The sequence below is a fragment of the Streptomyces rectiviolaceus genome, from assembly GCF_039533825.1.
Classification (GTDB): Bacteria; Actinomycetota; Actinomycetes; order Streptomycetales; family Streptomycetaceae; genus Streptomyces; species Streptomyces rectiviolaceus.
In genome coordinates, this window is record NZ_BAAAUG010000044.1 from 1 (window position 1) to 40,586 (window position 40,586).

Annotated in this window: 41 protein-coding genes and 1 pseudogene; 27 read left to right on the forward strand and 15 right to left on the reverse strand. The window is 69.4% G+C overall.

Annotation, left to right across the window (positions count from 1 at the left end):
* A partial coding sequence (locus ABD378_RS15580) for a protein kinase domain-containing protein (RefSeq protein WP_425583848.1) occupies nucleotides 1-450 on the reverse strand: 450 nt, incomplete at its 3' end.
* Nucleotides 451-677: 227 nt separating this feature from the next.
* On the opposite strand from ABD378_RS15580, the gene gcl reads away from it, so the two are divergent.
* The 3 genes from gcl (at nucleotide 678) to ABD378_RS15595 (ending at nucleotide 2,834) form a co-directional block, all read left to right on the forward strand.
* A complete protein-coding gene (gene gcl, locus ABD378_RS15585) occupies nucleotides 678-2,456 on the forward strand; it encodes a glyoxylate carboligase (RefSeq protein WP_344521527.1) in 1,779 nt (592 codons plus the stop codon).
* 60 nt (nucleotides 2,457-2,516) lie between these two features.
* Complete coding sequence (locus tag ABD378_RS15590; protein WP_344521492.1) at nucleotides 2,517-2,639, forward strand: hypothetical protein; 123 nt, start codon at nucleotides 2,517-2,519, stop codon at nucleotides 2,637-2,639.
* An 84-nt stretch (nucleotides 2,640-2,723) separates the two neighbouring features.
* Nucleotides 2,724-2,834 (forward strand): YdeI/OmpD-associated family protein, encoded by a 111-nt coding sequence (locus ABD378_RS15595; RefSeq protein WP_344521493.1) that lies wholly within the window; start codon nucleotides 2,724-2,726, stop codon nucleotides 2,832-2,834.
* A 515-nt stretch (nucleotides 2,835-3,349) separates the two neighbouring features.
* On the opposite strand, the gene ABD378_RS15600 is transcribed toward ABD378_RS15595, so the two are convergent.
* The 3 genes from ABD378_RS15600 to ABD378_RS15610 all read right to left on the reverse strand — a co-directional run bounded on the left by ABD378_RS15600 (nucleotide 3,350) and on the right by ABD378_RS15610 (nucleotide 6,847).
* Nucleotides 3,350-4,816 carry a catalase gene (locus tag ABD378_RS15600; RefSeq protein WP_344521494.1) on the reverse strand — a complete coding sequence of 489 codons (1,467 nt, stop codon included), beginning with the start codon at nucleotides 4,814-4,816 and terminating at the stop codon, nucleotides 3,350-3,352.
* Nucleotides 4,817-5,060: 244 nt separating this feature from the next.
* Nucleotides 5,061-5,951 (reverse strand): 2-hydroxy-3-oxopropionate reductase, encoded by an 891-nt coding sequence (locus ABD378_RS15605; protein WP_344521495.1) that lies wholly within the window; start codon nucleotides 5,949-5,951, stop codon nucleotides 5,061-5,063.
* Between the two features lie 68 nt (nucleotides 5,952-6,019).
* A complete protein-coding gene (locus ABD378_RS15610; protein ID WP_344521496.1) occupies nucleotides 6,020-6,847 on the reverse strand; it encodes a TIM barrel protein in 828 nt (275 codons plus the stop codon).
* Between the two features lie 125 nt (nucleotides 6,848-6,972).
* Here ABD378_RS15610 and ABD378_RS15615 point away from each other — a divergent pair, with 125 nt between their 5' ends.
* The 10 genes from ABD378_RS15615 to ABD378_RS15660 all read left to right on the forward strand — a co-directional run bounded on the left by ABD378_RS15615 (nucleotide 6,973) and on the right by ABD378_RS15660 (nucleotide 15,999).
* Nucleotides 6,973-7,233, forward strand: a complete 261-nt coding sequence (locus ABD378_RS15615; protein ID WP_249586930.1) for a YkoF family thiamine-binding protein — start codon at nucleotides 6,973-6,975, stop codon at nucleotides 7,231-7,233.
* Entirely contained in the window at nucleotides 7,230-7,598 is a 369-nt protein-coding gene (locus tag ABD378_RS15620) for a helix-turn-helix domain-containing protein (protein WP_344521497.1), read from the forward strand. Before ABD378_RS15615 ends, ABD378_RS15620 begins: the two co-directional genes overlap by 4 nt.
* Before the next feature lie 157 nt (nucleotides 7,599-7,755).
* Complete coding sequence (uraD, locus tag ABD378_RS15625) at nucleotides 7,756-8,277, forward strand: 2-oxo-4-hydroxy-4-carboxy-5-ureidoimidazoline decarboxylase (RefSeq protein ID WP_344521498.1); 522 nt, start codon at nucleotides 7,756-7,758, stop codon at nucleotides 8,275-8,277.
* Complete coding sequence (uraH, locus tag ABD378_RS15630; protein ID WP_344521499.1) at nucleotides 8,277-8,666, forward strand: hydroxyisourate hydrolase; 390 nt, start codon at nucleotides 8,277-8,279, stop codon at nucleotides 8,664-8,666. Before uraD ends, uraH begins: the two co-directional genes overlap by 1 nt.
* Before the next feature lie 5 nt (nucleotides 8,667-8,671).
* Complete coding sequence (gene pucL / locus ABD378_RS15635) at nucleotides 8,672-9,595, forward strand: factor-independent urate hydroxylase (protein ID WP_344521500.1); 924 nt, start codon at nucleotides 8,672-8,674, stop codon at nucleotides 9,593-9,595.
* Between the two features lie 67 nt (nucleotides 9,596-9,662).
* Nucleotides 9,663-11,084, forward strand: coding sequence for a nucleobase:cation symporter-2 family protein (locus ABD378_RS15640; protein WP_344521501.1), 1,422 nt, complete (start codon nucleotides 9,663-9,665; stop codon nucleotides 11,082-11,084).
* A gap of 48 nt (nucleotides 11,085-11,132) precedes the next feature.
* Nucleotides 11,133-12,521 carry an 8-oxoguanine deaminase gene (locus tag ABD378_RS15645; RefSeq protein WP_344521502.1) on the forward strand — a complete coding sequence of 463 codons (1,389 nt, stop codon included), beginning with the start codon at nucleotides 11,133-11,135 and terminating at the stop codon, nucleotides 12,519-12,521.
* A 400-nt stretch (nucleotides 12,522-12,921) separates the two neighbouring features.
* Nucleotides 12,922-14,280 carry a nucleobase:cation symporter-2 family protein gene (locus ABD378_RS15650; protein ID WP_344521503.1) on the forward strand — a complete coding sequence of 453 codons (1,359 nt, stop codon included), beginning with the start codon at nucleotides 12,922-12,924 and terminating at the stop codon, nucleotides 14,278-14,280.
* Nucleotides 14,281-14,345: 65 nt separating this feature from the next.
* Nucleotides 14,346-14,783, forward strand: coding sequence for a hypothetical protein (locus tag ABD378_RS15655; RefSeq protein ID WP_344521504.1), 438 nt, complete (start codon nucleotides 14,346-14,348; stop codon nucleotides 14,781-14,783).
* Between the two features lie 10 nt (nucleotides 14,784-14,793).
* Nucleotides 14,794-15,999 (forward strand): MFS transporter, encoded by a 1,206-nt coding sequence (locus ABD378_RS15660; protein WP_344521505.1) that lies wholly within the window; start codon nucleotides 14,794-14,796, stop codon nucleotides 15,997-15,999.
* 1,615 nt (nucleotides 16,000-17,614) lie between these two features.
* Here the strand turns inward: ABD378_RS15660 and ABD378_RS15665 are convergent.
* Both ABD378_RS15665 and ABD378_RS15670 read right to left on the reverse strand, forming a co-directional pair.
* Nucleotides 17,615-18,259 carry a LysE family translocator gene (locus ABD378_RS15665; RefSeq protein WP_344521506.1) on the reverse strand — a complete coding sequence of 215 codons (645 nt, stop codon included), beginning with the start codon at nucleotides 18,257-18,259 and terminating at the stop codon, nucleotides 17,615-17,617.
* Nucleotides 18,260-18,382: 123 nt separating this feature from the next.
* A complete protein-coding gene (locus tag ABD378_RS15670) occupies nucleotides 18,383-19,231 on the reverse strand; it encodes a chitosanase (RefSeq protein WP_344521507.1) in 849 nt (282 codons plus the stop codon).
* Between the two features lie 301 nt (nucleotides 19,232-19,532).
* Between ABD378_RS15670 and ABD378_RS15675 the strand changes: the two genes are divergently transcribed.
* Nucleotides 19,533-20,180, forward strand: a complete 648-nt coding sequence (locus ABD378_RS15675) for a DUF4360 domain-containing protein (protein ID WP_344521508.1) — start codon at nucleotides 19,533-19,535, stop codon at nucleotides 20,178-20,180.
* 50 nt (nucleotides 20,181-20,230) lie between these two features.
* Here ABD378_RS15675 and ABD378_RS15680 read toward each other — a convergent pair whose 3' ends face one another.
* Nucleotides 20,231-22,414, reverse strand: coding sequence for an alpha-N-acetylglucosaminidase (locus ABD378_RS15680; protein ID WP_344521509.1), 2,184 nt, complete (start codon nucleotides 22,412-22,414; stop codon nucleotides 20,231-20,233).
* Between the two features lie 183 nt (nucleotides 22,415-22,597).
* On the opposite strand from ABD378_RS15680, the gene ABD378_RS15685 reads away from it, so the two are divergent.
* Complete coding sequence (locus tag ABD378_RS15685; RefSeq protein ID WP_344521510.1) at nucleotides 22,598-22,951, forward strand: winged helix-turn-helix transcriptional regulator; 354 nt, start codon at nucleotides 22,598-22,600, stop codon at nucleotides 22,949-22,951.
* Here the strand turns inward: ABD378_RS15685 and ABD378_RS15690 are convergent.
* Nucleotides 22,920-23,399, reverse strand: a complete 480-nt coding sequence (locus tag ABD378_RS15690; RefSeq protein ID WP_344521511.1) for a hypothetical protein — start codon at nucleotides 23,397-23,399, stop codon at nucleotides 22,920-22,922. The two genes, ABD378_RS15685 and ABD378_RS15690, sit on opposite strands and share 32 nt — an antisense overlap.
* Nucleotides 23,400-23,647: 248 nt before the next feature.
* On the opposite strand from ABD378_RS15690, the gene ABD378_RS15695 reads away from it, so the two are divergent.
* Genes ABD378_RS15695 through ABD378_RS15735 form a run of 9 tightly spaced genes read left to right on the forward strand, consistent with a single transcriptional unit; the run spans nucleotide 23,648 to nucleotide 30,685 of the window.
* The gene (locus ABD378_RS15695; protein ID WP_344521512.1) at nucleotides 23,648-24,082 is read left to right on the forward strand and encodes a cupin domain-containing protein; all 435 of its coding nucleotides are present in this window, start codon (nucleotides 23,648-23,650) and stop codon (nucleotides 24,080-24,082) included.
* Nucleotides 24,079-25,143, forward strand: a complete 1,065-nt coding sequence (locus ABD378_RS15700) for a methyltransferase domain-containing protein (protein ID WP_344521513.1) — start codon at nucleotides 24,079-24,081, stop codon at nucleotides 25,141-25,143. Before ABD378_RS15695 ends, ABD378_RS15700 begins: the two co-directional genes overlap by 4 nt.
* Nucleotides 25,144-25,172: 29 nt before the next feature.
* Nucleotides 25,173-26,447 carry a beta-ketoacyl-[acyl-carrier-protein] synthase family protein gene (locus ABD378_RS15705; RefSeq protein ID WP_344521528.1) on the forward strand — a complete coding sequence of 425 codons (1,275 nt, stop codon included), beginning with the start codon at nucleotides 25,173-25,175 and terminating at the stop codon, nucleotides 26,445-26,447.
* A complete protein-coding gene (locus tag ABD378_RS15710; RefSeq protein ID WP_344521514.1) occupies nucleotides 26,444-27,685 on the forward strand; it encodes a beta-ketoacyl-[acyl-carrier-protein] synthase family protein in 1,242 nt (413 codons plus the stop codon). The genes ABD378_RS15705 and ABD378_RS15710 overlap by 4 nt, the downstream gene beginning before the upstream one ends.
* Nucleotides 27,664-28,092, forward strand: a complete 429-nt coding sequence (acpS, locus tag ABD378_RS15715) for a holo-ACP synthase (protein WP_344521515.1) — start codon at nucleotides 27,664-27,666, stop codon at nucleotides 28,090-28,092. The genes ABD378_RS15710 and acpS overlap by 22 nt, the downstream gene beginning before the upstream one ends.
* A 53-nt stretch (nucleotides 28,093-28,145) precedes the next feature.
* A complete protein-coding gene (locus ABD378_RS15720) occupies nucleotides 28,146-28,400 on the forward strand; it encodes an acyl carrier protein (RefSeq protein ID WP_344521529.1) in 255 nt (84 codons plus the stop codon).
* Nucleotides 28,401-28,404: 4 nt separating this feature from the next.
* A complete protein-coding gene (locus ABD378_RS15725) occupies nucleotides 28,405-28,848 on the forward strand; it encodes an SRPBCC family protein (RefSeq protein WP_344521516.1) in 444 nt (147 codons plus the stop codon).
* A 7-nt stretch (nucleotides 28,849-28,855) separates the two neighbouring features.
* Nucleotides 28,856-29,842: a carbohydrate kinase family protein gene (locus tag ABD378_RS15730; protein WP_344521517.1), complete on the forward strand. Its 987-nt coding sequence runs from the start codon at nucleotides 28,856-28,858 to the stop codon at nucleotides 29,840-29,842.
* Between the two features lie 21 nt (nucleotides 29,843-29,863).
* Nucleotides 29,864-30,685 (forward strand): cyclase family protein, encoded by an 822-nt coding sequence (locus ABD378_RS15735; protein ID WP_344521518.1) that lies wholly within the window; start codon nucleotides 29,864-29,866, stop codon nucleotides 30,683-30,685.
* An 86-nt stretch (nucleotides 30,686-30,771) separates the two neighbouring features.
* Here the strand turns inward: ABD378_RS15735 and ABD378_RS15740 are convergent, their stop codons facing one another.
* Nucleotides 30,772-31,437, reverse strand: a complete 666-nt coding sequence (locus ABD378_RS15740; RefSeq protein ID WP_344521519.1) for a response regulator — start codon at nucleotides 31,435-31,437, stop codon at nucleotides 30,772-30,774.
* Nucleotides 31,438-31,835: 398 nt separating this feature from the next.
* Between ABD378_RS15740 and ABD378_RS15745 the strand changes: the two genes are divergently transcribed.
* Together ABD378_RS15745 and proP are read left to right on the forward strand one after the other, a co-directional pair.
* Nucleotides 31,836-33,722 (forward strand): alpha-L-fucosidase, encoded by a 1,887-nt coding sequence (locus ABD378_RS15745; RefSeq protein ID WP_344521520.1) that lies wholly within the window; start codon nucleotides 31,836-31,838, stop codon nucleotides 33,720-33,722.
* 267 nt (nucleotides 33,723-33,989) lie between these two features.
* Nucleotides 33,990-35,414, forward strand: a complete 1,425-nt coding sequence (gene proP, locus ABD378_RS15750; RefSeq protein WP_344521530.1) for a glycine betaine/L-proline transporter ProP — start codon at nucleotides 33,990-33,992, stop codon at nucleotides 35,412-35,414.
* Nucleotides 35,415-35,463: 49 nt separating this feature from the next.
* Here the strand turns inward: proP and ABD378_RS15755 are convergent, their stop codons facing one another.
* Nucleotides 35,464-36,003 carry a PadR family transcriptional regulator gene (locus ABD378_RS15755; RefSeq protein ID WP_344521521.1) on the reverse strand — a complete coding sequence of 180 codons (540 nt, stop codon included), beginning with the start codon at nucleotides 36,001-36,003 and terminating at the stop codon, nucleotides 35,464-35,466.
* Nucleotides 36,004-36,121: 118 nt separating this feature from the next.
* On the opposite strand from ABD378_RS15755, the gene ABD378_RS15760 reads away from it, so the two are divergent.
* Complete coding sequence (locus ABD378_RS15760) at nucleotides 36,122-37,498, forward strand: MATE family efflux transporter (RefSeq protein WP_344521522.1); 1,377 nt, start codon at nucleotides 36,122-36,124, stop codon at nucleotides 37,496-37,498.
* On the opposite strand, the gene ABD378_RS15765 is transcribed toward ABD378_RS15760, so the two are convergent.
* The 5 genes and pseudogenes from ABD378_RS15765 to ABD378_RS15785 all read right to left on the reverse strand — a co-directional run.
* Nucleotides 37,473-38,405 (reverse strand): hypothetical protein, encoded by a 933-nt coding sequence (locus tag ABD378_RS15765; RefSeq protein WP_344521523.1) that lies wholly within the window; start codon nucleotides 38,403-38,405, stop codon nucleotides 37,473-37,475. The genes ABD378_RS15760 and ABD378_RS15765 overlap by 26 nt on opposite strands.
* Before the next feature lie 102 nt (nucleotides 38,406-38,507).
* Complete coding sequence (locus ABD378_RS15770) at nucleotides 38,508-38,651, reverse strand: hypothetical protein (RefSeq protein WP_344521524.1); 144 nt, start codon at nucleotides 38,649-38,651, stop codon at nucleotides 38,508-38,510.
* A gap of 148 nt (nucleotides 38,652-38,799) precedes the next feature.
* Nucleotides 38,800-39,618 carry an SAM-dependent methyltransferase gene (locus ABD378_RS15775; protein WP_344521525.1) on the reverse strand — a complete coding sequence of 273 codons (819 nt, stop codon included), beginning with the start codon at nucleotides 39,616-39,618 and terminating at the stop codon, nucleotides 38,800-38,802.
* 79 nt (nucleotides 39,619-39,697) lie between these two features.
* Nucleotides 39,698-40,120, reverse strand: a complete 423-nt coding sequence (locus ABD378_RS15780; protein WP_344521526.1) for an acyl-CoA thioesterase — start codon at nucleotides 40,118-40,120, stop codon at nucleotides 39,698-39,700.
* 62 nt (nucleotides 40,121-40,182) lie between these two features.
* Nucleotides 40,183-40,586: pseudogene (locus ABD378_RS15785) on the reverse strand (hypothetical protein); the annotation flags it as partial.

The window sequence follows — 40,586 nt, forward strand, 5'->3', positions numbered from 1 at the left end:
GTTGGACGGCTTGAGGTCACGGTGGACGAGGCCCGCCCGGTGGATGGTGCTGAGCGCTCCCGCAAGGGCGCCGGCGAGGGAACGTAACTCGGACACCTGGAGGGGACCGCCGCCGTCGCGCACCCGCGCGGCGAGCGTCGGCCCCGGAACGTACTCCGTGGCGAGCCAGGGCACGGCGGCGGCGGTGTCCGCGTCCACGAGCGCCGCGGTCCAGGGCCTGCGGCCCGCGCCGAGGGCGGCCACCTCGCGTGCGAAGCGGACCCGGAACTCCTCGTCCCCGGCGAGAAAGCGGTGCACGACCTTGAGGGCGACCGTGCGGCCCGCCCCGTCGTGCGCGACATGGACTCTGCCCATGGCTCCCTGCCCGAGGAGCGGTCCGGTCGTCCAGCAGCCAAAACGTTGCGGTGATGCGGCCACGCTCGACCCCCCGATGGTGTGGCCCGAATCCATCGACTGGGACGCGCCGTTCGGGCAGCCCGGTTCCCGGACATCCCTTGACGGTCTCCACCGCACCCCCCTACATTGCTTCCATATAGCAGAACATACTTTCCATAATGCGGAAACAGAAGCTCGCCGCGGGGCGCGACGGGAGCCGGATCCGCCAGCCGTATCCGTCAGCCGAATAGCTGATGAAGCTGTCGAAGCTGTTGTCGAAGCAGGAGAACCCCATGGCCCGTATGACCGCTGTCCGCGCGGCAGTCGAGATCCTCAAGCGCGAGGGCGTCACCAACGCGTTCGGTGTGCCCGGCGCGGCGATCAACCCGTTCTACAAGGCGCTTCAGCAGGGCGGTGGCATCGACCACACGCTCGCCCGGCATGTCGAGGGCGCCTCGCACATGGCCGAGGGATACACCCGCGCCAACCCCGGCAACATCGGCGTCTGCATCGGTACGTCGGGCCCGGCGGGCACCGACATGATCACCGGTCTGTACTCCGCGATCGGTGACTCGATCCCGATCCTCTGCATCACGGGCCAGGCGCCGACGCACCTGCTCCACAAGGAGGACTTCCAGGCCGTCGACATCGCGTCGATCGCCAAGCCGGTCACGAAGATGGCCGTCACGGTCCTGGAGGCCGCGCAGGTCCCCGGCGTCTTCCAGCAGGCGTTCCACCTGATGCGCTCCGGCCGTCCGGGCCCGGTCCTCATCGACCTGCCCATCGACGTCCAGCAGACGGAGATCGAGTTCGACCCGGAGACGTACGAGCCGCTGCCGGTCTACAAGCCGTCCGCGACCCGCGCCCAGATCGAGAAGGCGATCACCTTCCTGGTCGAGTCCGAGCGTCCGCTGATCGTCGCCGGCGGCGGCATCATCAACGCCGACGCCTCCGACCTCCTGGTCGAGTTCGCCGAGATCACCAACACCCCGGTCGTCCCGACCCTGATGGGCTGGGGCACGATCCCCGACGACCACGACCTGAACGCGGGCATGGTCGGCCAGCAGACCGGCCACCGCTACGGCAACGCCACGTTCCTGGAGTCGGACTTCGTTCTCGGCATCGGCAACCGCTGGGCCAACCGTCACACCGGCTACAAGCTGGACGTGTACACCCAGGGCCGCAAGTTCGTCCACGTCGACATCGAGCCGACCCAGATCGGCAAGATCTTCGCGCCGGACTACGGAATCGCCTCCGATGCCAAGGTCGCCCTCGAACTCTTCGTCGAGGTGGCCAAGGAGCTCAAGGCCGCGGGCAAGCTCCCCGACCGCTCCGAGTGGGTCGCATCGCACCTGGAGCGCAAGGAAACCCTCCAGCGCCGCACGCACTTCGACAACATCCCCATGAAGCCGCAGCGCGTCTACGAGGAGATGAACAAGGCCTTCGGCCCGGAGACGCGGTACGTCACCACCATCGGCCTCTCGCAGATCGCGGGCGCCCAGATGCTGCACGTCTACAAGCCGCGCCACTGGATCAACTGCGGCCAGGCGGGCCCCCTCGGCTGGACGATCCCGGCCGCGCTCGGCGTCGCCACCGCGGACCCTGAGACCCCGGTCGTCGCCCTGTCCGGTGACTACGACTTCCAGTTCATGATCGAGGAGCTGGCGGTCGGTGCGCAGCACCGCATCCCGTACGTCCACGTCCTGGTCAACAACGCCTACCTCGGCCTGATCCGCCAGGCCCAGATCGGCCTGGAGATCAACTTCCAGGTCAACCTGGAATTCGAGAACCAGAACAGCCCGGAGCTGGGCGTCTACGGCGTCGACCACGTCAAGGTCGCCGAGGGCCTGGGCTGCAAGGCGATCCGGGTCACCGACCCGAACGAGCTCGGCGCGGCCTTCGAGCAGGCCAAGAAGCTCGCCCAGGAGCACCAGGTCCCGGTCGTCGTCGAGGCCATCCTGGAGCGCATCACGAACATCTCCATGAGCCCCACGGCCGACATCAGCGCGGTCAAGGAGTTCGAGGAGATCGCCACGGAGCCGGGCCACGCACCGACGGCCATCCGGCCGCTCAAGGTCTGACACCAAGCCTGAAGGGGCGGTCCACCCGTGGGGGGTGGGCCGCCCCTTTAGCGTGTGCGCATGGACTCGTTGGACGGCCTTCAGGTCATGACGTTCGTGGATGCCGCCCGCCTCGCGGCCTGGCTGAACGAGCACCACGCCGCCTCGCCCGGAATCTGGGTGAAGCTCGCCAAGAAGGGGTGAGGATCACTCGCCGTGGCGCGCGCAGTCTGTGGTCGAAGGTGAACATCGACCGGGTCGAGGAGCTGACCGCCGAGGGACGCATGCGTGAGCCGGGCTGCGCTGCACAGGCTGATGACGGCGAAGACCCCCGCCACGCGAGCCGCCCGCCTGGAGCGGATGGTGGCGAAGCTGGCTTCGGGCGAGAGGGTGCGCTGAGGCCGGTCTGCCCCCGCGGGTGCGTCGTGGCTGGTCGCGCAGTTCCCCGCGCCCCTGACGGGGGCTAGAGCGCCCCGTCAGGGGCGCGGGGAACTGCGCGACCAGCCCCCACTCAGCCGCAGAAGTAAGAGGACCCAGAGACCGCCAAAGCCGCGCACGCGAAAGAGCGCCGAGTACGGGACCGTCCGTACTCGGCGCTCTGGTTGTAGCCGTCCGACCGCGCGCGACTGGCGGAACATGCATACGCGCTGCCGGACGGAGTCATATCGATCCAAGGCCCAGGGGCCAGAGAACGGCTGGGACCGCGGCGGCTGCGAATGGACCGGCGGGGTTCCCCTCCCTCAGGTCGAGAAGGGAGCCGCCTGACCTTTACCACCGCACTGGCTCGCAGAGCCGCCGCGGTCCTCGTCCGGCCCGGTTCACCACGGGACCACCCCTCATCCGGGTCCGTGATGGCGCGGGCACAGCACCGGAGAACTGACCTCCCGTCAATCCTCCGGCGCAGCTGGGGAGTTCTAGTCCTCGCGCAGGGCGCGGACAGCCTCCTCCACGCGCTTGCCGTAATCGGCGTCTGCGGCGTGGAAGTGGGCGAGGTTCTTCTCGATGACGTCGTCACGGGTGACCTGCGAGAGGCCGCCCGCGATGTTCGCCACCAGGCGGGCCTGCTCCTCGGCCGACATCAGGCGGTACAGCTCGCCCGCCTGGAAGAAGTGGTCGTCCTTGGTGTGGAGCGGGGCCTCGTGCGTGCCCGTGTGGCCATTGATCGCCAGCGGGGCGGAGAGCGGCTGACCGGTCTCGGCCGGGCCGTCGTACGAGTTGGGCTCGTAGTTCTTGCGGTCACGGCCGTACGCGTTGGACGCCATCAGGCCGTCACGGCCGTAGTTGTCGGCCTTGCCCCCGTTGACGGCCTTGGGCGCGTTCACCGCGAGCAGCGTGTGGTTGACGCCCAGGCGGTAGCGGTGCGCGTCCGCGTAGGCGAACAGGCGGCCCTGCAGCATCTTGTCGGGCGAGGGGCCGATGCCCGGAACGAAGTTGTTCGGGGAGAAGGCGGCCTGCTCGACCTCGGCGAAGACGTTGTCGGGGTTGCGGTCCAGGACCAGGCGGCCCACGCGCTGCAGCGGGTAGTCGCTGTGCGGCCACACCTTCGTCAGGTCGAAGGGGTTGAAGCGGTAGTCCGCCGCGTCCGCCGCCGGCATGATCTGCACGTGCAGCGTCCAGGACGGGTTCACGCCGCGCTCGATGGCCTGGAGGAGGTCCGTCTGGTGCGAGTTGGCGTCCTTGCCCGCGAGCTCGGCGCCCTGCTCGGCGGAGAGGCTGCGTACGCCCTGGTTCGTCTTGAAGTGGTACTTCACGAAGAAGGCCTCGCCCGCCTCGTTCGTCCACTGGTAGGTGTGCGAGCCGTAGCCGTTCATGTGGCGGTACGATGCGGGGATGCCGCGGTCACCCATCAGCCACGTCACCTGGTGCGTCGCCTCGGGGGCGTGCGCCCAGAAGTCCCAGACGTTGTCCGGCTCCTGCTTGCCCGTGAAGGGGTCGCGCTTCTGGGAGTGGATGAAGTCGGGGAACTTGATCGGGTCCTTGATGAAGAACACCGGGGTGTTGTTGCCGACGAGGTCGTAGTTCCCCTCTTCGGTGTAGAACTTCAGCGCGAAGCCGCGCGGGTCACGGACCGCGTCCGCGCCGCCGAGGCTGTCGGCCACCGTGGAGAAGCGCAGGAACGTCTCGGTGCGCTTGCCGACGGTGTTCAGGAAGTCGGCCGAGGTGTACGCGGTGACGTCGTCGGTCACCTCGAAGTAGCCGTACGCACCGGAACCACGGGCGTGCACGACACGCTCCGGGATGCGCTCGCGGTTGAAGCGGGCGAGCTTCTCGAGGAGGTGCTGGTCCTGGAGGAGAAGCGGGCCACCGACGCCGGCGGTGGCTGAGTTCTGGTTGTCGGCGACGGGGGCGCCGGACTCGGTCGTGAGCACACGCTTCGACATGGTGGCGGGGTTGACCTTCCGTACGGACTACTGAAACTGCTGAGGTGACGTGAGCGTAAGTACGCCTGAACAGCTACGTCAACAGTTTGTTGAAGTTTTGGGTGTGGCTTGTTCGCTTGCTTGTGATGCGACTTGTGATGTGGCTTGAGTTCCGGGCCGCGGTGACGCCTGGGCGCGACAGGACAGGTGTCAGCGCCACCGCGACCCGGAAGTTGAGGGAGCTCTTGAAGCCTCTGAGGGCTTCTTAGAGCTCGGCGCCCGAGAGGCGCTCCACGCCGCGAAGCAGCGCGGAGTGGTCGAGGCCGCCGTCACCCTGCGTGCGCAGTGAGGCGACGAGCTGGGCCACCACGGCGCCGACCGGGAGCGAGGCACCGACATTGCGGGCGGCGTCGGTGACGATGCCCATGTCCTTGTGGTGCAGGTCGATCCGGAAACCGGGCTTGAAGTCGCGCTTGAGGAAGTTGTCCTTCTTGCGGGTCAGGACGGTCGAGCCCGCAAGCCCCCCGTTCAGGACGTCCAGGGCGGCGGTCAGGTCCACCCCGGACTTCTCGAGGAAGACAACGGCCTCGGCGCACGCCTGGATGTTCACGGCGACGATGAGCTGGTTGGCGGCCTTCACGGTCTGACCCGAGCCGTGCGGACCGCACAGCACGATGGTCTTGCCGAGGGCGTCCAGGATCGGCTTGGCCTCGTCGAAGTCGGCCTTCTCGCCGCCGACCATGATGGAGAGCACGGCCTCGATGGCACCGGCCTCGCCACCCGAGACGGGGGCGTCCAGGACGCGGATGCCCTTGTCCTTGGCGGCCTTGGCCAGGTCCACGGAGGTCTGCGGGGTGATCGACGACATGTCGACGATCAGCGCGCCCGACTTCGCGTTCTCCAGGATGCCGTTCTCGCCGTACGCGATGGCCTCGACCTGCGGAGAGGCGGGCACCATCGTGATCACGACATCGGCGTCCTTGACGGCCTCGGCGATCGACTTGGCGACGGTGCCGCCCGCGGCCGCGAGACGGTCCAGCTTGTCCTGCTCAAGGGTGAAGCCGGTGACGGAGTAACCAGCCTTGATCAGGTTCTCGGACATGGGGGAGCCCATGATGCCGAGTCCGATCCACGCGATCTTGGGAAGGTTGCTCATGATGGAGCCTTTCTAGCTACGGGGTAATCGGGTGGGTGGGCGGGAAAGATCCGCCGCGAAGCGGTGGCCTAGTCCGAGCCGGGCAGCCAGCCGAAGGCCTCGGAGCTAGGACGGTCGCCTGCCTTGTACTCCAGCCCGACGTACCCCTCGTAACCGGCCTTGCGGAGCTGATCCAGCAGCTCCTCCAGCGGGAGCGACCCCGTGCCCGGGGCCCCACGGCCAGGGTTGTCGGCAATCTGCACGTGCGCGGTCTGAGCGACGTACCGATCGATGACGGCAGGCAGGTCCTCACCGTTCATGGACAGGTGGTACAGGTCCATGAGGAACTTCGCGTTACCGAGCCCGGTAGCGGAATTCACCTTGTCCACCACGGCGATCGCCGCGTCCGCACTGACGATCGGGCAGCGCGGCGACTCCGGCTTGTTCAGGGCCTCGATCAGCAGCACCGCACCCACGCGGTCGGCCTCGCGGGCCGCCAACGCCAGGTTCTCCAGGGCGAGTTCGTCCTGGACGGCGGGGAGGACCCCGTCCACCCGGTTGCCGTACAGCGCGTTCAGCGCCTTGCAGCCGAGGGACTCGGCGAAGTCCGCCGCCACCGAGAGGTTCGCGCGGAACTTCTCGCTCTCCTCGCCCGGGATCGACAGGGCGCCGCGGTCAGGCCCCGGCAGCTGCCCGGCGTAGAAGTTCAGGCCCACCAGTTGTACGCCGGCGTCCGTGATCGCTGCCCGGAGGGCGTCGAGCTCGGACTGCTCGGGGGTGGGGGCGTCGACCCAGGGCCACCACAGCTCGACCGCCGTGAAGCCCGCCGCGGCGGCAGCCGCGGGGCGCTCCAGGAGCGGGAGTTCCGTGAAGAGGATCGACAGGTTCACATTGAAGCGCTGGTCGGAGTATCCCATGGGGCTTCCGCGCTCCTTCCGTATTGCGGAAGTTAATTTCTGTCTGATGGAAGATTGCCGTCGAGGATCCGCCCTTGTCAAGAGGGGGCTGCCGGAAAATCACCACGCGGCAGTAGGTTGTGCGCGTGCGATTGAGAGTGGAGTTCACGACCGAACCCTTCGACCTTGACGAGGCGCCCGCCCATGCGGTGGTGGCCCGTGACGTCATCCAGGGGGCCGAGCTCGACGCCGTGGACGTCGGCCCCTTCGGCAACACCGCGGAAGGCGGTGCCGACGAGGTCCTGACCGCCGTCGACGCACTGCTGCGCAAGGCCCTGGAGGCGGGCGCGACGCGCGTCTCGCTCCAGGTGAACGTGCTCGGAGAGTCGGGGGAGGCCATCGAATGACCGGTTCCAGAGGCGACCACGGCCCCTTCGTGGCCGCCGTCAAGCCGCTCGTGGACGCCATGGGCGGCGAGATCGTGGCCCCCGACCAGGCGGGCGCCGACGACGTCGTCCTCGCCTGGGAGGGCGAGGACGTGCTCGCCGTACGCCTGCCGCAGCTCGCGGACTCCCTCGACCACATCCTGGTGGCCCTGGAGCGCAAGCGCGGGATGCCCCTGTCGGATCTTGACCGCAAGGCCAAGCAGGAGGTCGTACGGATACTCGAGGCGCGAGGCGCCTTCGCCGTGCGGCACGGGGTGGAGACGGTGGCCGGCGCGCTCGGCGTATCGCGCTTCACCGTCTATAACTATCTCAACCGCTCCACCTGACATCCCAGGTCAGAGCGGTGTGGAAGGTCATCGTCCGTTAACCGGACGGTGGCCTTTGTTACTCGAAGTTTTCAACAAAGTGTTGACGTGGTGTTTCGCCTGGCGTTAGCTATCCGCAGCCCGTCCAGCACAAGGCCCTATGGCCACGGAGGCACCCGTGACTTCGAGCTCGACGCCGGGCCTTGCCCGGTTCAACGCCTTGCCGGAGAGTGCGGCCACCGCCGCCCTCCACGAGGCCTGCGCCTCATCGGCCTGGGGAAGCAAACTGCTCTCCCAGCGCCCTTTCCCCACCGTCGAAGCCCTCTTCGCCGCCAGTGACGCCGCCATGGCCGAGCTGACCGCCGAGGATCTGGCCGAGGCGATGGCCGGGCACCCGCCGATCGGCCGCCCGAAGCCCGGGGACCCCACGTCGTCACGCGAACAGCGCGGCATGGCGGGGGCCTCCGAAGAGCTCAAGGCCGAGATGCTCGAACTGAACCTGGCCTACCAGGAGAAGTTCGGTCATGTCTTTCTGATCTGCGCCACCGGCGCGACCGGTGAGCAGATGCGCGATGCGGTGAAGACCCGGATCGGCAACACCGCCGAGCAGGAGCGCGAGACCGTGCGCACCGAACTCGGGAAGATCAACCGAATCCGCCTGACCCGTCTCGTGGAAACAGCAGAAGAGGACAAGGACTGATGAGCACTGACACCACCGCCTCGGTGTCCACGCACATCCTGGACACCAGCGTCGGACGCCCCGCCGAGGGCGTCGCCATCTCGCTCACGGCCCGCAGTGGCCGTGACGCCGATTGGGTGGCACTCGGCGGGTCCGCGACCGACGCGGACGGGCGCTGCAAGGACCTCCCGGCGCTGCCGGAAGGCACTACCCACGTACGTCTCGACTTCGAGGTCGAGACCTACTTCTCAAAGAAGCAAGCCGAGGCGCAGCAGGACGCCCCCCGCGTAAGGGACAGCGGTGCGTTCTTCCCGGAGGTGGCGATCACTTTCGCCGTCAATCCGGGCGAGCACTATCACGTACCGCTGCTGCTCAACCCGTTCGGCTACTCCGTTTACCGAGGGAGCTAGCAGACATGCCCACGATTCTCGGCCAGAACCAGTACGGCAAAGCAGAGAACCGCGTCGTCAAGATCACGCGGGACGGCGACACCCACCACATCAAGGACCTGAACGTCTCGGTCGCGCTCTCCGGCGACATGGACGACGTCCACTACTCCGGCTCGAACGCCAACGTCCTGCCGACGGACACCACCAAGAACACGGTGTACGCGTTCGCCAAGGAGCACGGCATCGAGTCCGCCGAGCAGTTCGGCATCCACCTCGCCCGGCACTTCGTGACGTCGCAGGAGCCGATCAAGGTCGCCCGGATCCGCATCCAGGAGTACACCTGGGAGCGCATCGCGACCTCGGACAACAACTCCAGGTTCATCGGCTCGGACGAGGTCAACCACTCCTTCGCCCGCAAGGGCCAGGAGCTGCGCACCACGCAGATCACCTTCGACGGTGAGAACTGGGAGATCATCTCCGGGCTCAAGGACCTCACGGTCATGAACTCCACCAACTCGGAGTTCTGGGGCTACGTCAAGGACAAGTACACGACGCTGAAGGAGGCGTACGACCGCATCCTGTGCACCGACGTCTCCGCCGCCTGGCGTTACAACTGGACCAGCGACGCCGACCGGATGCCCAACTGGGAGAAGTCGTACGAGCAGGCCAAGAAGCACATCCTGCAGGCCTTCGCCGAGACGTACTCCCTCTCGCTGCAGCAGACCCTCTACCAAATGGGTTCGCGCGTCATCAACAGCCGGAGCGAGATCGACGAGATCCGCTTCTCGCTGCCGAACAACCACCACTTCCTGGTGGACCTCGAGCCCTTCGGTCTCAAGAACGACAACGAGGTCTACTTCGCGGCGGACCGCCCCTACGGCCTCATCGAGGCCACGGTTCTCAGGGACGGGATCCAGCCGAAGATCCCGGTCGACATGACCAACCTCTGACGCGGGACGCGCGCCCCCGCCCGTCCGCAGCGGACGGGGGCGCGCCACACCGGAGGGAACAGCAGCAATGGCACAGCCTGCAAAGGGGCCGGCGAAAGGCCCGTGTTCCACCCCATCGGCGAAGACAGACATAGCTGACGGCGAGTCAACTGCCGCCTGTCACCCGGTGGACGAGAAGCTTCACCCCTCGCGGCTGGTCCCCGCCGCGCTCCAGCACATCGCCGCCATGTACGCGGGCGTCGTCACTCCGCCGCTGATCATCGGCCAGGCCGTCGGCCTGGACACGGTCGCGCAGACGCGCCTCATCGCCGCGAGCCTGCTGATCGCCGGACTCGCCACGATCCTGCAGACGCTCGGCGTCAAGGGCTTCGTCGGCAACCGGCTCCCCTTCGTGAACGCCGCCTCGTCCGCGGGCATCGCACCCATTCTCGCCATCGCCGAGAACAGCGCCAAAGGTCATCAACTCCCGGCCATCTACGGCGCGGTGATGGTCGCGGGCGTCTTCTGCCTCGCGGTCGGCCCCTTCTTCGGGCGCCTCCTGCGCTTCTTCCCGCCGCTCGTCACCGGCGTCGTCATCACCCTCATCGGCGTGACGCTGATGCCCGTGCCCGTCACCTGGGCGCAGGGCGGCGACAAGACCGCCGCCGACTTCGGCGCCATGAAGTACCTCGCGCTCGCCGCCTTCACGCTCGTCGTGATCCTGCTCTTCCAGCGGTTCGGACGCGGTTTCCTCAAGCAAGTCGCCCTGCTCCTGGGCATGTTCATCGGAACGCTCGCCGCGATCCCGTTCGGGATGGCCGACTTCAGCGCCATCAAGTCCGCGCCGGTGGCGGCGCTCCCGACGCCGTTCGCCTTCGGCGCCCCGGAGTTCCAGCCCGCCGCGATCCTCTCGCTCTGCATCGTGATGCTCGTCCTGATGACCGAGTCGTCGGCCGGCATGCTCGCCCTCGGCGAGATCTGCGACCGCAAGAGCGACGGAAAGACCATCACCCGAGGCCTGCGCACCGACGGCCTCGCGACCCTGGTCGGCCCGGTCTTCGGCGGCTTCCCCACATCGGCCTTCGCGCAGAACGTCGGCGTCGTCTCCCTGACACGTGTCCGCAGCCGCTATGTCGTGGCCGTCGCGGGCGGCGCCCTCATCGTGCTCGGTGCCTTCCCGATGCTCGGCGCGGTCGTCAGCCTCGTACCGATGCCGGTCCTGGGCGGCGCGGGCATCGTCCTCTTCGGGTCCATCGCGGTGAGCGGCATCCGTACGCTCTCCGAGGCGGGCCTCGACGACAGCTCCAACATCATCCTGGTGGCCGTCGCGCTCGGAGCGGGCATCATCCCGCTCGCCGCGCCCACCTTCTACGCCGAATTCCCGGCCTGGGCGCAGACCGTCCTCGGCTCCGGAATCAGTGCGGGAGCGCTGACCGCGGTCCTGCTCAACCTGTTCTTCAACCATCTCGGCACCCGCAGCCCCGCGGCCGCGGCACTCAAATCTTCCTAGGGTCATGCCGTGCCCACATCGCCACTCACTAGAGAAGGAAGAAGCACCATGGCAGCACCGGCAGACCTGCAGCGCATCGTCATCGAGAACTGTGCGATCGCGACCGTCGACGCCGACGACACCGAGTACGCATCGGGATACGTCGTCGTCGCGGGCAACAAGATCGAGTCCATCGGCGCGGGAAAGGCCCCCGAGGGCCTGGCCAACGTCGTACGCCGCGTGGACGGGACCGGTCACCTGGTGACCCCCGGCCTGGTCAACACCCACCACCACTTCTACCAGTGGATCACCCGTGGCCTGGCCACCGACCACAACCTCTTCAACTGGCTCGTCGCGCTCTACCCGACGTGGGCGCGCATCGACGAGCAGATGGTGAAGGCGGCCGCGCAGGGCTCGCTCGGGATGATGGCCCGCGGCGGTGTCACCACCGCGATGGACCACCACTACGTCTTCCCCAAGAACTCGGGTGACCTGTCCGGCGCCATCATCGGCGCGGCGAGCGACATGGGTGTCCGCTTCACCCTCGCCCGCGGCTCCATGGACCGCAGCGAGAAGGACGGCGGCCTGCCGCCGGACTTCGCCGTCGAGACCCTCGAAGGCGCGCTCGCCGCGACCGCCGAGACCGTCGACAAGCACCACGACGCCTCCTTCGACGCGATGACCCAGATCGCCGTCGCCCCCTGCTCCCCCTTCTCGGTCTCCACCGAACTCATGAAGCAGGGCGCAGAGTTGGCGCGCGCCAAGGGCGTACGCCTGCACACCCACGGCAGCGAGACCGTCGAGGAGGAGCAGTTCTGCAAGGAACTGTTCGGCATGGGCCCCACCGACTACTTCGAGTCGACCGGCTGGCTCGGTGACGACGTGTGGATGGCGCACTGCGTCCACATGAACGACTCCGACATCGCCGCGTTCGCCCGTACGGGCACGGGCGTCGCGCACTGCCCGTCCTCCAACGCGCGCCTCGCGGCAGGCATCGCCCGCGTCCCCGACATGCTCAAGGCGGGCGTCCCGGTCGGCCTCGGCGTCGACGGCACCGCGTCCAACGAGTCCGGCGAACTCCACACCGAGCTGCGCAACGCGCTGCTCATCAACCGCCTGGGCGCGCACCGCGAGGCTGCCCTGAACGCCCGTCAGGCCCTGCGCCTCGGCACGTTCGGCGGCGCCCAAGTCCTGGGCCGCGCAAGCCAGATCGGGTCGCTCGAGCCGGGCAAGCTCGCCGACCTGGTCCTCTGGAAGATCGACGGCATCGGGCACTCCTCGATCGCCGACCCGGTGACCGCCATCGTCTTCGGCGCGGCGGCCCCGGTCACACTCTCCCTCGTCAACGGCCGCCCGATCGTCGAAGACGGTCGTCTGCTGCACGTCGACGAGGACGCCATCGCCCGCTCAGCGCGGGAGGAGGCGCAGCGCCTCGCGCGGATCTCCGCCGAGGCCTGAACCCAAGAACTCCGGTCAGGGGGGACGGCCCTTGACCGGACTTGAGCAGCCGAGCGGGTTGCTCAAGTGCCGCCCCGGAACGTGGCCCAAAGCTTCACGTTCCCGGGGCGGTCAGTACTACCTGGGCGCACCACCCACAACTTCATACCGAGCAAGTCCTTGCACCACGCACCACCTCCCAGAAGCGATGTGCCGGCGGAGAGCCCGCCCGTACTGGAAAACAACCGGAGGAGCCACAGTGGCCACTCAGCCCAGGTTCACCAAGCAAGGCACCACCCCAGGCACTACCCCCGGCGCTACTCCAGGCGCCACCCCAGACCCATCCGAAGTCGACGGCGAAAGCGCCATACCAGGGACACAAGAGATCCATCCCGTCGACCAGAAGCTCCCCCCGCTCAAGATGGCGACGACCGGCCTCCAGCACGTGGCCGCCATGTACGCGGGTGTCGTCGCCCCTCCGCTCATCGTGGGCGCGGCGATCGGCCTCTCCGCGAAGGAACTCACCTTCCTGACCGGCGCCTGCCTCTTCACCGCGGGCCTCGCCACCTTCCTCCAGACGCTCGGCATCTGGAAGATCGGCGCTCGCCTGCCCTTCGTCAACGGCGTCACCTTCGCCGGCGTCGCCCCCATGCTCGCGGTCGTCGACTCGACCAAGGACAAGGACGACGCGCTCCCGATCATCTTCGGGGCGGTGATCGTCGCGGGCGTCCTAGGCTTCATCGCGGCTCCCTTCTTCTCCAAGCTGGTCCGGTTCTTCCCGCCGGTGGTGACCGGCACGGTCATCACGCTCATCGGCATCTCGCTCATGCCGGTCGCCTTCGGGTGGGCGCAGGGGCCCGTGCCGGGGGCCGACGACTACGGCTCGATGAAGAACCTCGGCCTCGCGGGCATCACCCTCGTGATCGTCCTGCTCCTGCGCCGCTTCACCACCGGCTTCGTCAAGCAGATCGCCGTGCTCCTCGGCCTCATCGTCGGCACGGTCATCGCGATCCCGTTCGGCGTCACGGACTTCAGCCCGGTCGGCGACGCGGACATCGTCGGCTTCCCGACGCCGTTCCACTTCGGCGCACCGCAGTTCGCGGCGGCGGCGATCGTCTCCCTGTGTGTCGTCATGGTCGTCTCGATGACCGAGTCGACGGCCGACATGCTGGCCCTCGGCGAGATCGTGGACCGTCCCGCCGACGAGAAGACCATCGCCGCGGGCCTGCGCGCCGACTGTCTCGGCTCGGCGGTCAGCCCGCTCTTCAACGGCTTCATGTGCAGTGCGTTCGCGCAGAACATCGGCCTGGTCGCGATGACTAAGATCCGCAGCCGGTACGTCGTCGCCGTGGGCGGCGGCTTCCTGGTCCTGATGGGCCTGTGCCCGATGGCCGCCTCGCTCATCGCCGTCGTACCGCGTCCGGTGCTCGGCGGCGCGGGCATCGTCCTCTTCGGGTCGGTGGCGGCGAGCGGCATCCAGACCCTCGTCAAGGCGAACCTGGAGCGCGACAACAACGTCCTGATCGTGGCCGTCTCGCTGGCCGTCGGCCTCATCCCGATCGCGGCGCCGGAGTTCTACCACGCGTTCCCGGAGACCGCGAACATCATCCTCGACTCGGGCATCTCCACGGGCTGTGTCGCGGCGGTGCTCCTGAACCTGGTCTTCAACCACATCGGCAAGCGCGGTGAGGACGACGACGTGACCAACCCGATGGAGCCCGGGGGAGAAATCGCTGAACAGAGGGTGCACGAAGGGTCTTCCGCAGCTGGGGCCTACTGACGTAGCGTGCGTGACGCCGCCGCCGCTGCCGCCCGCGTCGCGGAAGTTACTTTCCAGTCGGACTGATGGTCGGTCCCGCCGCGCGCCTCGTGAACTCCCGCGCGACGGGGCCGACTTCCGGCGTCACGCACACGGAAGAAGTCGTGGCGGACCTGCACCAGGGCGACAACGCCCTGATCGTGGTGGTCACCCTCGGCGCGGGCCTGGCCCCCGCGCTCTCGGACGGCTTCTACGACGCGTTCCCGGCGTGGGCGCAGATCGTCCTTGGATCGGGGATCTCCACGGGGTGCCTGCTCGCGGTGGCCCTGAACCTGGTCTTCAACCACCTTGGCGCAAAGGCGAGTTCGGCCGAGCGCGAGCCGGATGAGCCGGTTCCGGCATCCGCGCCCGCCGAGGGCTCGGTGGTGGTGGGGGTGGGGTGCCGCGCGGGAATCCGACGGCACCCTTGCCGCGGCATGTTGATGTCGAATACGTGCCAGACCGGGGCCGTACGGCGCTGCTGAACTCGGCAGCATGCCCGCACCCGCCACGTCGCCCTTGTTCACCGACGCCTCCTCCGCCCGCCCACGGACGGGCGGCTGGCCGGCCGTCATCGCCGTGACGATGGGGATCTTCTCCATCGTCACCACCGAGATCCTGCCGATCGGACTACTGACCCCCATCGGCGACACCTTCGGCATCTCGGACGGCACGGCCGGCCTGATGATGACGCTGCCCGGCATCCTCGCCGCCGTCGCCGCACCGACCGTGACGGTCACGACAGGACGCGTCGACCGGCGGCACATGCTCTGCGCCCTGATGCTCGTGCTGGCTCTCGCGAACTTCCTCGCCGCGGTGGCGCCCGGCTACTGGCTGATGATGATCTCCCGGGTTCTGGTGGGACTCGTCATCGGAGCTTTCTGGTCCATCGGGGCGGGGCTCGCGGCCCGCCTGGTCCCCGAGGCGCAGGCGGGGCGGGCGACCGCCGTGATCTTCTCGGCCGTCCCGCTGGGCTCGGTGCTCGGGGTACCGGCGGGGACGCTGCTGGGCCAACTCGTCGGCTGGCGCACGGCGTTCGTGGCGATGGGCGTCCTGACCCTGACCGTACTCGCCGCGCTAGTGGTGTCCGTGCCGTCCCTGCCGCCGGAGCAAGTCACCCGGCTGACTGTTCTCCGCGACCTGCTCGGCAGGCCCCGCGTCAGGGTCGGCCTCGTCGCAACCTTCCTCATCGTGACGGCTCACTTCGGCACGTACACATACGTCACGCCGTTCCTGGCGGACGTGACCCACGTGGGCCCGCGGACGATCACCGCCTTCCTGCTCGCCTACGGCGCCGCGGGGATCCTCGGCAACTTCCTCGCGGGCGCGTGGGTGAGACGCGAGCTGCGCGTCACGTTCACGGTGGCCGCGTGTCTGCTCGCCACTGCGACGCTGTTGCTGCCCGTGCTGGGTACGGGGAGTGCCGGCGCGCTGGTGCTGCTCCTGGTCTGGGGCGTCGCGTACGGGGCGGTCCCGGTCTGCTCCCAGAGGTGGTTCGTGACGGCGGCGCCGGGTGCGCCCGAGGCGGCATCCGTGCTGTTCACGTCCTCGTTCCAGGCGACGTTCGCGTTCGGCGCGCTGGCGGGAGGCGCGGTGGTGGACGCGGCGTCCACCACCGTGGTGATGGTCCTCGGCGGGATCGCTGCGGTGCTGGCGGCGACGGTCACTGCGCCCCGCTGCCGGGGGCGGCGGGGCCGGTGAGGTCCCGCACCTCGGAAGTTCCTCTTCTCCGGACGGAGCTTCGGTCGGCCTGCGGCGCGGGGGCTTTGCTGGGCCGGTGGTGGTGTTGGTACCGGGGCCGCCCGGTTGTCCTGAGGTTGGCGGTTCCGGGCCGGGTGTAAAGGGCGCTCCCTTCGGTCGCGTCGGCTTCGCCGATTCCGCTTCGCTTCACCCTTGACACCCGTCCCTCCACCGCGCGAGGGAAGACGACCGGACGGCCCGAGGGGCGGGACTCTCGACCACTGCCGTCTGCCCATTCCGCATTCCTGCCGGGTGCGGACTGGTTTGTCGGGGGTGGCCGCCAGGTGGCAGAGGGTGCGCGGTCGCTCGGGGGAGGGGTGCCGGTCTCGTCAAGCGGCTGGCGACTGGTTCGTCGGGGGTGGTCGGCAGGTGGTAGGGGTGCGCGGTCGCTCCGGGGGTGGGTGCCGGTCTCGTCAAGCGGCTGTCGACCGGCCCGTCGTGCGTGGTCGGCAGGAAGAGCGTGTCCCGTCATGCAGCCGCAGCCGCAGCCGCAGCCGCAGCCGCAGCGGGAGCGGGAGCGCTGGGGTCTTTCGCCGACCAGTCCCGGGTGTGGGGGATGAGGGTGCGGTGTGAGGAGATGGGCGGATGGTGGTGTTGGAGCTGGCGGGAGGGGGCTTGGGGACTGGCGCGCCTATGCCCGGCGGGCGGTTGGGGAGCGTCGGGCTCCGAGGGGGCCGGGGGGTCCGGCACCTAATTCCGAGAAGGCGCATTGCGAAACACGTGCGCCCCCCTTCTGCCGGAACGCAACTTTGCCAAAGTAGGTGCCCCGCGAGCCCGGATGCAGAAAAGTCTCACCAACACCGCCCCCCACGCCCACCATCGTGCGACTTTCTTGCAATTCCGCTCTACGAGCCACCGGCGAACCGCCCTGCGCAACGCCCGGCCGCTGATGGTCAGACGCCTCTCGTCGACATGGACTGCCGACACCGGCGCTCACGCACCCCCGCCCGGGCGGCCACGCCGGAACAACCACCGGTCGGCAGCCGCTTGACGAGACCGGCGCCCCTCCCCGGGGGCGGCTGCGCACCCCATCCCCGGACGGTCACCCCAGAAGAACCACCAGTCGGCAGCCGCTTGACGAGACCGGCGCCCCTCCCCGGGGAGGCCGCGCACCCCGGCACGTGACGGTGCCCTGCGACGAACCAGTCGACAGCCGCTTGACGAGACCGGTGCCCTCCCCGGGGGCGGCTGCGCACCCCATCCCCGGGCGGTCACCCCGGAAGATCCGGTCGGCAGTCGCTTGACGAGACCGGCACCCCTTCCCGGAGCGGCCGCGCGCCCCGGCCACCTGGCGGCCACCCCCGACGAACAAGTCCGCACCCGGCAGTCAGACCCGAGGACCCCACGGCAGTGGTCGAGAGTCCCGCCCCTCGGGCCGTCCGGTCGTCTTCCCTCGCGCGGTGGAGGGGCGGGTGTCAAGGGTGGAGCGAAGCGGAATCGGCGCAGCCGACGCGTAGCGCAGCGGAGCGCCCTTTACACCCGGCCCGGAACCGCCAACCTCAGGACAACCGGGCGGCCCCGGTACCAAGCAAAGCCACAGGCCCAGCGAAGCCTCGCCCCGTTCCCCCCCAGAGCCTCAGGTTGCCGTCGCCGGGGCGCGGTCCGTTGCCAGGCGGACAGCCAGTGCGCCGAGCACCGTCCCCATCACGTACCGCTGGACCCGCAGCCAGGTCGGGCGGCGGGCCAGGAATACCGCGATGGTGCCCGCCGCCATGACGATGGCGAGGTTCACCCCCAGGCTGATGGAGATCTGGATGCCGCCCAGCACGAAGCCCTGCAGCAAGGTGTGGCCGGACTCCGGGGCGATGAACTGGGGTATCAGTGACACGTACATGATGGCGACCTTCGGGTTCAGGAGGTTCGTCAGTACCCCCATGGCGAACAGTCGACGGGGCGAGTCGGGGGTCAACTCCTGGTGGGAGAAGGCCGATACGCCGCCCGGCTTCAACGCCTTCCAGGCCAGCCACGCCAGGTACGCCGCCCCCGCCAGCTTCACCGCCACGTACAGCTGGGGGACGGCGAGGAAGACCAGGGACAGGCCCAGATTGGCTGCCGTCAGGTAGACGATGAAGCCGACCGCGACCCCGGCCAGGGAGATCGCTCCGGCGCGCCTGCCCTGGGTGATGCTCCGCGAGACGAGGTACATCATGTTGGGGCCCGGCGTGAGCACCATGCCCAGAGACACCACTGCGACGCCGAGTACCGCGTTCATTCCGATCATTCAGCAAGGATCAGACGGCGGCACCGTTCAGCACCAGCGATGTTTTCTTCACGCATCTCGTAAGCGCTGCTACATCAGCGCGGGGTGCCGGTGCCGCCGGCACCCCGCGCCGACGCGGACACCTCAGCCGATGCGGTACGGGTCCCCGTACACCTTCCACTCCAGCGGCGTGTCCAGGTTCAGGTTGCCCTTCTTCAGGAACACCCGCTGAGCCGTGTCGACGCGGCTCGTGTCCTCGTGCGCCTCCTCCTGCTTCATCGCCCAGACCCGCGCGTCCAGGAAGGCGTTGAGGTACCGCACCTCGTCACCGCCATGGGCCGGCGGCTTCGCCGAACGCAGCGCGCGCTTGCGGATGTTGCGGAAGCTGGTGCTGTCGCCGCCGTCGCCGTGCATGACGATCGCGTCGTAGTACGCGAACTGCCCGAGGACACCGATGCCGTCCGCCTTGCCCTGCTTGACGGCCGGGTTGAAGTAGACGCGGTCACGCTCGTCGTTCTGCGCCTTCTGGAACTCGGGGTCCTCGGCAGCCTTCTCCCAGTCCGGCTTGTACGTGGGGTCGAGGCCCTCGTGGGAGTCGGTGCCGTCCACCTCCCGCAGCGCGGGGAGGTACTTGGCGAGGATGTTGTCCGGCTTGCGCTGGGTGTAGAGCTCGACGAGGTCCAGCATGTCGCCGGTGCCCGAGCAGAAGCCGATGATCCCGGCGGTGTAGCCGCGGCCGTCGCCGATGTCCTCGCAGTAGCGGTAGTACTCCTTCCAGTTGAGGTCGGAGTTCTCCGCGCTGCACACGATCTTCATGGCGATCTCCTTCTTCGCCGGATCGTCGAGCCCGCCCGCCTTGGGGGTGGGGGACGCGCCTGCCGTCTGGGAGGCGATGACCGGGCCCGCGACGAGCGCGGCGCCCACGAAGGCGAGCAAGGTGCGGCGTGAGGTGTGTATGCGGGGCGGCGCGGGGCTGCGGTGGGGGGTGGGCACGGGGCCTCCAAGGTGGGGGAGTTCGTCGTCGACCCGATGGCTCATGGGCGTAGACCCGACGGCTCATGGGCGTCGACCTGATGGCTCTTGGGTTCTTCCGCGTACTGTTAGGAAGGTTTCCTACCAGAGATTCCGCGTGACGTATACCCGTCAAGACGCGATCAGTTGTCGCCGCCGAATGGCCGGACATCGCTCTGGCCCCCGACCTCATTGGTCCATACGATCCCCTCGCTCACGCAATTCGCTCCACGCACCACAGGAACTTCTCCAACCCCCCTCCTTCGCATTGGAATGGAGAACCATGGCTGGTGCACTGCTGCTGAGCGGCGCCATCGCGGCGCTGTTCGGCTCGACGCTCCCCGCACAGGACACGACCGCGACCATCGAGGCGCCCCCGGACAAGATCGTGATCGAGGTGGCCACGGTGAATGGTTCGGGCTGCCCCCTCGGCACCGCGGCCGTCGCCGTCTCCGAGGACAACACGGCCTTCACGGTCACCTACAGCGACTACCTCGCCAAGGTGGGCGCGGGCGCGGATCCCACCGCGTTCCGCAAGAACTGTCAGCTCAACCTCGTCGTGCATGTCCCGCAGGGCTTCACCTACGCGATCGCCAGCGCCGACTACCGTGGCTACGCCTCGCTCCAGCCCGGCGCCAAGGGCACGGAGAAGGCCTCGTACTACTTCCAGGGCTCGCCGAACACGGCCTCGATCAGCCATGAATTCAAGGGTTCGTACAACGACAACTGGCAGGCCACCGACACCACGGACTGGGCGCAGCTCGTCTGGGCGCCCTGCGGCGTGAAGCGCAACTTCAACATCAACACCGAACTGCGCCTCGACGCGGGCACCTCGGACCCCGCGAAGTCCAGCTTCATGACGATGGACTCGACGGACGGTGAACTCAGCACGATCTACCACATCGCGTGGAAGGAGTGCCCGGCCTCCTGAACAGCTTGAAAGTGCCCCCGCCCAACTCCGGGCGGGGGCAACTGAGGTGGCTAGCTGGTGGCATGCAGCTGCTTGCGCACCTGAACGGCGATTGTGTACGTGTCCCCGGTCGGCCGGGTGGCCAGGGGCCCCGGGTCACGAATCCAGCCGTCCTCGACGGTGAACCAGTCGATGGCCTTCGGGTCGCGGTCTTCGTCGAGCGCCGCCCGCAGCTCCTTGAAGTACGTTTCCCAGCGCAGCCGGTAGAGCCCGCCGACGAGCCCGGCCCACTCCCGGTTGGCGTAGTCGCGCAGCCCGGCGTCCGCCCCGGACCGCGTGCCCCACACGGTGAGCAGCGAGAGCTGGTCGTACGCGAGCCGGTCCCGCTCCGTCGTGTCGGCGCCCCACGAGCGGGCGTCGGCGACCCAACGGCCCAGGAGGTGCCGGGAGTCGGTGGCCACCAGCTTGTCGAGCAGATCCATGAGGCCGAGCCAGGTGCGGGTCAGTTCGTCGAAGCGAGAGGCCTCTCGGTCGTCGTACGCCTGCTTGATCCGGGGGAGGAGCACTCGGCTGCGGTTGGAGAGGGCCTGGCGCGCCACGTCCAGGACGTCGCGGCGGTAGGCGGTGGAGCCTCGCAACTCCCTTCGTACGGCGAGGAGTTCGGTGAGGGCGGGCTCGAAGTCCGCCGGGTCGTACCGCATCGCCTTCGGCGACCAGGCCGCCGCCGACCTCGCCGACAGGTCGGGCCGCGCGCCGAAGAGGCCGTCCGCGCCCTCGGACCACTCGTCGGCGCGTGTCGTGCCGTACGCGGTGCGGCGCAGGACGTCCCAGGCGGCCGCCGCGTGCGGATCGGGCGCGCCGTAGCGGGACACGGACCAGTCGGCGAACCAGGAGGTGAGGTTCAAGTCGCCTGTGCGCCAGGCCAGGTCGGAGAAGAGCTCGAATGCTGCCGGGTTGTTGTCGGCCGCCTCCGGCATCAGGGAGATGCCGCGCTGCGTGCTGCCTTCCTTGGTGCGCCACTTCTCGTAGAGCGCCGCCCAGTCCGGGGTGTTGGCGCCGAGGGTCGTGTGGCCGCCGAAGTTCCAGATCGAGCCGAAGGTGTACGGGGTCGCGTTCCAGTCGGACTCGCGGTCGGTGACCTTGGGGAAGCGGTCGGAGAGGCCGTCGACCACCAGCATCCGCGACTTGTCGACGGCGTCGACGATCGCCTTGGGCGGGTTGCTCTGCCAGCCGAGGATCACCCACGTGGCGCCGGGGTGCGCGGCCTGTAGGGCCTTCTCGACGGCCTTCGCCGCGTCCGGGACCGGTACGTCGCCCGGTTTCCCGCCCTCGTGGAGGAGGTCCATCTTGTACATCGTCGACGCGCCGAACAGCTCGTCCTGGGTGCGGTAGAAGGCGGCGGCCACCTGAGTGAAGTGGTCCGTGCGCGGGTCCAGCCAGTCGGGGCGCGTGAAGCCGACCCAGTCGCCCTGCGGCACGGTCTTCGCCCCCGGGTTCTTCGCGGTGAAGCCCGGCGGCACCGTCCCGAAGTAGCCGGGGAAGACCGGCGTCATGCCCAGCTCGCGCAGCCGGTCCGCGATGCGGCGGCCCAACGCGGCACGCCTGTCCAGGAGTTGGCGTGATACCGGGTACGGGAAAGCGGACATGTTCTGGAGCAGCCACCACGGCTGGTGCGCGGGGGCCGGGATCCACTCGCGCAACTCCTTGTCGGAGTAGCCGAACTCCTGGAACACGCGGTGATAGAGCGCGTCGGCGCCGACGTACACGAGCACTTCGTTGTACCCGTGCAGGGCGAGCACGTCGAGCTCGCGCTCCCAGTACGCCCAGTCGTGGTACGCCCCCGTGTAGCCGTCGTTCGTGTCGTTGAGGACGAAGCGGTGCGGGGCGTTGGCGCGCCCGGTCATTGGCTTGTCGAGGCCGGGGAGTCGGTCGGGAAGGTCAAGCTGGTCGCCCGCCCACGTGATGTTCGCGTGCGCGGAGTGCTTCAAGTAGTGGCGCAGGCCCGTGAGTTGGACGGCAGGGGTCGGTCCGTCGACGGTGATGTTCCCGCGCCGCCCGGATATCCGGAAGGCGTCGGCGGGGCCCGCGGTTCTGAACGTGAGCTGCTTCCAGTGTCCGGGCAGCAGCCGCCGGGCCGCTTTGACCGCGGGCGACTGGGAGGTGGGGGCGCCGTCGGCGGTGGAGCCGGAGCAGGCGACGGCGGCGCCGGTAGTTCCGGCGAGTGCGGTGAGGAAGGTGCGGCGAGCCAGGGGCATGACGTAGGGATACCCTCCCGGGTCGGCGATGCTCGGGCGGGCGCCCGGGCAGTGCTGGACGGCGCACCACGATGAACCGCCCGCGGACCATGGTCAAGAAGGCCTCGCGAGGCGGACGCCGCCCGTCGGGCCCTGCTTCGACGGCCCGGGGCCCGGTACCGGCTTCGGTGTTAGCGTCGGCGGATGACCGCACCGCTGCCCGGCAAGCCGACCCGCGCCTCCACCACAGGGCGACCCCTGATGGCCGCCCTCGACCTGTTCGGGCGGCGCTGGAGCCTGCGGATCGTGTGGGAGCTGCGGGCCGAGCCGCTGGGGTTCCGCGCCCTGCAGGAGCGGTGCGACGCGATGTCCTCCAGTGTGCTGCGCCAGCGCCTGACCGAACTGCTCGAAGCCCGTCTGGTGCGGCAACTGCCCGACAGCTCCTACGCCCTGACCGCCCTCGGCCGCGAGGCGCACCAGGCCCTGCGCCCTCTGGACGCGTGGGCAGAGCGCTGGGCGACGGAGGTCACCGCCGACTCGGCAGAGGGTCGGCGATGAGGGCGTCGCGCATCAAGGAGACTGCGGTCGTCAGCGCACTGAGCGGCCGCAGCAGCAGGGTCGCCTCCGTCAACTGACCCTCGGCGTCCACCTGTTGCACGAACGCGCCGTACACGGACTCCTCGCCGACGCGGCCGGTGAAGGTCGTCACGCTGCGTTGCTCCTGCCCGACCCCCGCGTCCTGCCCGTCCCCCGCGTCCTTCCCGGCCTTCCCAGGTTCGGTGAACTCCTGCAGCGGTTCGATCCCGGTCAGGCACTGCCCGATCTTGGGGAACAGGTGCGCCACGTCGTCCCGCCCCCTGTAGTCGGCGACAGGGCTGTGGAAGACGACGTCCCGCGCGAGCAGGAGCCGGGTCCGGCCGGAGGCGTCACGCGCGCCGGGTGTGTCCGGTGCGCCAGGTGCGCCAGATGCGCCGGGTGCCAGTACGTCACGTACGTCGAGACTCATCGGTATCGCTCCTCCTGACTGATGCTGCTGATGCGCTTCGGTTTCCGAAGCGCTCCTTGGAGCGTAGCCGAGACCCGGGACTTTGTCCCACCCCATGGGCCGGCGTCCCCGCCAAGTCCGGCTCCATGTCCCGAGGTCAGCGGCGGTCTATGCCCATAGATGCGCTCGGCCCCGCTGACTTACGTTCGATTGCGCAGCCGCTGACGAGCGCGGCGGGAGCACCCACCCCATTCGGAGAAAGGCAACACATGAAGCGCGTGCACAGGACCACGGTCAAGGCCGAAATAGTCCGCGAACCGGGGGCGAAGGAAACCACCCACCGGAAACTCATCGACACACCGGACGGCGCCGACCGCTTCGTCCTCACCGAATTCGAGGTGTCGCCGAACGGCTCCACGCCGCCCCACTTCCATGAATGGGAGCACGAGATCTATGTGCTCGAAGGCTCGATGGGCCTGGTCATGCCCGAGCTCGGCAAGACCGAGGAAGTCGGCCCCGGCGACGCCATCTTCATCCCCCGGGGCGAGCCCCACGGCTTCGTCACAGGACCGGACCAGACCTGCCGGTTCCTGGTCGTCGCGCCCTGCGAGCGGCCCCCGGTACGGAACGTGTTCCTCTCCGACGATCCGTACGAGTACACGCAGAACCCCGAGTACGTGAGCCTTCTGGAGGGCGGCAAGTGAGTGCGCCGACGGCAGCGGCCCACAGCCGTGCACTCGCCCCGTACGAGGACGCGCCGGACCCCGGTCCGCTCCTCGCCCTGAACTTCGGCTTCGCCCGCGCCAGGGTGCTCGGCACGGCCCTGGAACTGGGCGTGTTCACCGGCCTCGCCCGGGGTCCGCGCGGCACGCGGGGCCTCGCCGCCGAGCTTGGCTGCGACACCGCATCACTGCGCGCACTGCTCGCGGCCCTGGAGGAGCTTGGCCTGGTCGCGGGCGGCGCCGAGGAGAGCTGGACGCTCACCGACGCGTCCCGCGCCCATCTGGTCGAGGGCGGCCGCGGCTACCTCGGCGACCACTTCGCCGACGTACTCGCGGAATGGGACCAGTGGAGCGGCCTCACCGAACTGGTGCGAGGCGGTGGGCACGGTGGCGGTGAGCTGGGCGCACCCGAGAACCGGGGCCTGTACCCGGGGATGTTCGCCGGGATCTTCCCGGTGGGGGTGCGCACCGCCTTCCGCGTGGTGCGGGAGCTCTCCCTGCCGGAGGCGGGCCGCGTCCTGGACCTCGCGTCGGGGGCCGGCGAGTGGGGCATCGCCCTGGCCGCCGCCGACCCGCGGGCACGGGTGGTGGCACACGACTTCCCGGAGCTGCTCACCGCCGCGCGTGAGCGGGCGGCGGAGTTCGGCGTCGCGGAGCGGTTCCGCTTCGTCCCCGCCGACTTCACCAGGGACTACGCCGGCGACTTCCCCAAGGCGCCCTTCCCCGGCGGCTGTTTCGACACCGTCGTCCTTGCGCACCTGAGCCGGTTCGCGGGCCCGGACGCCACGGAGCGCCTCGTCCAGGAGTGCGCGCGGCTGCTGCGTCCCGGCGGCACCCTGCTGATCGTCGACGTCATGCGCCAGGAGCCGGGGCGGCCCGCCCTGCACCGCCCGATGATCGCGCTCAGCCTCCTGGTGAACACCGAGGCGGGCGGGGTCCAGGAGGAATCCGCGTACCGCGCGGTCATGGAGAAATACGGGGTGACGGCAAAGGAGTCCGTCACACCCGGCCTCATCACCGTCCTGACAGGAGAAAGGCGTTAGTGGTTCACGTGGTTCACGTGCAAGAAGTGGTGGTCACCGGGTTGGGCGTGGTCAGCCCGGCCGGAATAGGAACAGAAGCATTATGGGAGACGATCTCCGCGGGAAAGAGCGTGACGAAGCCCCTTTCCGACATCACGAGTTCGGCGCTCTTCGGAGACTTCGACTTCGTGTCGGACTCGATAGCTGAGGTCTCCGGATTCGAGGAGCAGATACCGGGTCTTCCGCCCGAGGTGCAACGGCTCGACCGGTACACGCAGTTCGCCGTCGCGGCGGCGTACCAGGCCGTACGCGACGCGGGGCTCGCGCAAGGGACGTACGACCCGGAGCGCGCCGGACTCTCGCTGTCCACGGCGGTCTGCGGCACCCCGAAGATGGAGGAGGAGTTCCTGCGGGTCACCGACGGGGGCCGGGGGCCCATCGATCCGGCCAAGGCGGGCCGCGACCTCTACCTCGCCTCGATGTCGAACACCCCGGGGACGATCCTGTCCGCGCTGCTCGGCATGCGGGGCCCCTGCGTGACCTTGTCGACGGGCTGCATCGGCGGTGTCGACGCGGTCGGCCACGCCTACGAGGCGATCCGCCACGGGGAAGCGGACGTGATGATCGCGGGGGCGACGGAGGCGCCCATCACCCCGGTGACGGTGGCGTCCTTCGAGATCATCAACTGCCTCTCGCGTGCCCACGCCGACCGGCCCGACGCCGCGTCCCGGCCGTACGACGCGGGCCGCGACGGCTTCGTGCTCGGCGAGGGCTGCGGCATCGTCGTCATGGAGTCGCGCGAGCACGCGGAGCGCCGGGGGGCCGCGCCCTACCTGACGGTCGATGGCTTCTCGCACACCTCCAACGCCGCGCACATGACCGACCTGCTCTCCGACGGCGCGGACCTGACCCGCGCCATGACCCAGGCCGTAGCGGAGGCCGGCCTGCGTCCGGAGGACATCGACCACGTCAGCTCGCACGGCAGCTCGACGCCGCAGAACGACACCTGCGAGACCAGCGCCCTCAAGCTCGCCCTCGGCGAGCGGGCCCGCGAGATCCCGGTGAACTCGGCGAAGTCGATGGTCGGCCACGCGCTTGCCGCCGCGAGCGCCATGGAGATCGTGCTCTGCGCCCTCGCGGGCAAGCACTCCTTCGTCCACCCGACCGCCAACTACGAGAACCCCGACCCCACTTGTGACCTCGACTACGTACCGGGCGAGGGCCGCCCGTGGCACGGCGAGGCGATCCTCAAGGGCGCAAGCGGATTCGCGGGGCTGCACGCCGCGCTCGTCACACGGGCCGTACGGGAAGGAGCGCACCGATGAGCGTCGTCATCACCGGAATCGGCGCGGTCACGCCCGCGGGCATCGGCATCGACCCCCTCTGGGAGAGCGCACGCGACGGCGTCCCGAGGGTCGGGGCCATCGACCGCTTCGACGCCTCCGGGTACGCCACGTCGGCGGCGGGCCAGGCGGACTTCGACGCGGGCGCCGAACTGCCGTCCCGCTTCGTCAAGCGCACCGACCGCTTCACGCACCTGTCGGTGCACGCCGTGCGGCAGGCCCTCGCGGACGCCCACGTCACCGTGGGCGAAGAGGCCTCCGCCGAGCGGACCGGCGTGATGGTCGGCAACATCCTGGGCGGCTGGGAGTTCGCCGAGCGCGAGCTGCGCCACCTGTGGACCGACGGGCCGCGCGCGGTCAGCCCCTACCAGGCGACCGCCTGGTTCCCCGCGGCGCCGCAGGGCAACATCTGCATCGACCAGGGGATCAAGGGCCCGGCGCGTACGTTCGTCGCCGACCGGGCCAGCGGTGCGTACGCGCTGATCGGCGGGGCAGAGGCGCTCCTGCGCGACCGCGCGGACGTCGTGATCGCGGGCGGCGTGGAGGCGCCCCTCTCGCCCTACGGCTGGCTCTGCATGGAGACCAGCGGCCTCGGCGCCAAGTCCCGCGGCTCGCTGGCCCCGCACGAGCTGTACCGGCCGTTCGACGCGGGCCACGGCGGCAGCGTCTTCGGCGAGGGGGCCGTGTTCCTGGTCATGGAGCGGCGCGAGCACGCCGAGCGGCGCGGGGCGCGGATCCTGGGCGAACTGGCGGGCTGGGGCGTGAGCACCGACGGCTACATGCCGTACTACACGGTCGAGCCGACCGGGCAGGTCCTCGGCCGCGCCATGCGGACCGCGACGGAGCGCGCCGGGATCTCCGGCGGCGACATCGGGGCGGTCTTCGCGCACGGCTCGGGTGTTCCGTTCGAGGACGTGACGGAGGGGTACGCGCTGCACGAGGCGTTCGGCTCCTCCGTCGCGCGTCAACTCCCCGTCACCGCACCCAAGTCGGGCTTCGGTCACCTGCTGGGGGCGGCGGCACCGGCCGACGTGGCCCTCGCCCTGCGGGCGATGCGCGACGGGGTGGTGCCGCCGACCGTGAACCTGGACCGCCGGGCTCCCGGGGTCGATCTCGACCTGGTCGCGGGGCAGGCCCGTCCGGTGGCCGCCTGCGAGCACACGCTGGTGGTCTCGCGCGGCCTGGGAGGTGTCAACGCATGTCTGTTGCTGAGGCGTTGACCGCACCGGACGCCCTGCCGCGGTCGGCCGGCATCCGCGCGGTGGGTATCGACATCGTCGACGTCGAGCGGCTGCGCGCCATGGCCGAGCGGCGTGGGCAGCGGCTCGTGGAGCGGTTCTTCACGGTCAATGAACTGGCCCTGTGCGAGGGCACCTCGCCCCGCCACCGGGCCTCCTGCATGGCGGGCCGCATCGCCGCCAAGGAGGCCGTGCGCAAGGCGCTCGGCGGCTACGGCGAAGGCCTTGGCTGGCGGGACGTCGAGATCGGCCGCGATGCGTCGGGCGCGCCGGTGCCCCGGCTGACCGGCCGGGCCGGCGAGGCGTTCCGACGCGCGGGCTACAGCGGGCTGCACGTGAGCATCTCGCACGAGGCGGGCGTGGCCGTGGCGATCGCGGTCGCCGACTGACCCTCGCAGCGCAACTCGAGAAGACCAATTCCCAGAAGGAGTACGTGAGTTCCATGGACATCCGCGAGAACGTGGTCACCGTCATGCGCGGTGCCGGATTCGAGAGCGAGGAGCTGACCGACGGCCGGCGCCTGGCCGAGGACCTCGACATCGACTCGACCGAGCTCGTCGAGGTCGTCGTCGCCCTCGAACAGCACTTCGGCGTCAGCATCGACGCCGACGCCGAGGGCGGCTTCCGCACCTTCGGCGACCTCGTCGACTGTGTGGGGCGCCTGCTTCTCGCAGGCGCCCCCGCGGTGGGGAGCTGAGACGATGCCCAGGATCGAGAACAGCGTCGTCATCGAGGCGGCCGCCGAGCGCGTCTTCGAGATCACCAACGACATCGGCCGCTGGCCCGACCTCTTCGACGAGTACCACCACGCCAAGGTGGTGTCGCAGGAGCGGGACGGCCGCTGGACCGAGATCCTCTTCGAGCTGACCAACCCCGAGGGCTCGACCTGGAGTTCCTGGCGGCTCCTGGACCACCGCGAGCTCACGGCGGTCGCCGAGCGGCGCGACCCGCTCTTCCCGTTCCGCTACATGCACCTCAAGTGGAGCTATCAGCAGGTGCCCGAGGGGACCTTGATGACCTGGGTCCAGGACTTCGAGGTCGACGACGCCTTCGATGTCCCGCTGCCGACCGTCGTGGAGCGCATGCAGCTGCACACCCGGCAGAACCAGGCGGGCATCAAGCGGAAGATCGAGTCCGGGGTCTGAGTTCTCCGTGCCCATCGCAGTCACGGGGGTCATCGCGATGGACCACCTCATGACCTTCCCCGGCCGGTTCCCTGAGCGGTCGGCGGCGGACCGGCCGCACGTCGCGTCCCTGGCCTTCCTCGCGGAGCGGCTCGCGATACGCCGGGGCGGCGCCGCAGCCAACGTCGCCTTCGGCCTCGGCCGCCTCGGCCTCGACCCGGTCCTGGTCGGCGCGGTCGGCTCCGACTTCGCCGACTACCAGGTGTGGCTCAAGCAGCACGGGGTCGACACCGAGTCCGTACTCGTCGTGCCGGGCGAGCACACGGCGCGGCACGTGTGCACGACCGACCTGGAGGGGCAGCGGGTCAGCACCTTCCTGCCGGGCGCCATGGGGGCCTCGGCCACCCTCTCGCTGCGTTCCGTCGCGCGGCGCACGGGCGGCCTCGGTCTCGTGGTGGTCGAGCCGGGCGATCCGGCCGCGATGCTCCGGCACACCGAGGAGTGCCGTGCGATGGGGCTGCCGTTCGTGGCCCACCCTTCGTGGCGGATCGGAGGGAGGGCGGGCCGCGCGGATCTCAAGTCCCTTGTACACGGGGCGAGTTGTCTCATCACCGACGAGGGCGAGTCGGAGCGGCTGAGGGAGTCCACCGGCTGGAGCGGTCCGCGGGTCCTCGACCGGGTCGGGGTGTGGGTGACCACCCTCGGCGCCGCCGGGGCGCGGATCGAGCGCGCCGGCCAGGAGCCGTCTCGCGTCCCCGCCCCAGGCTCGGTCACCGTGGCCGAGCCGAGCGGGGCGGGGGACGCGTTCCGGGCGGGCTTCCTCGCCGGGGCCGCGCAGGGCGCACCGCTCGAGCGGGCCGCCCAACTGGGCTGCGCACTGGCCTCGTTCGCGCTGGAGACGCCCGGCACACAGGGGTACGCGATGGACGTACGCCGCCTGCTCAACCGGGTCAGGGAGACCTACGGCCATACGGCGGCGGCCGCGATCCGCCGCCTGCTCACCTACGCCGCATAGAGAGTGAGGAGCACTCGATCCATGTACATAGACCTGAGCATCCCCATCAGCCGCCGGGCACCCGGCGTGGAGTTCGAGCAGTGGCTCCACAGGGACGGCATCCGCCACCTGTCGCGCAGGATCAGGGCGTTACCGGGGGACAGCCGCAAGGACAGGCGGCGCAACTACTGGCGCTGGCTGACCGGGGCCCGTCGGCTGCGCGCCCGCGATCTGCCCGACGGCTGCTTCCTCTCCAACGAGTTCTACCGGATGTCCGTGCACCAGGGCACGCACGTGGACGCGCCCTTCCACTACGGCCCCGAGTGCGCGGGCGAGCCCGCGAAGAAGGTCCTCGACCTGCCGCTGGAGTGGTTCCACGGGCCCGGCGTCGTCCTGGACGTACGGGAGTGCGGGGGGCGTGTCACGGCCTGTGACGTCAAGGAGGCGCTGCACGCGGCCGGTTCGGAGGCGGGGCCGGGGACGGTGGTGCTCTTCCGCACCGACTCGGATCTGCGCCTGGGGACCCCGGCGTACTACACGGAGTCCACCGCCATCACCCCCGGGGCCGTCGACCATCTGCTGGATCTCGGCGTGAAGGTTCTCGGCACGGACTGCTGGAGTTTCGACGGCCCCGCCCGCGCGATGGTGGAGTCCTTCTATGGAACCGGCGATCCCGCGGCTCTCTGGCCCACGCATCTGCACGGCAGGAAAAGGGAGTTCATCCAGATTGAGGGACTGGCCCGCTTGCGCGACCTTCCGCAGGGCGGTGCGTTCACCTTCATGGCCTTCCCGGTCGCCCTGGCCGATGCGGGTGCGGCATGGTGCAGGGCGGTGGCCGATGTAAAGGAGCCGGCGCGGGAATGAGTGCGGGAGCCGCAATGAATGGGCCAATTGCTCCGGCAATTGAGACCTGTGCAGGTGTGCGGTCAGGGAGATGACCGCTCTGCGCGTCACGGGTCCGTCACGAGTCCTCCGTGACGGCCCAAGGAGCGTTTCGCGTACAGGACGGTCTGTACACGGTTGGGGGTGCCCAATTTGGCGTAGATACGGCTCAGATAGTTGCGCACGGTCTTAGGGCGAATGCCAAGGGCGGTGGCGATGCAGTCGGTCTCGTGGTCGTCGGCGACCAGGGAGAGGATCTGCCGCTCGCGCTCGGTCAGGGTCGAAAGGGCCGCGTCGTCACCGACGTGGCGGCCCGACATGAGCTGCAGGATCGGCCCGGCGGTGGCCGCGGTGAACGCGGCGCCGTCGCGGTGCACGGCGAGGAGGGTCTCGCGCAGTTCGTCCGCGTCGATGCTGCGGAAGAGATAGGCGTTGGCGCCGGCCACGAAGGCCTCTCGCATATACACCGGCTGCTGGTTGGAGGAGAGGATGACGATGCGTACGTGGCCGGACTCGCGGCGAATGGCCCGGACAGCGTCCACGCCGCCCGTTCCGGGAACGCCGAGTCCCATCACGACGATCTGCGGGCGGCGCCCGCGTAAGTGCTCGATCGCGGCGGCGGCGTCATGGGCGATGGACACCACGGAGAATTCCGTAAACCCGTCGAGAAGCTTTCGGAAGCCTTCAAGCACGAGTTGTTCGCTGTCGACGAGCAGGACCTTTATCGATGACATTGATGTCCCCCTGGGTTCCGAAATCACGACTGTGAAAGATCAGAACATGGGGACATCAAGTGCCGTGCTCCTTGCCCCCGTTGGCTGATTTTCATCGTCGACGAATTATCTGCCTGATTCGATGCTACACCACTCCACAAAGGCTATTCGGGTGAATATTCAATGGTGTAGCGATGTCGCGCGGCGGTTTATCGGAGTCGCGGATTCCTTTCACGCATTGATCGGAATTCGCTTGAAACCTTCATGGAGCGCACCGAGGGGGCTCGGCCGCCAGTCATCGGAGCGATGGCGCGCGATCATGCCAACATCGGCCTGATCGGGGTCAGTTGGGCGCATTGACATCCGATGTATTCAACCCTACGTTCCCGAGCGACCCGTCAACCTCAGGGAGCCGCCCCATGCGCACACAGTTCAGCCGCACCCGGCGAAGAGTCGCCGGGATCGCCCTGCTCCTCGCCTCGGCCCTGGCCGCGACCGCCGTCCCCGCCGCGGTCGCGGCGCCGACGGAACCCCCGGCCGCGGCGGCCACCACGGCTACCACGGCCACCACGGCCGAACGCCCCGCGCCCACCGGCCCGGGAACCGACCACGCCACCGACGACCCCTTCACCGCCGACCGCACCAACTGGTTCCGGCAGGACCGCTTCGGCATGTTCATCCACTTCGGCGCGTACTCCAACCTGGAGGGCGAGTACAAGAAGGCCGACGGATCCGTCTGCCGTGACGCCGAGTGGATCCAGCGCCAGTGCGACATCCCGAAGGCCGAGTACGAGAAGCAGGCCGCGACGTTCAACCCGGCCGACTTCGACGCCAAGGCCGTGGTCAAGGCGGCCAAGGACGCCGGAATGCGCTACATCGTCATCACCTCGAAGCACCACGAGGGATACGCGATGTGGCCCACGAAGGTCAACGACTGGAACCTGCGCGACCACTCCTCCTTCGACAAGAAGCGCGACATCCTCGCCGAGCTGAAGAAGGCCTCCGACGACGCGGGCATCAAGCTCGGCTTCTACTACTCGATCTGGGACTGGCACGACCCGGACTTCCCGGACCCGGCCACCTTCCCCAAGTACGAGAAGCGGATGCGCGCCCAGCTCAAGGAACTGGTCGACAACTACGACCCTGCGCTGCTCTGGTTCGACGGCGAGTGGGACACGGACAAGCCCAACAACCCCTGGACGGCGAAGGACGGCGAGAAGCTGGAGGCCTACCTCCGCGACCTCGACCCTGACCTGGTCATCAACAACCGCGTCGGCAAGCGCCGCGTGGTCGACGGCGACTACGGCACCCCCGAGCAGGAGATCCCCGGCGCCCCGGTCGACGGCCAGCTCTGGGAATCCTGCATGACCCTCAACGGCCACTGGGGCTTCGCGCGTTACGACACCAACTGGAAGTCGTCGTCCACCCTGGTCCGCAACCTCCTCTCCACGACGTCCCGCAGCGGCAACTACCTCCTGAACGTCGGCCCCGACGCCCGCGGCCGCGTCCCGCAGCCGTCCGTGGACCGTCTCAAGCAGATGGGCGACTGGCTGCGTACGTCGGGCCAGGGCGAAGCCGTGTTCGGCGCCCGTTACGGCGGACTCGTCGAGGAGCCGTCCTGGGGCTCGGTCAGCCGCAAGGGCGACAAGCTGTACGCGGCGGTCACCCAGTGGCCGGCTTCCGGCGCCGCCCTGCACCTGAAGGCGCGTACGGACTTCCGGGTCACGTCGGCGCGTGTGCTCGGCAGCGACCAGAAGGTGACCGTCACCAAGTCCGGTGACGGCATCGACGTGAAGCCGTCCGGCGCCGCGACCAACGACACCGCCACGGTCATCGAGCTGAAGGTCGACCCAGGACCGACGGCCCGCCCCGGCAAGGGCAAGGGTTTGAAGCAGGAGATCTTCGACAACGCCGACCTGAGCGGAACACCGAAGATCACCCGCACCGACGCCACCCTCAACCACGCCTGGAAGTACGAGGGTTCACCGGCAGCGAGCATCCCCTCAGACCAGTTCGGCATCCGCTGGACCGGCACGCTGGAGCCGCGCCGCTCGGAGACGTACACCCTGACGACCGTCTCGGACGACATGGCGCGGGTGTGGATCGACGGCAAGCTGGTCATCGACTCGTGGACACCGCACGAGCCGAAGATCGACAAGGCCCAGGTCGCGCTCACCGCGGGCAAGCGGCACTCCGTCAAGGTGGAGTACGCGGAACAGACGGGCGAGGCCCACATGAAGCTGCTCTGGTCGAGCCCCGGCCAGGAACAGCAGGTCGTTCCGGCGACGCAGCTGTACGCGCGCTGAGCGGACCCGGGTTCACCCGCCGGGCGAATCGGGCCCCAAGTCCTGTGGAATCAGGACTTGGGGCCCCCGCGGTGAGGACCAATGACGGGCACTTTCCGTTCTGCGGAATGGGCAGTGTTGATCGGTGCCCAGCAGGGCAGACGACCGACTGTTGATCTCCGGCCACCCAGGTCAGGGCATCGACGCACGCCCATCGCCGACCGAGAGAGTGACTGCCCCGTGAGCGCCCCCGAAGCCCCCGAAACACCAGCACCCGCTCCGGAGGCCATGGCCCGGCATCGAACGCTCTTCCGCGCGATCCACCGCAGGAAGAACCCGCGCCTGCGCAAGGCGGACATCACTGTCACCGAAGAGGCCCAGGTCAAGCGGGCGGTCAAGGCGACCGCCCTGGGCAACGCCATGGAGTGGTACGACTTCGGCGTCTACGCCTACCTCGCGGTGATCATCGGCAAGGAGTTCTTCCCCTCCGGCAACGACACCGCGCAGACCCTCTCCTCTCTGGCCACCTTCGCGGCGGCCTTCCTGGTGCGCCCCATCGGAGGCATGTTCTTCGGCCCCCTGGGCGACCGGGTCGGCCGCAAGAAGATCCTCGCGCTGACCATGATCATGATGTCGACGGCGACCCTGGCGATCGGCCTGATCCCCAGCTACACCTCCATCGGCGTCTGGGCCCCGGTGCTTCTCGTCCTCTGCCGCATGGTGCAGGGCTTCTCCACGGGCGGTGAGTACGGCGGCGCCGCGACCTTCATCGCGGAGTACGCGCCCGACAAGCGCCGCGGATTCTGGGGCTCCTTCCTGGAGTTCGGCACCCTGATCGGCTACACGGTCGCGGCGGTCCTCGTCACCTCCCTCACCCTGTGGCTCAGCGATGACGCCATGCAGTCCTGGGGCTGGCGCATCCCGTTCCTGGTCGCGGCACCGCTCGGCCTCATCGGCCTCTATCTGCGGCTGAAGCTCGACGAGTCGCCCGCCTTCCAGAAGATGGCGGAGGCGGAGAGCGGACCGGCCGCCGAACGCCAGAAGAAGTCCCTCAAGGAGTCCTTCTTCGGCCAGTGGCGCGCGATGCTGCTCTGCATCGCGCTGGTCGCCGCGTTCAACATCACCGACTACATGCTGCTGTCCTACATGCCGACGTATCTGACGCAGCTCGGCTTCGGCGAGACCGGCGGCCTGATGTCCATCGTGCTCGTCATGCTGATCCTGATGGCGCTCATCAACACCGTCGGCCGCATCTCCGACCGCATCGGCCGCAAGCCGGTCCTGATGGCGGGCTCCGTGGGCTTCTTCGTCCTGGCTCTGCCGGCCTTCCTCCTCATCAAGCAGGGCGGCACGGTGGCGGTCTTCACCGGCCTGCTCATCCTCGGCCTCGCCCTGGTCTGCTACCTGGGCGTCATGTCCTCGTCGCTGCCGGCCCTCTTCCCCACGGACGTCCGCTACGGCTCCCTGTCCATCGGCTTCAACATCTCGGTCTCGCTCTTCGGCGGTACGACCCCGCTGGTGGTCGCGGCCCTGATCGGCGCCACCGGCAACGACTTGATGCCCGCGTTCTACACGATGCTCGCCGGCCTGGTCGGCATCATCGCGGTGGCCGCGATGAAGGAGACGGCCCGCAAGCCGCTGGAGGGCTCCCCGCCGTCGGTCGCGACGGACGAGGAGGCGCGGGAGCTGGTGGCGGCGCAGCGGCAGTTCTGACGGTGGTGACAGTTCTGACGGTCGCGGACGCGCATAGGGGCCGGTGGGCCTACCTCCCGGTCCGCTCGCCCTCCAGGGCGCTGATCGCCTCGGACAGCCACTTCTTCTCCTCCGTGCCGGTGGCGCGGGCGATCCGGAGCATGCCCTGCCGGAAGAGGTCGGGCGCCTCCTCCGCCGTCACCGGCTTCCCGTCGCGGTAGAAGAAGCTCGCCGGTGTGTCCAGGAAGGCCTGGCGGCGGCGGAGTACGGCGGCCTGCTCGGCCGGGCCGGGGAGGTGGCGCAGGAACGCGAGCAGGGTGAAGAAGCGCTGCCCGTCGGTGATTTCGGCCTCCTTGGGCTCCCGCAGGCGGCTGAGCAGGTGGCCGCGCCCCGCCTCTGTGAGGGAAAGGATCCGGCGGGGCGCGGCGCTCTTGCCGGGTTCCGTGCGCTGCTCGACGAGGCCCGCCTTCACCAGGCGGGTGATCGCCGGGTACAGCGCGCCGTCGCTCACCGGGCGAATGTGGCCGCTGAGGCCCTGGATGCGGGTCTTGAGTTCGTAGCCGTGCAGCGGCTCCTCGCGGAGAAATCCCAGAATCGACAGCTCCAGCATGTGAGTTGAGCCCCTTCTCCGTGCCCTTGTCGGCGGCGCGCCCTTGTCCGGTACGTGCGAGGGATGCTATCTCTTTCCGCTATACCTCGAAACGAGGTACAGCGGAAAGAGGGGGCGGATGGTGGGTCCGAAGGAACATCGACGGCGGCTGGTGTCGCTCGCGTACCCGGTCTACTTCGAGCTGCTCGCCGGAGTCACGGCCGGGATCATCAACATGGTCTGGGTGGCCCGGCTCGGCGGGGACGCTGTCGCGGCGGTGGCCGTCGCCACGAACGTCGAGAACCTGCTGCTCGGCGTCATCCTCATGGCCGGGTCCGGTACGACGGTCCTGGTCGCACGGGCCGGGGGAGCGCGGGACCGGTCGGCGGTGCGGTCGGCGGTGCGGGGCGGCTGGGCGCTGTGGGCGCTGATCACGCCGATCGTGGCCGTCGGCGGATACCTGTGCCGGGAGCCGCTGGCCCGGCTGGTCCTCGGAGGAGGGGAGGGCGACGCGCTCGCCCTGACGACCGGCTACTTCGCGATCGCGCTGCCGGGGACGGCGGTGTACTTCGCCACGAACGTCGTCGACGGGATCCTCAAGGGCGCGGGCGACACCCGCACCCCGATGCGGCTCGCCCTGCTGGCCAACGGCCTGATCCTGGTCCTGGACCCGCTCTTCATCCTCGGGCTCGGGATGGGCGTGCGAGGGGCGGCCGTGGCGACGGTCATCGGCCGGGCGGTCGCCTTGCTCTGGGGTCTCCTCGCGCTGCACCGACGCGAACTGCTGCGGCCCGCGCCCCGCGAAGGGAGCGGGACGCGTCTAGGCGCCGACGCGCGCAGGACGGCGGCCACGGGTCTGCCGATGTCGGCCGACTTCGTCGTACGGATGGCGGGCGCGCTCGCGCTGGTCGCCGTCGTCGCCAGGATCGGCGTCGGCGAGGTCGCCGCGTACGGCATCGCGACCAAGGCGATGTATCTGGCGACCATGGCTTTCTACGCCGTGCGCCAGGCCGCCGCCATCCACACCGCCCACCTGCTGGGCGCGGGACGCGACGAACGGCGGGCCGTCGGACGCCAGGCGCTGCTCGTCGCCGGGGCGCTGGGGCTCGCGGCGGCGCTGCTGCTGCTCGTCGCCGGGCCGTGGATCATGCGGGGCTTCGGCGCCGGGGGAGAGGTGGCCGACGCGGGGGCGCTCTATCTGCGGTGCCTGGGGCCGTACTTGGTGCTGCTTGCCTGCTTCATCGCGTTGGGCGGGGTGTTCGAGGGCAGCGGTGGCAGCCCGGCCCTGGCCCGCATCACGGCGTGCGGGGTGCTGGTCCAACTGGTGCTCGCCCACGCCTTGTCGGGGTTGGGGCTGCCGGGCGTCTGCCTGGCCATGGCGGGGTCCATGGCCCTGCAGTGCGCGGCGGTCGCCCGCCTCTACCGGCGGGCGGGGCATGCGGCTCCGGCGGGATCCGCACGCCGGAAACGGCGGACGGACGGCGCCGGGGTCAGTCGCAGAGACGGCGCGTGGTGAGGGAGCCGCCCGCGTTCTCGTCGTCCGTGCCGAGGGCCGCGATGGCGGAGCCGGGGACGCAGTTCAGCGCCTCGATCTTGTAGCCGTCGAACTTCTCCAGGACCTCGGGCGACTTGTCGACGGACAGCCGCACCTTCCCCGAGGAGGTGATGAACAGCCTGCCCGCGTCGCTCACGGCGGAGTCGAACGGCCCGTCGTCGCCGGCGTCGGACGCCGAACTGACAAGGAGACGGCCCGACTTGGTCACCTCGATGTCGGAGGCGTGCCGGACGTCCGCCTTCGGGTACGGCGCCCGGAGCGTCGCCTTGTCCACCGCGCCGAACTTCGACTCACCGTAGGAATTGACCGAGAACGGCGCCGCGTACAGCGTCGCGGGACGGCCCGAGCCCTCGCCCCGGTCGGCCCAGACCGCCGCCGTCTTCCCCTTGCGTGAGGTCAGCGTGAAGCTCTCGAAGTCGTCGCCCGCGCCGATCGCGGGCAGCGGTGCGATGTCCAGGACCTGCACGGCCTCCCCGGCGTCGGCCAGCTTGAGGTGGTAGGCGAGCCCGCGGCTCGCCACGGCCACGTACTCGTCGGAGGTCCCCGGCACCGCGTCGAGCGCCTCGAGGTCGACGGGCTCGGCGCCGCTCAGCCAGGTGATCGGCGTGACCTCGGTCGGCCGGCCTGGGTGCTGGGTGACTTCGGCGATGCGGTTGTCGCCGGGCCGCTTGTTGTCGCGCACGACGAGGGCGCGGAGATCGTCACCCGAACGGGACGTGACCGCGAGGCCGCTGATGCCGGACTTCATGTCGTCCCCGACCCGTTGCCATGGGGCGGCCTGCGGCTGCGCCGTGGACAGGCCGGTGGTGAGCACCACGGCAACTCCCGCGCCGAGAGCGGTCATTGCGGTCAGAACGGTCTTACGCATGGTCAGGGACCTCTCGCTCGGTGCGCGACGCGCGTAGATTCACGGCTGGCCGGACCGTAGTGGCCTGGCTGCCGTGTGGCAAGTGGGGGTACCTGGACTGGTCTAACGGGTGGTTCGCACCGTCGCGGGCACGCGGTGCTTGTGCTCGGGCTGCTTCTGGTTGGGCTCCTGCCCCTGCTCCTGCTCCGGCCGGAGCAGCGTCGCCGCCAGTGTGGTCAGGACGGCGAGACCCAGTGAACCGCCCACCACCTGCGTGGTGTTGAAGAGCCCGGAGGCCAGGCCCGCGTCCTCCTCGCGCGCCCCGCGGGCAGGAACGCGAAGCCGGTCTTCAACTCGCCGTACGGGGGCTCGTGGACGTGTAGCCCCCGCCGCTCCGCGGGTGCGGGGAGCTGAGCTACGGCTTGCGGGCCACCGCTCCGTAAGCGTCGACCGGCGTCGCGTCCTCGGACTCGGATTCGGGGCGCCAGCGGGTGACCTGGGAGACGCCGGGATCCACCAGGTCCAGGCCGTCGAAGAAGCCGCCGATCTCCTCGACGCCGCGCACGTGGTAGGGGATCGCGCCGCTCTTGTTGTACGCGTCCGACGCCGCGATCATGCCCTCGCTGGTGGCAGTGCTGTCGCTGATCACCAGATAGCTGCCGGACGGCAGACCCGCCATGAGCCGGGAGACGAGATCGCGCGCCTGCTCGTAATCGGCCACGTGACCAAGGGTGTTGAGGATCATCAGGGCGACCGGCCTGGAGAGGTCCAGGGTCGCGCTCGCGGACTCCAGGATCGCCTCGGGATCGTAGAGATCGGCGTCGATGTACGCGGTCTCGCCCTCGGGCGTGCTGGTGAGCAGGGCGCGGGCGTGGGCCAGGACGAGCGGGTCGTTGTCGACGTACACGATCCGGGAGTCCGGGGCCGCGCGCTGGGCGACCTCGTGGGTGTTGTCGGCGGTCGGCAGGCCCGTGCCGATGTCCAGGAACTGGCGGATGCCCTGCTCCGTCGCCAGGTGCCGGACCGCGCGGCCCAGGAAGCTCCGGCTCAGGCGTGCCACGTCGACGAGTCCGGGGTGGATCTCCTTGATGTGGTCGCCGAGTTCGCGGTCCTTCTCGTAGTTGTCCTTGCCGCCCACGAAGTAGTTCCAGAAGCGTGCGGAGTGCGGCGTGCTGGTGTCGATGCGCGCGCGTATGACCGCGGCGGCGTCGGCTTGGGGGTCTTGGTCCGACACGGGGCCTCCTGGGGGTGAACGGGCCTGCTTGTCACTTGAAGGAACGATCACCCCCCAAACTAGTTCCCGCGGCGGCCGGTCAGAGGCCGATCACGGTGGGATCGTCCGCCAGCGCCCTGAAGTACTCGCGCGGATCGGCCACCATCTGCCGTTCGTTCAGGTCCAGGAGGCCACCGATGGAGTGCACCTCGGCGGCCTTGGTGCCGTCCGTCTTGCGGATCAGCTGCTCGATGCGGAACGTCTTGCGCTCGCCCCACAGGAACTCGCAGGTCACCTCCACCTCGTCGCCCGCACGCAGCTCGCTGAAGTAACGGATGGTGTTCTCCAGGGCGACAGGACCCACCCCCTTGGCGAGCAGACCGGCCTGCTCGATGCCTGCCGCGCGCAGCACCGACCAGCGGGCGTGCTCGGCGTACTGCAGATAGACGGCCTGGTTGAGGTGGCCCTGCGAGTCCGTCTCGTACCCACGAACGCTGATGCTCACGTAAAACTGCTCCGACACGGCATTCCCTTCAACGGTTCAACAACGGTTCAACAAGGTCACTTCTTCAAGACTTCGTGCCCCTAGCTCCTCCTGGGCGAGGCGAGGAGATAGCGCACGCCGTGGGGCCGCTCGGCGTGTTCGCTCACCTGCCATCCCGCGGCCTCCAGCACCTTCGCGCACGCCCGCAGCCTGTCCGGCGCCGCATCGCGCACGGCGACGGCCTCGGGCTGCGGGGTCTCACCCACCCGATGGCCGTCGGGCCCCGGCAGGCAGCCCGCCGCCTCCAGGGCCAGCGCGGCGGCCTGCACCAGATGCGTCCGTTCCCAGGCGCAGGGGCGGTCCCGCGCGCCGTCCGGATTGGTCATGCGGCGCATCTCCAGGAGGCCCTCCCAGGCGCTGCGTACGTCGCGTGCGCGAGCCGCAGGTCTTTCGGTGCCCGGCGGCGGCGCGGGCTCCGCGCCGGTGCGGGCGGCGAAGAGGCCGG

Bases quoted from the DNA above. Each gene is read 5' to 3' on its own strand.
- gcl (WP_344521527.1), top strand. From the start codon at position 678: ATGACCGCTGTCCGCGCGGCAGTCGAGATCCTCAAGCGCGAGGGCGTC.
- ABD378_RS15590 (WP_344521492.1), top strand. From the start codon at position 2,517: ATGGACTCGTTGGACGGCCTTCAGGTCATGACGTTCGTGGATGCCGCC.
- ABD378_RS15600 (WP_344521494.1), bottom strand. From the start codon at position 4,816: ATGTCGAAGCGTGTGCTCACGACCGAGTCCGGCGCCCCCGTCGCCGAC.
- ABD378_RS15605 (WP_344521495.1), bottom strand. From the start codon at position 5,951: ATGAGCAACCTTCCCAAGATCGCGTGGATCGGACTCGGCATCATGGGC.
- ABD378_RS15610 (WP_344521496.1), bottom strand. From the start codon at position 6,847: ATGGGATACTCCGACCAGCGCTTCAATGTGAACCTGTCGATCCTCTTC.
- ABD378_RS15620 (WP_344521497.1), top strand. From the start codon at position 7,230: ATGACCGGTTCCAGAGGCGACCACGGCCCCTTCGTGGCCGCCGTCAAG.
- uraH (WP_344521499.1), top strand. From the start codon at position 8,277: ATGAGCACTGACACCACCGCCTCGGTGTCCACGCACATCCTGGACACC.
- pucL (WP_344521500.1), top strand. From the start codon at position 8,672: ATGCCCACGATTCTCGGCCAGAACCAGTACGGCAAAGCAGAGAACCGC.
- ABD378_RS15640 (WP_344521501.1), top strand. From the start codon at position 9,663: ATGGCACAGCCTGCAAAGGGGCCGGCGAAAGGCCCGTGTTCCACCCCA.
- ABD378_RS15645 (WP_344521502.1), top strand. From the start codon at position 11,133: ATGGCAGCACCGGCAGACCTGCAGCGCATCGTCATCGAGAACTGTGCG.
- ABD378_RS15650 (WP_344521503.1), top strand. From the start codon at position 12,922: ATGGCGACGACCGGCCTCCAGCACGTGGCCGCCATGTACGCGGGTGTC.
- ABD378_RS15655 (WP_344521504.1), top strand. From the start codon at position 14,346: ATGGTCGGTCCCGCCGCGCGCCTCGTGAACTCCCGCGCGACGGGGCCG.
- ABD378_RS15660 (WP_344521505.1), top strand. From the start codon at position 14,794: ATGCCCGCACCCGCCACGTCGCCCTTGTTCACCGACGCCTCCTCCGCC.
- ABD378_RS15665 (WP_344521506.1), bottom strand. From the start codon at position 18,259: ATGATCGGAATGAACGCGGTACTCGGCGTCGCAGTGGTGTCTCTGGGC.
- ABD378_RS15675 (WP_344521508.1), top strand. From the start codon at position 19,533: ATGGCTGGTGCACTGCTGCTGAGCGGCGCCATCGCGGCGCTGTTCGGC.
- ABD378_RS15680 (WP_344521509.1), bottom strand. From the start codon at position 22,414: ATGCCCCTGGCTCGCCGCACCTTCCTCACCGCACTCGCCGGAACTACC.
- ABD378_RS15685 (WP_344521510.1), top strand. From the start codon at position 22,598: ATGACCGCACCGCTGCCCGGCAAGCCGACCCGCGCCTCCACCACAGGG.
- ABD378_RS15690 (WP_344521511.1), bottom strand. From the start codon at position 23,399: ATGAGTCTCGACGTACGTGACGTACTGGCACCCGGCGCATCTGGCGCA.
- ABD378_RS15695 (WP_344521512.1), top strand. From the start codon at position 23,648: ATGAAGCGCGTGCACAGGACCACGGTCAAGGCCGAAATAGTCCGCGAA.
- ABD378_RS15710 (WP_344521514.1), top strand. From the start codon at position 26,444: ATGAGCGTCGTCATCACCGGAATCGGCGCGGTCACGCCCGCGGGCATC.
- acpS (WP_344521515.1), top strand. From the start codon at position 27,664: ATGTCTGTTGCTGAGGCGTTGACCGCACCGGACGCCCTGCCGCGGTCG.
- ABD378_RS15720 (WP_344521529.1), top strand. From the start codon at position 28,146: ATGGACATCCGCGAGAACGTGGTCACCGTCATGCGCGGTGCCGGATTC.
- ABD378_RS15725 (WP_344521516.1), top strand. From the start codon at position 28,405: ATGCCCAGGATCGAGAACAGCGTCGTCATCGAGGCGGCCGCCGAGCGC.
- ABD378_RS15735 (WP_344521518.1), top strand. From the start codon at position 29,864: ATGTACATAGACCTGAGCATCCCCATCAGCCGCCGGGCACCCGGCGTG.
- ABD378_RS15740 (WP_344521519.1), bottom strand. From the start codon at position 31,437: ATGTCATCGATAAAGGTCCTGCTCGTCGACAGCGAACAACTCGTGCTT.
- ABD378_RS15745 (WP_344521520.1), top strand. From the start codon at position 31,836: ATGCGCACACAGTTCAGCCGCACCCGGCGAAGAGTCGCCGGGATCGCC.
- proP (WP_344521530.1), top strand. From the start codon at position 33,990: ATGGCCCGGCATCGAACGCTCTTCCGCGCGATCCACCGCAGGAAGAAC.
- ABD378_RS15755 (WP_344521521.1), bottom strand. From the start codon at position 36,003: ATGCTGGAGCTGTCGATTCTGGGATTTCTCCGCGAGGAGCCGCTGCAC.
- ABD378_RS15760 (WP_344521522.1), top strand. From the start codon at position 36,122: ATGGTGGGTCCGAAGGAACATCGACGGCGGCTGGTGTCGCTCGCGTAC.
- ABD378_RS15765 (WP_344521523.1), bottom strand. From the start codon at position 38,405: ATGCGTAAGACCGTTCTGACCGCAATGACCGCTCTCGGCGCGGGAGTT.